A 55,805-nucleotide genomic window follows, 5' to 3' on the forward strand; every position below is an offset into this window, starting at 1 on the left:
GCCAGCGCATCCCTGGTTCGGGCATCGACGAGGTCATCGGCGCCCTGCTCGTCGAAGCGGTCAATCCCGTCGCGCTCGAGGTGACGCTGGCAGTGCAACGTGAACTGCAGTCTCGCTTCGAAGAAGCCGACCGGCTGCGTCATGCCCAGGTCGAACGTGCGCAATACGAGTGCGAGTTGGCGCAGCGCCGCTATTTGCGTGTGGACCCCGACAACCGGCTGGTCGCCGATTCGCTGGAAGCGCATTGGAACGACAAGCTGCGCGCCTTGGCCGAAGCGCACGAGGAGTACGCGCGCCGCTGCAAGCAGGACGCACATGTATTGACGCAAGAGCATTGCAGCGCAATCCTCGCGCTGGCCTCGGACTTCCCGCGTCTGTGGAGCGATCCCGCCACGCCCGATCGCGAGCGCAAGCGCATGGTCCGACTGCTGTTGGAGGATGTGACCTTGAATCGCGATGAGCAGATCAGCGTGCAGATCCGCTTCAAGGGTGGGGCTCGCAGGAGCCTGCATCTGCCACTGCCCTTGTGCTCCTGGAAGCTGCATGTCACGCCGTCGACGGTCGTGGAAGAGATCGACCGGTTGTTGAACGATCACACGCCCTTGCAGATCGCGGCCATCCTCAATGAGCGCGGCGTGACTTCAGGCGCCGGTGCGGCGTTCCATCCCCAACTCGTTGCTCGTCTGGCGCGCAATTACCAACTCAAGCCGCGCTATGAGCGCCTGCGCGAGCGTGGGCTCTTGACCCTCGAGGAAATGGCCGACAAGCTGCAGGTGACGCCCACGACGGTGAAGATATGGCTGCGCCACGGGCTGCTCCGTGGTCACGCGTACAGTGACAAGAATGAGTGTCTGTATGAGGAGCCGGGCGACGACGCTCCGCGCAAGACACTCGGCGCCAAGCTCTCGCAGCGACGCCTCGATGCGACGGTTCTCTCTGATCGTACGAAGGGGGTGCAGTATGAAGCGTAGTCCTTGTCGTAGCTGTCACCTTTGCTGCCCACCGAGGGCTCGATACCGGCCTGGGCCAGTCGCTCGGTGTAGCGGATGCTGACGTATTGCGACCCCCTGTCGGAGTGGCAAACCAGGCTGCCATCGCGCTCAGGCTGGCGCGCATACAGCGCCTGTTCCAGGGCATCGAGCACGAAGTCCGTGCGCATCGAACTGCTTACCCGCCAGCCCACGATGCGCCGGGCGTACACATCGATCACGAAGGCCACGTACAGCCAGCCCTGCCAGGTCGACACGTAGGTGAAGTCCGAGACCCAGAGCTGGTTGGGCCGGTCTGCTCTGAACACCCGGTTGACCCGGTCCAGCGGGCACGGCGCCCGACCATCGCTGATGGTGGTACGCACCACCTTGCCACGGCGCACGCCCTGCAAGCGCAGGCGCCGCATCAGCCGCTCGACCGTGCAGCGCGCCACCACAATGCCCTCGCGGTTCATTTGCTTCCAGACCTTGTCGGCGCCATAGACCCGCATGTTGGCCTGCCAGACGCGTTCAATGTGCGCCACCAGGGTGTCGTCACGTTGAGCGCGCGGACAGCGCAGTTGGGGGTTGCGTTGTTGAGCGGCGTGGCGCCAATAGCCTGACGGGGCGACCTGCAACACCTTGCAGATCGACTCGACCCCGTAGGCCTGTCGATACTGGTCGATGAAGCCCTTCAGGGCTTCAGACGGCGGTCGAGCTCCGCCTGGGCGAAAAACGCGCTGGCCAGCTTCAAGATCTCGTTGGCCTTGCGCAGCTCCTTGTTCTCGCGTTCGAGCTCCTTCAGACGCTGCAGCTCGGAAGTGCTGACGCCCTCACGCACGCCGCTGTCGACCTCGACACGCTTGACCCAGGTATGCAGGGTCTGCGGCACACAACCGATCTTGGGCGCGATCGAATCGATGGCGGCCCACAGAGATGGGTACTCGCCTCGGTGCTCCAGCACCATGCGAACAGCACGCTCGCGCACTTCGGGTGAAAACTGGTTCGACTTCTTGCTCATGGCTCTATCCTCTCAGGGAAAAGAGCCTCCTCAAAACCCGGGGCGGTTCAGATCAGCACCCCGCACGACCCTTGCGTTGACGTCGCTTATCGCGGCGTCTCCATGGCTGGGGCCCGGGCGGTGTCCGTGCGCTGCAGCAGCGCCGCCACGGCGGGGCTCAGCCAGCGCTGGAAGGCCAGACCGGCCACCACGCCCATACTCACCCAGAACGACAGCGACAACCAGGTGGTGGCCCAGATGAACTGGCTGCCCAGCTCGCGCAGCGCCGCCAGGGCCTCACCCGTGAAACCGGCCAGCGGGTCGGCCACGATGTGCGGCGCGCCCACCACGAAGGGCAGCGCCAGACAAGCCATTGCAGCGGCCCAGCGCAGGGGGCTGCGCATCAGCGCAACCGACGCACAGGCCAGCGCCGCACCGCCCGCCGCGAGCACCCACCAGCCCTGGCGCGAACCCAGCCGGCCGGCGTCCATGCCGGGGATCTCGGCGTGCAGGCCCAGCGAAGGCCAGAAGTGAAACGTAAGCCAACCGGCGGCGGCCACCCAGGCGGCCAAGGGCACAGCGCGCAAGGCGCTACCGCGCCACTGACACACCGCCATCACGGCCAGCACTAGCAGCGCCATGCTGAACGCGTGCAGCACATTGGCCACCCAGGTCCAGGAGTAGCGCTCCACCCCGTCGGCGGGCGCCCATGCTTCGGCGGCGTCGCCATGGTCGTGCGCCGCACCGTCCGCATGGACGCGCGCAGCAGCAGCGGTCGGCGTTGACACCGGCTCGGGCGCGGCCACCTTCTGGCTTTCAAACCTCTCGGCCGCCAGGATGATGGGAGCGGTCTGCAACTGCTGCAGGCCCGACTGCACACTGCCGACCAGCAGGGCCACAGCCAGCGCCGCCCAGATCAATCGTCGAAAAATCATGACTCTCTCCATACAAAGATGAGCGACGGTGTGGCCCCGTCAATAAGCGGACCCGGGGAAGCAAGACCTGCAACGCCAGCAGCGCCCAAAATCAGGAACAAGGTGAAACCCGCTCCGTCGGGCTACGCGCTTCGCCCCTTGGAGGGGGGCGCGCGCAGCGCGGTGGGTTATTCATTCCCTCAATGACAGGGCTTGACAGTCACGTGGCGCACATCGTGTGCAGCGTTGTGCGCCAGCGGGCTTTCGGCAAAAGCCACGCCGTACAGGACGACCAGGCCCAGCGCGGCGCCAGCGGACAGTTGCAACAGTAAGCTGCGCGTGGCGCTCAGGCGCTGGGCGGCGGGGACAGCAGTGGTAGAAAATGAACTCATGGTTTACTCCATTCAAGGTAGGGAAACAGGACAGTGGATCTCAAGCCATTGCGGCAACGACCTTGATCGGTGAGCGTTGTGGCTCGTGCTTGTGCTTGGGGTCGATCGCTGGCGGGCAAAGCGCATGGGCCAGCAGGATCGGGTGCCCATGTGGGGTGTTGAGGTGGGCCTGTTTCCACTCCTGTGCGCGCGAGTTGACGTCTCCACCCGTCACAAGCCCCAGCGACGCCACCAACTTTTCCAGCGCCGACACCCATTGCCGGTAGTAGGTGTCGTTGACGCTTTCGCCGGGCAGAGCCGGGGAAGCGTCGATTTCGGCGGTGAAGGTCTCGGCCCAGTCTTTCCACTGAAAGAGACCGGCCTTGTGCATGCTGACCACCAAGGCAAACGCCTGGGACTGCCAAGGCTCGTCAAACACAGGGCCATCGAGGTCCTTCAGCGAACCCTCTGGCAATGGAAACCGTTCGTCTTTCATGATCACGCTGGCTCCAGGTAGTCATCCCACAAGTCGACGCGAATCGTGTCCTTCGGCGAGGAAGCGTCTTGCCCCCACAGTTCGACCGACGTGAAACTCACGGTGTAAACGTGCTGGGGGTGCTCGCCCTTTCCGTGTGCCGCGGTGTCCGGCGTCACGAACACACCATGGTCGATGACCACTGTCCCCACTTTGCCCCGCGTGTAGCGCGGCATGCGGGTATGGCCCACCGGGTGCTTGTTGAGGACGCGAACCTTGTCGCCCACAGCGAACCGCGCCTGCACCCCCTCCTTGCGGGCGGCAGAAGCTCCGTTACTGAGCAGTCCGTCCACCATGACCGGCGTCAGCACCGGTGTCGCTGTCTTGCCAGATGCCTTGCCGGTCGCGAGTTCCGTTGCCGTGAGCACACCCTTTTCGACCAGCAAGGTTTCGATGGAATGGATCCAGTGTTCGTAGTAGGTTCCCTTCAGGTAGTCGATGGGGTTCATGCGCTCGATGCCGTGTCGAAACTCATCGATGTTGAAGTTGCCGTTTGCGAAAAGCGCCGGAAACAATGCCAGGACCCGACCCTCCCACTCGCCATGAAGGATGGGCTCATTCGGCTCCCTGTAAACCGGGCCATAACCATGTGCTCCGCCAGTGTCGTGAATGCCGTTCATGATGATCTCCTTAGTGGGAAGGTTTGGGTTGGGTGGGCAGGCCAGTGCCGATCATCGAATCGCGGGTGACGAGTTCGGCCAGTTGTTCTTCGCTGTAGCCTTCGGTTCCTGCGGGCCTTTCCGGCAGCACCATGTAGCGCAATTCGGCTGTGGTGTCCCAGACGCGGATTTCCTTGTTGGTGGGGATCACCAAACCGAACTCCGCCAGGACCCCACGCGGGTCGCTCACCATGCGCGACCGGTAGGGTGCGGCCTTGTACCAGGCCGGCGGCAAGCCCAGTGACGGCCATGGGTAGCAAGAGCACAGGGTGCAGACGAAGACGTTGTGCACGGCGGGGGTGTTTTCCAGAATGACTGTGTCTTCTCCCTGCACTCCAGAGAAGCCCAGTTCGGCAATGCCAGCGCTGCCATTCGCCAGCAAGCGCGCCTTGTATGCCGGGTCCACCCAGGCCTTGGCAACAACCTTGGCGCCGTTCCGAGGGCCCACCTTGTGTTCATAGGTTTGGACCACAGCGTCCATGGCCGCCGGGTCGACCAAACCTTTCTCGACGAGCAGAGACTCCAAGGCCTTCACCCGCAGCGCAATGTCTTCAGGCGGTGCCTGGTACCCGTCGTGATGGTGGTCGTGTGTGTGTGATTGCCCCATGGTGCGGTTCTCCTGTGTGGTTGAAAAAAGGGGTACAGCGACTTCAACTCGGCATCGACACTGAAGGCCAATGCCACCTTGCAGATTGCGCTCCCGGCGCAACCCCATGCAAAGAACTTCGAGCATCCAGAGGGCTCCGAGAAGACGGCAGATTGTAGGAGGCTATGTCACCTCCTTCTTCTGCTTGGTCTCGGCCACTTCAGGCAGACGCAGCGGTAGCACAATGGGTCGTGCGCCGCCGCGCCTGCTTTCTTGCAGCTCAGCCCGCTCCGATCAGTTCCGGATGACGCTGGTGCCAGGTCGTGGCTTTCTCGTAGGCCAGCCCAGCACGCAGCAGGGTCTTCTCGTCCAGCGGCCGGCCGCTGATCTGCATGCCGATCGGCAACCCATCCTTGGAGAAACCACAGGGCAGGTTCAGCGTGGGTAATCCTGTCACGTTGCCGAACGAGGTGAAGCGCGTATAGGCCATGACCAACGCCTCTACCGTGCCGTCCGGCCATGTGTGGACCTCCTCCCCGCTGCGAGCAGCCGGGATGGGCAGTGTGGGTGCGATCAGCACATCGATGCGCTGGTACATCTCGGCCACCGCGCGCTGCATCAGCGTACGGACGCGCTGCGCCTGCAGGTAGTCGGTGGCGGTGACTAGATCTCCGAGTTCCAGCAGTATGCGGACATCGGCGGTGTAGAGCTCGGGTGACTCGCGCAGCATCGTGCGGTGGTAGGCGCTGGCTTCGGGTAGCATGATCCCGAACTCCACCGGGATGATCTGCTCGGCCATGGGCACTTCGACTTCCACCAGTTCGGCGCCCAGCTCTTTCAGTTGATCGATGGCGGCACGAACCGCACTTTCAACTTCCGGGTCCACGCGGTCGAAGAAGTAGTTCTTCGGCACGCCCACGCGCAGGCCTTTCACGCCTTGGCCGAGCCCTTCGGCATAGCTGGGCACCGGCTCATCCAACGAGCCGCGGTCGGCTGGATCGAAGCCAGCCATCACCTGAAGGCTGAGCGCCGTGTCTTCCACGGTGCGCGTGATCGGGCCTGGATGGTCCAGGCTCCAGGAAAGTGAACTCACACCGGCACGGCTCACGCGCCCGTAGGTTGGCTTCAGGCCTACGGTGTTGCACATCGACGAAGGGATGCGAACGGATCCAGCGGTGTCGGTGCCGGTCGCCAAGTAGACGCCGCAGGCTGCGACCGTGGCCGCCGAGCCGCCGCTGGAGCCACCCGGTGTTCTTCCCGGGTCCCAGGGGTTGCGCGACTTCGGAGTGATGGCGCCATAGGCGAATTCGTGCGTATGGGTCTTGCCAAGGATAACGGCACCTGCGTCTTGTAAGCGCCGGACTACGGCGCAGTCTTGCTGCGGCGTCCAATTCGTGCGCTGGCGCGACGATGCCGTGGTGGGTACGCCAGCGATGTCGTATAAGTCCTTGACCGCTACAGGCACGCCATGCAGCGGGCCTTTCCAGCGCCCGGCGCTGATGTCGGCGTCAGCTTGCTGGGCTGCTGCACGGGCCTGATCCTCCAGCACGCACACGTACGCACTGATCTGTTTTTCGGTGGAGCGCACCTGCGTCAGACAGGCGTCCAGAACTTCAACGGCGGAGACTTCCCGTGCCTTAAGTTTCTGCGCAACTTGCGCGAGGGTGAGGCGGGTTAGCGAACTCATGACTGCACCTCCTTCCAGCGCGGGTCGAAGGCAGGTGCCGGCTGGATTTCACCGGTATTGACCGCATCGAGTTGCTGGAGGGTCGGCAGCACCATCAGGTTGAACGCCTCGGCAAGGGACGCCATGCGTTCGGACGGCAGGCCGAGGGCGACGGAATCGCTGACCGAACGCACGCCAGCGTCGGTGAGTAGGGATCGTGGCATGGCTGGCTCCGGGGTAGTTGGTTTGAATGGGCCTTGTAGCATGTTGGTCAAAGCCTTGCAATCGTGCCGGGTTCTCACCGGTACGATAACCCCGCACACTAGGGCGTGTTAACACTAATGGCGACGGCGACGATTGCGCCAGAAAATCTCCGACATGGAGATCACGCCCGAACAATTCGCTACCATTGAACACTGCCTGCCCAGGCAGCGTGGCAACGTCAGCCTGAGCAATCTGCAGGTGGTCAATGCGATCCTCTATGTGGCCGAACATGGTTGCAAGTGGCGCGGACTGCCCAAACGCTTCGGCAACTGGCACACGATTTACACGCGCATGAATCGCTGGACCAAAGCTGGCGTCCTGGATCGCATGTTCGAGGAGTTGCAGCGTGCGCAAGTCGTGCGTATCAGGATCGAAGCCGTCTCGCTGGACTCCACAAGCATCAAGGTCCATCCCGACGGCACAGGGGCACTAAAAAAAAGGTCCGCAGTCCATCGGAAAGTCCCGAGGCGGATGGAACACCAAGATTCATATGGTTGCCGCGGATGCTCGAACGGCCGTGACGTTTTGCCTCTCGCCTGGGCAGGCGCACGACGCACCCGAAGGCCGGCGCCTGCTCAGCAGTCTTGGGCCGACCAGCAGACCGGTGCATTTGTTGATGGACCGTGCCTACGAAGGCAACGAGACACGGCAGCTGGCACTGGATCTGGGTTTCATTCCGGTGGTGCCACCAATGAAGACGCGGATCGAACCGTGGGACTACGACCGCGAGATGTACAAGCGCCGCAATGAGGTGGAGCGGTTGTTCCGTCGACTCAAAGGCTATCGCCGTATCTTCTCGCGGTTCGAGAAACTCGACCTCATGTTCCTGGGCTTCATCAGCTTCGTGCTCGTCGCTGATGGACTGAGGATGTGTTAACAGGCCCTAGTTTATGGCCCGCCAGGATACCGCGTCGCAGTTGTTACGAGCTCATCGCCGTACGCTCGATACTGTCGCGGCGAATAACGAAACTGCCGCATTGGACATCATGCGTGCGATTGATGATATCCGCGATAGTGGATTGCGAGATCGTCTATTAAAGGCCGCATACCGGCTCAATGTCGACGCTGAGGCGTTGCGTGAAGCCCGGCGTAAATTGGGAGGCGACCCTGGAATATGCGGATGAACAGCCCTTTGGGATTGCGCCCTTGTGGGAGCAATCCGTCGCGGTCAGCGGCAGCTTGTGCAGCGACAGCGGCGACGTGCTGCATGCGTGGTGCCTAGCCGGGCTGGGCATCTAGCTGCGAGAGATCTGGGACACCCACGAGGAACTGCGCTACGGCCGGCTGGTGCGCGTGCTGCCGGAGTGGGAGGCCACGCCGTCAAAGATCAGCATCATGCGGGCGAGGTGCGAGCCCGTGCCGCGCCGGTTGACGGCATTCAGTGAATTCCTGTCCGACCGTTGGCGCCAAGCGCCATGGGATCAGTGACGATATTCATTCAACGGGTTTCGCCCGAGTCGCCGTCTGAGCAGTTTGACTAGCCCCTGCGGTCGGCAGACCGATGGCGCACCCTAGCGATTGGTGTTGGCATTGAAATGGCTGGCCAGCGCGCCGAGGTTATCTATCTGCCAGCCTAGCCGGTCCGCTTCATGCTTGGCTGCGCCGCTGGCCTTGACCGCCTCCATCGCGCTGTCTCGCAACACGGTCATTTGCTTCCCAGCCTGCTCGCTGATGCTGGACTGTTCGATCATCGAGGTATCGACATGACCAGCCAGTTCATTGATGCGATTCACGGATTCCAGGATGACGCCGAAGGCACGATCCGTCTCCCCGGCAAGATCAACGGTCCGCTGCGACACTTCAACCCCGTTCTCGATCGCCGCTACGCACGCTTGTGTGTCTTCTTCGAGGCCCAGGATAATTTCACGAATATCCCGCGTTGATTGTTGGGTACGCTGCGCCAGATTTCGTACCTCGTCGGCCACCACGGCGAAACCGCGTCCCGCTTCACCAGCGCGTGCGGCTTCTATGGCTGCATTCAGGGCCAGAAGGTTGATCTGGTCCGCGACGGCGGTGATGACATCGACGACCTTGCCGATGTCGGTATTGCGCTCAGCCAGTGCCAATACCGTGGCCCGGGTGTCCTCCAGGGAGAGTGCGAGTTGATTGATCGACCCGACCATATGCTCCAACTGTTCCCGACCTTGCACCGTTGCGTCGCGCGAAGCGTTTGAGGCATCCGCCGTGCGCGCCGATGCCTCCGCGACATGGGTCTGGCTATCGAGCATCCTGGTCATGGCACTCGATATCTCCTCGACATGCTTGCCTTGCCCCTCGATCGCCTGATTCGACTGATCGATGAAATCGTCGCTGCGCCTCTTGGATCGCTCAAGGTAGTGGCAGGTGTTTTCAAGTCGGGCAATAACCGCACTCATTTCCGACATCCGCGTGAGTTGCGCGTGCTGTATGTCACCAAACTCGTCTCTGCGGCCGCTGTACAGATAGGCCATTGCCGGACTGCCGATAGCCTGCCGCGCGTCCTTCAGCAAACGTCTGAATGGCTGCATCAACACCAACTGCGCCCCGATCGCCAGCGCGGCGATCAAACCGGCGACAAAAGCCATCGACAAATCCTGTCGACTGATCTCCAGGCCGGTCAGCAGCAGCGCCGGTAGCCCGGCAATCAACATTTGCTTCGAGCCCCAGGACAACCTAATCCAGTCTCTCAGGGGCGACCGCTGACCCGATCGCCAGCGACGATACTCGTGCTCGGCGCGAGCCTTGGACGCAGCATCGGGCAAGGTCCGTACCGACTGATACTCAATGACTTTACCATCCCTCATGATGGGTGTGACATAAGCGTCCACCCAGTAGTAGTCTCCATTCTTGCAGCGGTTCTTGACCAATCCCTTCCATGACCGGCCGGACTTAATGGTCTGCCACATATCGGCAAAGGCGGCCGCCGGCATGTCTGGGTGACGGATGATGTTGTGATGCTGTCCGACCAGTTCATTTCTGGTGAAGCCCGAGACGTTCACGAAGTCGTCGTTGACGAAAGTGATATCTCCCTGCAGGTCGGTAGTCGTGATCAATCGCACGGCACTTGAATAGGTGACCTCACGGTCGGTTACTGGCTGGTTGTTCCGCATGCATAGGCACCATGAAAACCCGAGGCCTGCCCTCAAAGGCGCCGTGCGGGATGTCCAGAAAAAGAGTTCAAGAACGGACGAACCGGACAACGGAAACGCCCAATTTCATCGCCAGAATGCGCCAAGTGACCGCTGCGTGGAGTGACAATGGCAGGCAGTTGCCGCTGCAGAGCGGCCGGTTACGGGATGGTTGGCAACGATGTGTGGGCCACTACGCGCGGCCTCTTGTCATTGTTCATAGCGACCCTGCTGTTGGCATACGGATCGCAAATTGAGTTGCGGCGAAATTTACCTGCTTTTGGGTACGTTAATCAAGCTCGGGATGCTGTGTGCCCTTCCTCGTCCCGGAGGCGAAACCAACCAAACGCCCATCCATAGATCGCCTTCTTCGAGCATCACCGAGCAGGGGATCTCGTCCGCGTGCTGGGTCGCCTCCGGTGGCCCTTCCGGAACACTCCCATATCCGAGAGATGAAGGTGACTGCCTACTTCGAGGCGTGGCTCATACCTATATAGCCAGCTTCACGATCACATGCCAGTAAGGCGGCAAAAAACGAACCTCGGGAAGTTTATGGCTGCACCTCAATAAGTCGTTGTGAATATTTTTCTGAAATATACTCTCTGAGTACACTTTAATAACAATTTTCATCAACGAAAAAACAGAAGACAACGCCAGCCGAGAAAACGCTGCCGTTTGCGGCCGCAGGGCAATAGCGGCGCGACCGTCGTATACGAGTTGCGCGCACGGCCATCGATGGCGATGGTAGATAGTCGCAATACACCGACGACGCCCTCCCATCCGCTGCCCGCTGCCTCGGTGAGAACGCATACAACCTCCGTCTCCGCCGAGTGGATCGGGCTCGGCTTCAACTGCGGTGGCGCGGTGCTGGCGCGGTGCTGGCGTGGATAGGCGTGGTGGGCACGGGCGCGCTCGCGCCGGTCACGGGCGGAGCTTCGGCGATCGGCACGGTGGTGATGTGGGGCGGCGCGATCGCCTCGACAGGGCAGTGCGCGGCTTCTGTTTACCGCACCGCCAACGATTATCGCGATCGGCAGGACATCAACAACTCCCTGAACAAGAGCCAAGTTTACCAATGGACGATGCGCAGCGCTGACATCATTGGGCTGGTCGGTGTCGGTGGCTCACTAAAGGAGCTCAAAACGACGCATGCGGTCCTGATGGAAGCGAATGTCGACTGGAAGGTCGAATCGGCCGGCAGGTTCAGCCGGCCGATGCGCCGTCAACTGACGACTTTGCTGGAATTGCAGGGCGGCAAGCGTGTCGCCGGCGCTGTGATCGGCCAACTGCTCAAGAAACGATTGCTGGACGGCGCAGCGGGTGCTCTCGGCATGGTGAGCAGTGCGGCGTCCGGCATGGTCCACGAGATCGTCGTGTGGATTACCGACGAGACCAACGGCTCGCCGGCCACCCCGTGATACGTCGCGATCAGGCCTATTGGGCCCGCGTTCGCAAGGACGCCAGATCGGCGCTCGCCGTCGGCAGCGCACTGCTCGCCTCCCTTATGGCGCTGCTCTGCCTGCTTGTGCCGGGGCCGCAGGCTCAGGCGCGAGGAAACCCGCTTTATTGGCTCTGCATCCTGCCATTCGCCTGGTGGGCTAACGGGCTGGCCGCCTACGAGCCGCGGCCGGTGCGGCCGGCGCTGATCGTAGCGGTGGCAACCGCTCCCGCCAGCCTCGCCATCGCGACAGTGCTCGGCAAGGAGCCGTTGCTGTGGACGATAGGCGCCGGCATTGCCTTGATCAGTGCCGCGTTGGCGGAATATTTCTACCGCGGCAGCATGCTCTATCGGGAGGGGCCTGCGCGATAGGCAGTCGCTAAGTACCAACCTGTCGATTATCGCCTCAGTCGAAGCCGTTCATTGGGTGCAATCATCGATTTTCAGCGTTCTCCCCCGTAACGGCGTCAGCGTACCTTTGGATGACATGCAGGGCGTGAGCGAAACCCTGCTCGTCACTGCCCAGTTCCTTCACGGCCATCAGTCCGACATCGATTTCGCCCGGTGAAAGGCCGGAAAAGTCATCCGCCCGGATATGGCGATCGATGATGGCGAGCTGCTCCAGCGTGTGGACATAGACGGGATCGAAGGGTCGGCCTTTGCGGCCTTCCTCGGCGTGGCGGCGGGCGTCTTCGATCGCGGTGGTAAGTTCCAACGGCAGCGTCATGGTACGAACGATCCCTTGTCCATCGAGAAATATTGAGTGCCGCCACATTCCGTTTGAACCGGTCTGCCCCTCACAGACCACGTGTCCTGAACGGGCGCGGCCGTGGACCGAAAGACCTGAACATCGTTCGCGGTCGTGTATTGGGTCGGTGTCTTGTCGACGACCGCGCCCGTGGCACAATCGGTCCGCTTGCGGCGAAATACCCACCTTAGTCGCGGGCGCGCCAGGCGGGTGTGTTATAATTTACTTGGCGACCGCGTGGAACCTGCATCTGTTCGACCAAGGGTGCCTTGCTTCAATGTCACAACGTCAACCGTCCCGCCAAGAACGAATTCGCGCGTAATGTCGCTAGATTACGCACAACCGTGAAAGAACGCTGGGTGCTCATCTCAGCGTCTGGCAGACTTGATCCAATCAGCTAAGCTCAGGACCTATTAATTCTGATTGAATTGTGATTCAGGTTCTCCATTGGAGAATGTGATGGCTGATTTGTTTCTACTGAGCGAAGCACAGATGGGGCGGTTATCACCGCATTTCCCGCTGGCTCACGGCGTTCCTCGGGTCGATGATCGTCGGGTGGTGAGCGGGATTATCTACGTGATCCGCAATGGCCTGCAATGTAAGGATGCCCCAAGGGCTATGGTCCGCACAAGACGCTCTACAATCGCTTCATACGTTGGAGCCGGCTGGGTGTGTTCGACAGGATTTTCGTGGCTTTGAGTTCCGAAGGCCCCAGGCCCGAGCGGATTATGATTGACGCGACGCATCTGAAGGCCCACCGGACAGCGGCGAGCCTTCTAAAAAAGGGGATGTTCCCCGCCATATCGGGCGCACCAAAGGTGGGCTGAACTCCAAGCTTCATACCGTCTGTGACCAATCAGGCCGCCCTATCATCCTCCGGCTCAGCGCTGGGCAGGTCAGCGATCACAAGGGCGCAGCCATGGTCCTTGACCTGTTGCCGGCCGCTTCTCACCTGATCGCCGACCGTGGCTATGATAGCACATGGTTCCGAAAGGCTCTGAGGCAAAGAGACGCGCATTTTCGATGGCGAGGAATATCTGATGGAAACCCGACTGGTCGCCGACCTGGCTATCGTGCACGCATACAAGGGCGATGAAGAAGGCAACCTCGTCTATCGTAAGACCGCTCGTAACTTCAACCCGATGATGGCCACGGCAGCCAGTTTGACGGTGGCCGAAGACGAACAGCTCGTGCCGGCCGGTGAAATCGATCCCGATACGATCCACACACCCGGTATCTATGTGCGGCGCATCGTACACGTGCCGCGTCCCGAAAAGCGGATAGAGCAGCGCACCGTGCGCCCTGCCCGACAGAAGGAGTGCGCGCAAATAAATGGTGTGGACCCGAAAACAGACGGCTGCGCGCGCCGCCCGTGAGATCGAGGACGGATTCTATGTCAATCTGGGGATCGGCATCCCGACGCTGGTGGCGAACTTAATTCCTGCGACACCGAAGTGACGCTGCAAAGCGAAAATGGAATGCTGGACATGGGCGCCTTTCCCCCCGAGGGAGAGGAGGATGCTGATCTGATAAATGCAGACAAGCAGACGATCACAGAATTGCCGAAGACCAGCTATTTCTCCTCTGCGGAAAGTTTTGCCATGATCCGCGGTGGTCATATCGATCTGTCGATATTGGGTGCCATGCAGGTTTCTCGGTCCGGCGATCTTGCCAATTGGATGATACCCGGCAAAATGGTGAAGGGAATGGGCGGCGCCATGGACCTCGTGGCCGGCGTGAAGCGCGTGGTTGGCCGGCTTTGGTCAAGTTATTGAAAACCGATCCGTTCTTTTGCGTCTGCCGATTAACAAACGAACGACCGCTTTAATTTATGCTAAACGAAGCCGAAAAAACATCTGGACGTTCTACTTAATGTATCCGATGTCGGAACGTTCGAGACGAGTGAGTACTACCGAATAGCATATCGAGAGAAAGTTCTCCATTAAGGCCATGATCGGTGACCACTGAACCGAAGCAAAGTTTCGTGGATTCGCCGCCGAGAGAAATCAGGTTATCTATTTCCATAATGACGGGCCTGTACAGATAAACGAGAGGATTCCTATCCGCCAATGAATGCCACGGACAAACTTTTTTCGATCTTCAGCTTATTTACCTACGAAAGACCGGAGTGGACCGTCGATGAGGCCGCTGAACAGCTAGGCTATCCTGTCAGCACTGCATATCGCTTTTTCAAGAGTCTGAGCGATGAGGGACTAATCGTTGCTTATGCTGCAGGGCGATATGTATTGGGACCGGCCATCATTCAGCTGGATCGACAGATTCGCCTTCAGGATCCGCTCATCAAGGCTGGCAGCTCGATCATGAAACGGCTGGCTGCGGAAAGCCCCTTTGATGGCACCTTTCTGTTGTGCCGTCTCTATCGCAATCAGGTTATCTGCGTGCATCAGGAATCCAAGGGGTTTTCCGACCTGACAGTAAGTTATGAGCGTGGGCGCCTCATGCCGCTTCACCGTGGCGCAGCCTCGAAAATCATTCTTGCCCACCTGCCTGTACGACCCATCCGCGCTTACCAAACAGCGAACGCGAAAGACGTCGAAGCAGTAGGCCTCGGCGTTGATTGGGAGACGATGAAGCAGTCTCTGCGTCGCATCCGAAAGGCGGGAATTTGCATAACCCGCGCCGAACTTGACAACGGAGCCATCGGTATAGCTGCACCGCTTTTTCTTATTGATGGAAGCATCGTCGGCAGCCTCGGTCTTGTCCTGCTTGAAGAAGACACCAACAAACAACTGCTGCCCGCGATATCGGAGGAACTGATGGCCGCTGCGGCGGAGATCACCGCCCGTCTTCGGACGAACACGGGCGGTGGTCATCAGGTGGCATCATAGAGCCAGGCAACGCTCTCGAAGCTTTGCGCCGGCGTACGGCCCGACAGCATGGTATTGCGAAGTTCACGTTTGACGCCGTCGGCGTGATAGAATTCCCCATAAAGACGCGCCGTCAACTGGCATCTGCCCGTGCGCAGATATCGCGCATCCTGGTAGCACTGGAATGCGTCGGCAACATCATTGCCCGTTCCGATCATGTCGGCTAGCGTGACCGCGTCCTCTATGGCCATGCATGCTCCTTGGGCAAGATATTGCAGCATCGGATGGGCGGCATCACCAAGAAGCGTCACCCTGCCATAGCTCCACTCCCTGATCGGCTCGCGGTCGCACAAAACCCACATGCGCCAGGTCTGAATCTTTCGCAAGAGGGTTTGCACTGTGTCACAGGTGCCCTCGAAGCGCTTGTATAACTCTTGCGCATCGCCTTCCGAATTCCAACCCTCGTCGTAACGGTCGCTGTGAAATACGGCGACAAGGTTGAAAAGTTCGCCGCCACGCAGCGGATACTGGACAAGATGATTCTTCGGGCCGGCCCACAAGATCATTGCGTTCTTGCGGTACTCCTCCGGTACGTCTGCGATCGGCAGCACGGCTCGGTAGGCAATGTGTCCTGATATACGTGGCTTGCCATCGCCGGTGAGAGCGGTGCGCACCTTGGACCAGAGCCCGTCCGCGCCGATTAGCGCCCCGCCCTCGAACCGGCGGCCTTGCTGCGTCTCTATCGTCACGCTCTCGCCATTGTCGTTGAACCGTTCGAGACACTGGCCCGGATGGATGCGCACCTTTCCAGTTTCCTCAGCCGCCTTAAGCAGAACGGAATGAAGATCGGACCGGTGAATGAGAGCATAGGGATAATGGAAGCGCTTTCGGAAGTCCTCGCCAACGGGGATGCGTGTGACTTCCTTGCTCGTCACGCTGTCCATTAGAATCAGATCATCGGGAAAGACGGCCAGATGATCTGCCGCATCCAGCAGACCGAGACGTTCCATCATTCTGAAGCCGTTCGGACCGAACTGAATGCCCGCGCCGATTTCACGAATTTCCTCTGCTTGCTCGAGCACCTCGACATGGTAGCCCTTCCGGGCCAAGGCCAACGCGGCGGCAAGTCCGCCGATACCGGCGCCAGAGACGAGAAATGGTGTTTTCATTTTCGACATTGTATCCTCCCTCCCGTCAATTCGAGACCGACACGTTCATTTCGCCGATGCCTTCGATGCGGGCAGACATGACGTTGCCCGGTTGTATGGGTCCGACGCCCTCGGGCGTCCCCGTCAGGATCACGTCTCCCGGCATGAGCGTATAGAACGCCGAGGCGAAGACGATCAGGTCTCGAACGTTGAGGATGAGGTCGCGTGTATTGGCTTTCTGTCGTGTCTTACCATCGACGCGGAGTTCGAATTCGAGGCCGGACGGATCTGCAATCTCGTCCGCCGTTACAAGCCAGGGGCCGAGAACGGTATAACTGTCGATGGACTTGCGAAGGCTGCGCTCTTCGGGGCCGCGGACGGTGATATCCAGACCGATGCTGTATCCCGCGACATAATCCAACGCTTTTTCGGTATCGACGCGGTCGCAGCGCTTACCGATCACGACGGCTAGCTCGATTTCATGATCGGTCCGCCGCTCCGGAAACCGGATGCTTACGCCTTCTGATGGCCCGACCAATGAACTCGTCGCCTTGAGAAAGAGACCCGTCTCCTGAATCTGGCGCACATGAGCGCGGGAGAACGTTTCCGGCTCAGCGATCGCCTCATCCAGATGCCTTTTGTAGTTGACGGGTGCGGCAACGATTTTGCCGGGGTTGGCCACAGGGCTGAGCAGACGCACCTCCGAAAACGGCAGAAGGGGCGCGTCCGCAGCAGCCTTCTCGATCTCGGGCCTCAACGCTGGAAGCGCTGCGATGAGCAGGTCGTGCCGGGGCAGGGGATAGTGCTGTGCAGGAAGCGACGCCAGTACGGAACTGACATCGCGAATTCCGTCGGCTTCGGCGACGCCGAGCTGATTGTTGTTGAACAGGCAAAGACGCACGGGGATTTCCTCGGATGTATGTGTGAAAGTTATTTCCGCTGTTCGCGCCAGAAGCCGAGCTTCTCCTGCAAAGGCTTGTCAGAGAAGCTGAACAGGATCAGGTCGTCATGCGCGGCAAAGCTGTGCCATGTCCAGCTAGGTACGACGAAAACGTCCCTGGGTTTTACCTGCCACTCTTGGTCGCCAACCTTTACGGTGCCTTCTCCCTCGACGACGCTGTAAACAGCGCCATCGGTGGAGCGGATGTCCGTGCCGCTGAACCCGCCTGGAAGAAGTTGCATGAAAGCGCCCATCGTGCGAATCGGAGATTCACCCGTCGTCGGGTCGGTGAAGGCGAGACGCAGGCCTTCTGCGCCGTCCCATTCGTCGATCTTGCGCATCTTTTCGAGCGCCGCGCGTGTTCGGTCATAGGGATACCAGAAGATGGGGCTGGCGGCACCTTTCGGCGAGTAGTTGACCGGCACCAGACCGCTGGCGTAACGGGCGATGGAGTCGCCGTCGGAACGCGTCACGGCTTGGCGGTCCGTTTCACCCTCGTCTGAAAAGCCCGCGCTGAGCAACTTGACGATTGGTACGTCAAGGCCGTCGAGCCATGTGACGGGCTCGTCGCCGTCGCTACCGTGATCATGGAGGCTCCAGGTCGGCGTGATGATGAAATCGCCCGGATGCATCTCGACCCGCTCGCCATCAACGATAGTATAGGCGCCCTTGCCTTCCATGATCAGTCGTAGCGCGGACGCCGTATGGCGATGCGTAGGCGCTACCTCACCAGGCAGGATGAGTTGGACACCGGCATAAAGCGATGTCGTGATCTGAGACTGCCCACGCAACGCGGGGTTTTCGAGAACGATCACGCGACGTTCCGCTTTTTCGGCGGTGATGAGATGCCCGGCCTTCAGCGCCTTCTCGCGCAGAAGACCGGCCTTCCAGATCACCGGAACCGCTGGCGTACGCGGCTCGCGCGGCACGAGATTTTTCATCACTTCCCAAAGCGGGGCTAGGTTGTTCCGATCCAGTTCGTCGTGAAAGTCGGACAAGACGATATCGGCAGTCTCGGCTGGCTTAACGGTCATTTGAATCTCCACATGACACATTCTGCGTTTGAATGATCTAATGTATTCTACAAAATTCTTATAATGCAAGAAAAATGTTGATTTCGAGATGGAAATGTTGATGCTCCAACTCGCGGGGACGCTGTGAAGCCCACCCGGCAAAGTGACAACAGGAGGAGGGAAATGTCATGGGAGTGGATGTCCGTCTCGCAGACCACCGCAATATTCTGAACATAGCCTCGGTTATCGATAGTGCTCGGCTGAGTCCCTTTCAAATTCGAACGATTGTCTTCTGCGGCTGTGCAGCCGTGCTGGACGGGTTCGATACTCAGATGATTGGATTTCTGGCGCCATCTATTGCGGAAAACTTCGGCCTGGAGGTGGGCTCTTTTGCGCCCGTCTTCGCGGCTGGACTTTTCGGGCTGATGGTCGGTGCTTTGTTACTGGGGCCGATCGCGGATAAGATCGGGCGCCGGTGGCTGGTTATCGCCGCCACCTTCACTTTCGGCCTATTTACGTTTTTGACCGCGAGCGCGTCATCGATCAACGAATTCGTGATTCTCCGCTTTCTAACCGGGCTGGGGTTGGGCGGTGCCATGCCGAATCTAACGGCGCTTGCCACGGAATATTCGCCGCGCAGATATCAAGGCATGATCGTCGCCTGGCTGTTCGCTGGCATCCCGATCGGCGCTATTGTCGGAGGGCTGCTCAGCTCATGGCTCCTGCCTTTCGCGGGATGGCAGGCGGCGTTCCATGTCGGCGGAGTGCTGCCGATGCTGCTCGCTCTGGTGCTTGTATTCACGCTTCCGGAATCGCTGCGCTTCCTCATTCTCAAGCAGGATAATCCGAGACGCGTCCTGGCCATTGCCAACCGCATCGTGCCGTCCGGCTTCCCGCCAGAACAACAATTCAGCTCACCGCAAAAGCCGGTCACGGGTATTCCGGTGCGGCACCTGTTCACCAACGGGCGGTGGAGCGGAACGCTCCTGCTTTGGATTCCCTATTTTATGAACCTGCTCATCATTTATTTTATCATCAGCTGGCTTCCGGCGATGCTGCGCCAATCGGGAATGCCCATAACTGCCGGAATCGAAGCGGCGACGGCATTTAGTTTCGGCGGAGCGATCGGATGTCTTGGGACGGGCAAACTGCTTCAGATGTTCGGCGCACGGAAGGTTGCCTTGATTGAATTCGTCGCTACCATACTGTTCATCCTGCTGTTATCGACCTATTCTGACGCCTATTGGTCCGTCATGCTGATTGCCGGTTTTCTCGGCTTCACGGTCCAAGGGGCACAGGCGGCGCTCAATGCGCTTGTTGCCGGCTTCTACCCGACCGCCATCCGGTCTACGGGCATCGGCTGGGCGCTGGGCATTGGTCGTGTCGGCTCAATCATCGGTCCGCTGATTGGTGGTCTCATGCTCTCAATGCACTGGCAAACTTCAACAATTTTCCTTGCAACCATCGTCCCAGCCTTCCTGGCGGCGACAGCGATAGCCTGCATGATGGCCCGGCGCGGATCGTTTGAGGCCGATGAGGAACCGGCAGCGGCGAGCATCCATTAGGGGGGGCGGAACAAGGTCTGTTCAAAATCCTGCGCTAAGGTCGAACGGACCGTGAACTCTCGTCGCGAACCCGCATAATGGTCTGCCGGCTCGTCGCGAATTTTCTCGCAATCGCCGAAACGCTCATGCCCGTCGCGAGATCGTTGCGGACACGCTGCTTCTGTTCATCGCTGAGCGTGAAGGGCCGGCCGAGGGTCTTGCCCTCCGACTTGGCGCGCTTGAGACCGGATTGCGTCCGCTCGATCAGCAAATCCCGCTCGAATTGGGCGACGGCATTGAGCACGTTCATGGTCATGGTGCCGGCCGAACTGGTGAGGTCGGCGCCGCCGAGCGCGAGGCAATAGACCCTCACGCCCATTTCGGCCAGCGTTCTGACTGTGGTGCTGATGTCGATCGCATCACGGCCGTGGCGGTCGAGCTTTGTCACGATCAGAATGTCGCCGGACTCCAGCTTGTCCATGAGAAATCGTCGCTGATGATCGTGTAGCTGGTCGAGTATCTGGCGTCGACGTAGGCCCGCCTGGTGAGTTCAAATCGTCGCCGGTCGAGTTTGGTCTCTCGCGACCAACTGTTTTCTAAAACTTTCGATGCGGACAAATTAAACAACTATCGATGATAAGAAAAAAATATCTGATGAAATTCAGAAGATGCCAGACCTTGGATACCTTGGAACAGGTCTACAGCCATATGAAGGACCGTATTCCGTCCTCTGAACTGGGGAATTTGAAGGGGCATGCGACCATCGCCGCGCGGAAATCACCCACGGTCAACTATGGGACAAAGTACCTGCATCAGCCTGGAAGAACGTTGAATAGATGAGACGACGCCTTCTATCGGGAGAAGCTTGCGAGATGGCGAACATCAAACCCGATTGTCATGGTCCTCATCCACCAAGGCACCTGCACGAACGAGCTTCAGACACTTCTCCGTCTCTTCCATCAGGAAAGCCGCGCTGCATTCCAACGCACCTGCAACATTCAGGATTACCGCGAGCGTGGGCATGTGCTCACCCCGCTCGATCCGGCCCATGTGCGCCCGCTCAACTCCGGCCAAATTAGCCAGTGCTTCCTGTGCCGTCCCGCGCTCCGTCCTCAACACCTTTACCGCCATGCCAAAAGCCTTGGCCGGCTCCTCCTCAAAACGTTTACTGCCTGTAGGCCGGCCTCGCCTTATTTCACGCTTTTGCATCTGCAAAATCGTGAAATAAGAGCATAAATTAAACCACGTTTAATTAAACGCGAACTGCTATTATCTGGCATTGTTTACCGCATCCTTCTTGACAGGAGAGCCAGCCATGCACAGCCAGCACGCCCCTGATTCAGTACGGATCGCCGTCTCCTTTGGAGCCTTCACCGCTACGCTGACGGCGCTGTTGGCAAAGCAGCGCGCAGAGGAGCCCGGCACCGCGATATGTCTCACAGAGGCTTCGTTTTCCGAGCAGGTTCGGGGAGTGAAGGAAGGCCGCTACGATCTTGGGTTTGCCGTTGCACCGCCCTCTGAAGCCGAACTGCAAAGCGAGGTGCTGTGGCATGATGAGATTGCCGTAGCGGTTCCCGCGCTCTCACCGCTACTGGAGTTTGCGGAAATTACGCTGGAGAAGGCCGTGCAGTATCCCGTGGTGCTTTGGTCAGCAGAGCACTGTGAACCCCTTAGCGGTCAGGTCATGCAATTGTTGAACTCGGAGTCTCCGAAGCTCAATGTGGTTGACCACGCGAAGTCGTTCGAACTGATGGCCGTTCTGGTCGCTGCGGGCTACGGAATCGGCTTCGCGGCTAAGTCACGCATCGATACGGCGCGGAAGCTAGGCATCGTTATGCGGCCCCTGGCGGGATCGCCGAACGATCTGAGCACATATTTGTTGCGCGCGCCCAGCGCGCCTTCTTCGTTCACCGAACGACTGATCGAGCGAGCACGCAAACTCGACCAGTCTGTGTCATCCCATTGACAGCTGCAAGATCTCACGCAGCGCCCCCTTGAACAGCATCTTCCGTGTCCGATATCGCTGACCATGCTACCCGCCCGGAGGAACCACCCAAGTTCTGAATCCTGGACGCTGCGCAATACTCACTGGACGCTTGCTTTTCGCTGCTCCAGCCGACCATCATCCAGTGGCTCGCGGATGCGAAGTCCAGAAAGCGGGCTGACCTATGCACACGACCGATTCAAACCATTTCTTGACTGATCGGTAAACTATAGGTCTAATCCTGCCTATGCATTGCGTTGAAGGACACCAACCATGAGCGGAAGGCCCAAGGAATACGACGACACCGCCGTCATTGATGCCGCGATGGATGTGTTCTGGACGAACGGTTTTGAGGCCAGTTCGACCCAGGAACTTTGTGAGCGCACAGGCTTGGGGCGCGGCAGTCTCTACCATGCCTTTGGCAGCAAGCAGAACCTCTATGAGCAGGCGTTACGTCGCTACCAGGAGTTGGGACTCAAGGCGCAGACCGAAATTCTCAACGGCCCTGGCACTGCCAAGGAACGCTTGCAGGCGCTGCTGCAATGGGGAGTGGATGGCGATCTAGATCCTGAAAAGCGCCGCAGTTGCATGGCGTTGTTTTCGGTCATGGAGCGCGGCAGCAAAGATCCGGTGATCGACCAGATCAACCGTGCCTATGTCAACAGACTGGAGGCGGTTATCTGCCACGTCATCGCCGTCGGCCAACGCAATGGAGAGTTGGCCGATGATCGACCTGCATTGGAGGTCGCGCGCGCATTCTTGGCCAGCTACTACGGGCTGCGCATCCTCGGGCAATCCATGCCGGATCGCGCTTTCCTGTCCGATGTGCTGCAAGGGACGATAGCCAAGCTCTGAATGTCGAAGACGGATTGCCGGCCCGCAGGTCGGTTATTTTTGGCCTATTTTGTACCGAACGATAAACTTTAGAAGGAGTTTCCCATGCCATTGGTGGTTTACATCCTGGGGTTGACGATCTTCTCGTTGACCACCTCGGAATTCATGGTCGCGGGCATGATGCCGTCGCTGACGCAAGCGTTTGGCGTGTCGGTGACGCAGATCGGCTACCTGATCTCGCTGTATGCGATCGGCATGGTTGTCGGTGGGCCGCTGCTCACCGTCGGCCTGCTCAAGCTGCGCGTCCCCAACAAACAGGCGCTGCTATGGCTGCTGGGCTTCTACGCAGTCGCTCAATCGGTGGCCGCGTCCGCAACCAGCTACGACATCATGGCCGCCGCCCGGGTTGCCACGGGTGTGGCCGGTTCGGCGTGCTTTGGCGTGTCGCTGGCGATCTGCGCCGAGATCGTAGGTGCCGAATCACGGGGACGCGCGGCGTCCATCGTGGTCGGCGGACTGATGCTGGCAACGGTGCTGGGCGTGCCCATTGCCACCATCATCGACCAGCACTGGGGCTGGCGCGCGAGTTTCTGGCTGGTGGTCGCTTTGGCCGTGCTTTGCGCCACGGTCATCACGTTTCTGGTGCCGCGTTCCAAGGCTGCCGGAACAGTCAGTCTGGGTGCAGAACTGGCGGAGTTCAAGAACCGACACCTATGGGCGGCCTATGCCACCAGCGGTTTGATTATCGGCGCGACGTTCGCGGCCTTCAGCTATTTCGCCCCGATCCTGACCGAAGTGACCGGCTTCGCTGCCGCCTCGATCCCCTGGCTGCTGGGCGTCTATGGCGCAGCGAATGTTGTGGGGAACATGGTCGTCGGGCGCTACGCGGACAAGCACACCATGCCGATCATGGTGTGGGGCCTGATCGTGCTGGGTGCTGCCTTGGCGGTGTTCTCCATCTTTGCTCAGAACCAGGTTCTCAGCCTTGGCGCGCTGATCGTGATTGGTCTGGTCGGTGTTCCGATGAATCCCGCCATGATCGCCCGCGTCATGAAGACCGCTCACCCCGGTGCGTTGGTCAATACCGTCCATACGTCTGTCATCAACATCGGTCTTGGCGTCGGTGCGTGGGTCGGTGGCTTGGGCATTGCGGCCGGCTACGGGAATCGCTCGCCGTTGTGGGTCGGTGTCGCATTGGCGGTTCTCGGCCTGCTCAGCCTGTTGCCCTATCTCGGACGGAAAGCCGCGAGCCGCGCGCTGACTGTCGGCCAATAGCATCCCTTACGGTCGACTGTGAGCGGCCGAGCAGAGCCGCGTGTACCATCAGACTTTGCCCGCCCACGCCGCATTCGCCCGTGGCCAGGATGGCGGGATGCAAGGCGTTTCGCCAGGGTGACACTGCTTTCGCTGACACCGTGACCCAACGGATGACTGGCCGACAGCACAGCGCTCCGGGCATCGCATCCCAGTATCGCCGCGCGCAGTCGGTTTCTACGCCAGCCGAAGCATCGGCTGACTGTCCTTCAACGAAAAACACACCGCCATAACGACTTCATGCAGGTTCTCCGCGGTCACAGCGTCGACCGGCGCAAGGCCCTTGAAGTCATCGTGCGGCTGGGAAAGCGCACGGTAGATTTCCCATGAGTCCGCCTCGCGTGCGAACTTGAGTACCGCCTGGATCAGCTTGTGTTTCAGCGGCGTGAAATGCCAGTCCGGAACGCGCTGCCCCAGGTTGCCGAGGCTGAGTGCCAACATCTTGCGTCCGCTGATTTCGTAGCTTATCCATCGCCGCGACTTGCCAGCCATCTTCGCAAAATCGGCTGCGGAAAGAAGGTGTGGCGAATTGAAGATGTCCAACCGCTCCAGTTGCTCGCGCTGGCTTTCTGACAAGACCGGTGGTGTGCGCGGTCCCGTGATAGCGGACAGTCGATGCACGGAGTCCGGCAGCGTCGGCATACCCGCTCCAGGCTTCGAGACCAACACGATAGGGGCAGGCGGAATTGCGGCTTCAGCACCCTCTGGCACTTCATCAGGCACCTCCGGGACACCTTCCAGATGAACGGTCAGGTGCATGCTCGCTGCCTCGACCTGATGCTGCTCGAACAGATCAAGCCGATCAGCCCAATCCTGCATCATGCGTCGGCGTTGCTCCACGTATTCGGCGTGGTTGTAGGCGGCGCTCACCTTGTCGGGATCTGAATGCGAAAGCTGCGCATCGACCCAGACTTTCGGATACCCGATTTCATTCAGTGCGGTCGAAATCGTCGCGCGGATACCGTGTCCCGTCAATTGATCGGTGTAGCCCATACGCTTGAGCGCCTGATTCAAGGTGTTCTCGCTGATGCGCTTCTTCAGGTCCCAGCCATGGGAGAACAGGTAGCGCTGTGCCGGCTTGAACTGCTCCAGCATGTGCTGGACGATCTCCATGGCCTGTGCCGACAGAGGCACAATGTAGGGAGGAATATCACCAGGCCGCTTACCCTCCTTGCGCATCTCAAGCTGCAACTGTTTCACGACCTCCGGGGGGATGATCCATAGGCCTTGGTCAAGATGGAACTGATCCGGTGTCGCCAGGCGCAACTCCCCGGTACGCACCCCTGTCAGGAACAACAGCCGCAGCCCGAGTTGGGTCTGAAGACGTCCGTGATACTTGCGCAGCCTTGACAGCATCGCCGGCAACTCATCCATCCGCAGGAACGGATTGTGACGAACAGGGGGCATTGGCAGCGCCACCACATCCAGATCGAACGCGGGGTTCTGCGGCAAGCCGGGCACGATGATCAGCGCGTAGCGGAACATCTGCCTGAACCAAGTGCGTACCTTCTCTGCCACGCTGAGGGCCTTCCGCCGTTCGATCTTGGCAACGACCTCCAGAAGGTCGGGCCGCTGAATTTCGTAGACAGGGCGTTTTCCAAGCGTCGGCAGAATGTCTTTCTTGAAGATGCGAAGGATCTGCGTCAGCGTGCTCTGCCGTCCCTCCTTGAGGACAAGCCTGCGGTGCTCGACCCATTTGTCGAACACGGCCTGGAAGGTGTGTTCATCGGCCAGTCGGACGGCCTGCCGCTTCTGTTTACGATCCGCTCGGGGATTGATGCCCTTGGCCAGCAGAGCACGAGCCGCATCGCGAAGGCCGCGCGCTTCCCGAAGGCCAACTTCCGGGTAGGTGCCCAACGACATGCGCTTCTGCTTGCCAGCCCAGTAGTAACGGTAGTGCCAAGTCTTGCCTCCGGTCGGAGAGACCGCGAGGGAGAGGCCATCGATGTCGCTGATAGTGTAAGCCTTGCCGGTCGCCTTGGCGTTCCGGGCGGCCATATCTGAGAGTGCCATGCTCCAGCTCCTGAACTATGAGTCAGGACTAGATGCTTGTCTCGTTGACCTCGCTCCTCCAGCAACAATCCGGAAAGCGCCTCACCCGTATTCATGGACTTAAAAATGGACTTAAAAGTCCCGGATGTTGGCGGTTTCCAGTGGACGTCACTGGAATGAAAAAAGGGCCTTTCGGCCCTGTTTTCAATGGCTTGCAGAATTCAGTGGAACTCTACAGAACCTAAATTGGAGCGGGAAACGAGACGTTTACTAGGGCAGTAAGTCGTTGATTCCCAAGCTCTTTCTTCGCCGAGGTGGCCAGCGAAGACCTAGATTGTAGCCTATTTTTTCGTCCCCGCCAACAAAGATCGTCCAAAGAGTTCCACTGGCATCCATAGACCCACACCCAGCACACCAGACCCGCAGTCGTCACAACGTCATCGGCGACGGTCTCGAACTGGCCGCCCGTGCCCCTGCTCTCAGTTCCCGCATCCGCTTCCGCGATGACGCCCAGGCCGATCCTCTCGGTGCCGGCCCAGTTCGGATGCCATCTACGAGCCGCATGCAACGCGCATTGCATTGCCCGTCTGCGCAAGCAAGTCACGCAGGAAGAACGCGCACCCTAGCCGTGGCGCGTCAGCACGCGATTCTTTATCGGTATATCAGGATGCCAGGGCGGGTATGACAGGCGTGGATTCGCCCAGTTTTCCTAGACCTTGGACAACGACCACCATCTCGTCGCGCCTTGTGAAACCGCTGGCATATAAGGCCATACCGAGACAGATTTGCAGAATCCGCAACTTATTACGACGCTGATAGCGTGAGCGTCACTGTCGAGCCTACGTCCCGATGCTCGACCTTCTAGCGGCCGATGAATTTTTGCACATTGGGCACATGACAGCCACCGGTAAAAGCGCACTGGTGAGAAGTGCTCAAGCACCCATAACGGACCGGGCCTCGGGGCTCGTTTCCTACACAGACAACTGCCCGACCACGGGGTCGGCGTCAAAGGAGTCGGCCATGTAGTTCTTCTCCTGGAAGGAGACGGAGCATGCACGAGAACAAGAATGATGCACCAACATCAAAGGTGTTCTACCGCCCGATCGAAGCGTCCATCCGCTGGGCTGGGCTGCTGCGATACGAGCAGGTGATCCTGGCCTCGGTTTTATCGCCAAGGAATCTGCCACAGTCGTTGGATTGCCCGCGCTGGGGCGAACTGCGGCTATACACCGACCGAATCTACGACGGCATCCTCAATGGGGAACTGCCCTTCGGGCAGAACGGCATCACAACACGCGATACCGCACTGATCGAGTCCCTTGATCTGACGGTTCGCCACGTCGATCTGAAGCGATGGATGCGCCAGCACTACCCCGAGCAGCGGCCCGGCTTTCTCTTCTCTCGCAGCGAACGCATCGCCCATCCCGTCATCTCCCTGGAGACCGGCCAAGCCATGCTGGTCGAGCGATTGGCCCTCAAATCCGCTCTGGAGCAGTGCAAGCGCCAAATGCGCGAGCTGCAAGAACAGCACGACGCGCTACTCAAGCAGTCCACGGTCATTCCCGCCTGCGCGCAATGCCCCATCAGCGACCGGGCCGAGGCCACCTACCTCCACATCATCGGCACCATGCTGGAACTGATGCTCGGCCAATCTCCGTCGGGCACACCGTATTCCAGTTTCAATAGCCAGGAGGCTATCGCTACCGCGATGATCGCGCATCACGGCGAACTCATGGGCATTACCGATCGCACGCTGCAAGCCAAGTTTGCACAAGCCCGCCGCAAGCTGCGGGCCGCCGTTTCCTGATATTTGCAAGCCCGAATCTGCGGTCACGGAAACCGCATTTACGGTGGCCTGAGACAGAAGTCGACATTTGAATAGGTGTCACGCCAACAAACGCCACTGAGCGTTCAGGAGTGACCGCCATGTCGCAGATACCTGTACTACCGCCCAACGAGCGCCGCATCTTGCGTCTCGATGAAGTCGAGGCCAAGTCCGGCTTCAAGCGTGCCCACATCTACAACCTGATGCGTGCCGGCAAGTTCCCCCAGGCGCTGCGTCTGGGCGTGCGTGCAGTGGGCTGGGATTCGGTCGAGATCGACCAGTGGATCGCCGAACGTCTCAACAATCGCACCTGAGCGGCTCTCCCTCGGAATTCCCTATCCCTAGACGGAGAGCGCCATGCAGGTTGTATCCATCATCTCGACCAAGGGCGGCGTCGGCAAAACGACCACCGCAGCCAACCTCGGCGGTCTTGCCGCCGACGCGGGCTTGCGCGTACTGCTGCTCGACCTCGACGTGCAGCCCACGTTGTCGTCCTATTACGAACTGGCCCACCGCGCGCCCGGTGGCATCTACGAGCTGCTGGCCTTCAACGAGCGCGATCTCGACCGGCTCGTGTCCCGCACGAGCATCGCGGGCCTGGACCTAGTGCTCTCCAACGACCACCGAGGCGAACTGAACACCTTGCTGCTGCATGCGCCGGACGGGCGCCTGCGGTTACGCCATCTGTTGCCGGTGCTGGCGCCTCTCTATGACCTGCTGTTGATCGACACCCAGGGCGCGCGCAGCGTCTTGCTGGAGATGGCCGTGCTCGCGTCCGATCTTGCGCTGTCGCCCGTGACCCCGGAAATCCTCGCGGCCCGCGAGTTGCGGCGCGGCACCATGCAGTTGCTGGAGGACATCGCGCCGTACCGACACCTCGGCATCGAACCGCCGCCGCTGCACCTGCTCATCAACCGCGTCCACCCCGTGTCCGCCAACGCGCGGCTGATCCAGCAGGCCCTGCGCGACCTGTTCCAGGAGCATGCTGGCATCCGTGTGCTGGCTACTGACGTGCCGGCTATCGAAGCCTATCCGCGCGCTGCGACCCGCGGCCTGCCGGTGCATCGCGTCGAGTACCGACAGCCACCGGGCAGAGTCGCGCCAGCCGCTCTCGACACCATGCGCGCCCTTGCCAGCGAGTTGTTCCCGCAATGGCAGGATCAATTGGCCTTCGTGTCCGGCCGCCAGCAGCGTCCTTCTGAGACTGGGAGGCAGCATGGCAAGCGCACATGAACTGGCCCGCGGCCACAAGCGGCTACGCGTCCTGATCGAATTTGCGATCAGCGAAGGCTGGCACGTCAAACGCACACCGGGTGGACACCTCAAGTTCACCAAGGTCGGCTGCGCCGCGATCTACACCAGCTCGACCGCGAGCGACCACCGGGCGACCCTCAACGCCCGCGCGCAGATCCGCCGTGCCGAGCGCCAGGCCCAAGCCCAGGCCGCGAGCGTAAAGGAATGCGGCCATGGCTGATATGAGGTCCCAGGACATGGCTGGCAAGCTGCTTGCCGCCGGGTTCGAACGTAGCGGTCCATCCGCCACCGCCTTGAGCGACCCGATTGTCGACACGCCGATGGTCGTGACGTTGGACCAGTTGCGTCCCTACGATCACGATCCACGCAAGAAGCGCAATTCCGCCTACGAGGAAATCAAGGCTTCCATCCGTGAACGCGGCCTGGATGCGGCGCCGGCCATCACGCGCCGTCCAGGCGAAGATCACTACATCATCCGCAACGGCGGCAACACGCGGCTGGCGATCCTGCGTGAACTCTGGTCGGAGACCAAGGACGAGCGATTCTTCCGCATATCGTGCTTGTTCCGCCCCTGGCCCGCACGTGGCGAGATCGTCGCATTGACCGGGCACCTTGCGGAGAACGAGCTACGCGGCGGCCTGACGTTCATCGAGCGAGCCCTCGGCGTCGAGAAAGCGCGTGAGTTCTACGAAGAGGAAAGCGGCACCACGCTGAGCCAGTCCGAACTGGCTCGCCGCCTGGCCGCCGATGGCTACCCGGTACAGCAGTCGCACATCAGCCGCATGGTCGATGCGGTCCGCTATCTGCTGCCCGCGATCCCGACCGTGCTCTATGGCGGATTGGGCCGCCACCAGGTCGAGCGGCTATCGGTCATGCGCAAGGCCTGTGAGCGCACCTGGGAGCAGTACGCCAAAGGCCGCTCTCTTCCTCTGGATTTCGACGGCTTCTTTCAGGAAGTGCTGTCGCAATTCGACACGCAGGCTGACGAGTTTTCGCCGCAGCGAGTGCAAGACGAGCTGATCGGCCAGATGTCCGAATTGCTGGGCATCGACTACGACGTCCTGGCGCTGGACCTGACCGAATCGGAGAGCCGTCACCGTGCGTTGGTCAGCGACCCGACGCCGCCATCGGCGCCGCCCGCATTGCCTGAGCCTGGGGCCATCGCGCGATCGCCGGTTGAATCAGCACCATCCACTATCACGCCTGCACCACGTCCAGGCCATGCAGCGGCCGCGCCTACGCGGCGCGAGGACGACACGGCCCCGAGGGAGGCCTCCGCGGCCAGCCCTACGGCAGGGGTCGGCGATTTGCTTCAGGAGCACATCATCTCCCCGGCACCAACGACGGAGCGGCTCCAGTCCATCCAGCGCATGGTCGCCGATCAGTTAGGCGACGCGCTACCGCCCGATTTCTCAGCCAACGTATTGCAGTCGATTCCAGTGCAGGCCGGTGGCCTCTATCCCATCTCGGACATCTGGTATATCGACCCTGGACTGGATACGCCCGATCGGCTACGCATCCACATCGCGCAGTTCGCGCGCGAGATCGCAGGCGAGGCCGAGCTGGACGAGTACGTCGCGGATCGTCCCGATGGCATCGGGTTCGCGTGCCGCGCCCAGGCACGGCCTTCGTCGCCCCTGGGACGCGCCGTGCTCGCGCTGCTGGTTTCTCTGGCCGGTCAGACGCCGGCCGACGTCGGCTTGGACAGCGGGCAAATCGTCACCGACCTGCCGGCACTGCTGCACGGCCAGGACGATGCGGCCTTGCGATTGAGCGACACCGCGCTGGTCAAGCTGTTCCGACTGCTGCGGTTGGCCCGACGCCTCCTGGACCTGGAAGCCGGCGCTGTCGGTTCTGGGACCTGAACGAGGGTTGCCAGCATGTCCGCACCGAACCCACTCAATCAGGCCGTCCTCGCCCAGGCGCTCTACGACCTGCGCAACGGCCAATTGCGTCGATGCAAGGCGATGGGGTTCGGGGAGGAAGAGTTGGATGCGCTCAAGCATCCAGCGCTCATCAGCGTATTGGCCAATGCCAACGTCTCCTGGTGCTCTGTCTCCGTGAACCGCGAAGTGCTCCGACGCTTGCTCAAGCAGGCGCAGGACGTGGAGAAGGAGATCGCCACCGTCGATCGCATGCTGCGCCTGGGCGCCAGTACGGAAATGGTGAGTCGCTTCTACGGGCTTACGCATCAGGAAGTCGCGCTACGACGCGAAGTTCTCGGTCTGCCCAAACGCAAGGGGCGCCATCCGGTTCTGGACGAGGAGCAGGACACGGAACTGTGGCGGCGCTGGAAGGCCGTGACCAGCAGCAGGAATGTCGATCTGGAGGACGAAACCTCGGTCCTTGATGCGGCAATGGACCTCGCCGAAGGCATGGAACTGCCGCTGTCGGTGGTCTGGGCTGCGATCAAAGGCTGGATCGATCAAGGATTGGGTTGAGTTATGGCCGTGGATGACTCAGCACCACGAGCATCACGCCATGGCCCCGTCGCCCTCGCTGATCTGTTCAACAGCGCGCTGAAAGACCTTGCGCCCAAACCCCGGGCGCCCGCATCCGCACCTGCATCTGCACCGTCGCCTGGGTCAACATCTGGTGACGGTTTCCTTTTCAGCGGCAATCGTCACGAGAGCGTGCCGCGGCGGCTCTTTCTCGACCGACGCCTGACACCGCTGGAGCGCAATGCGTGGCAAGTGTTTCGGATGATGCTCAACGAGGATGGCGTCACTGCGTTTCCGACATATGAGCAACTTCGGCCATGGCTCGCGTCAACACCCTGCGCTGGACAAGCCTCCCACGAGACCGTCGCACGCGCGCTGACGCTGTTGCGCCTGACACGCTGGTTGAGTCTCGTGCGGCGCAGACGCGACCCCAAGACCGGCCGTATTCTCGGCAACCTCTATGTTCTGCACGACGAGCCCTTGACTCCATTCGAGGCGATGCAGCTCGACGCAGACTACTTGCAGCTCGTCAGCCAGGCTCTGGGCCACTCGGCCAAGGCCGTTCAGGTCGTGGGTCTGCACACCCTCAAGGAGATCGCCGAAGACCCGTTGCTGTCCGGCCGCACGCTGCCCTCGCGGCTGCAGGTCCTTGCCGAACGCCTCGCCAGCCAGGGCATCGGGACGCAAGAGAGTTATCCACAGGAGGACATGGTTCACGATTCCGAAGAAGGGGCTCCAAGCCTTCTTCGGAATCCCGAGCACCCGTCTTCGGAATCCGAAGCAGGGCCGAAACCCGCGTCAGACGGCTCTCTTCGGAATCCGAAGCAGGACCGTACTGTACGTAGTAGTCGTATTAATGAAGTACGTACTACCGCGCGCGAGCGTGGGCAGGTGCGCGCGATGCAAGGTGTCCGCTTGCCTGATCGCTTCCTTGGTTTGAAAGAAGAGCAGCAGGCCGGGGCGATGGTGGCATTGCAGCAGGTCGATGTCCCGCTGCGTCAGGCCGTGCTGGACGAATGGGCCGATCGTTGTCGCGGCAACACCATCCGCAACCCGGCCGGCTACCTGTTCGGCATCATCCAGCGCGCCATCCGTGGCGAGTTCAACGCGTGGGCCAAGCAGGCTGGCGCGACAGCACCCCCCACCGCCGCGCGAGATGCGCCGTCTGAGGCACCACGCAATGTGGTTCCACCCGAGGTGGCCAAACAGCACATCGAACGGCTGCGTGACCTTCTGCGCAAGAGCTGATCGTTACGAGCGGCATGGTCATGAAGCAGACATCCGTGGCCGTCAGTAGAGCTATCCCCAGGGGATAGATGTAATGCAAGGCGTAACGCCGACAGGTACGGCCCGGTACTTTCGTCCACCGCACTGCGATGGCGCCGGTTTCAGGAGCGACGCTGACATTCGCGCGAACAGTGCTCCATGGCGTTTGATGGAGCTATCCCCTGGGGATAGCTCGTGCCTCGGGCTGGCACTGCCATGACAACCGGGGACTGATTCATTTCGGTTTGTTGACTGACTGCCTTCCGTTGCGTGTCGATCCTGACGGCTCCTTTTCCACAGCGGGCGGTCACCATGGCAACCAACGAACCTTTACAACTCAATCTCGGCTCCTTGCGCAGCGCGATGTCGCTGACGCTTCACACCCACCACGCCTCGCGCATCTGGCATGGGCGTGCCGCCGCTGAGGGGCGGCCGGGCATTGTCGGGCTCAACGGCTACATCGCCGTGATGAACAAGATGAAGCGCGGATCGGAGCAAGACGACCCGTACAGCGACTGGTGGATGTTGCGCATCGAGGAAAAGCTCGACCAGACCAAATCCACGCTGCAATCGCTGCGCGAGCAAGTTGACCAGGCGCTGGCCGGCGTACCCGCAGCATTGAGCCTGGGCGAAAACCTCAACGTGCAGCCGGTGAAGCTCCCCTTATTTGTGAACGCGCAGCTCGGCTTCGCGGCGGTCTATCTCCTGGCCGACTACGACGACATCGCCCGCAAGTTGATCCTCGCCCATCACACCGCGCTGATCGATCGCTCGACATTGGAGCGATGGCTCAACGAAGGCGCCCACGCGCTGCGCAGCCTGTTCAGTCTGGCGCAGCAGTACCGCTACTCGGGCTGCACCCGGGACGACTTCGCGGCCAAAAATGCCGCAGCACGGGCGGCGCTGGAGAAGTTCGGCGAACTGCCCCAGGAGGTGCTCGAAGGCACACGCCGTTCGAAGTTTGCGCCGCCCATCGCGCGCCGTGGCCTGCAACAGCGCAGCGATGGTTCTGCCGCAGCGCCTCCGTCCGGCGATGAAGCCATCACCGCCGAGCCATCCGAAACCGCAGCCGGTGAGGACGAACCGGCATGAGCGATCTGAACCAACCGATCCGCTACTTCCGGGGCCTGCAACAGGAAGCCTTCATGCGGCTGGAACACGCGGCCTCTCTAAAAGGCCTTTTAAAGCCTTTTAAAGGTAAAGGGGACTTCGAGGCCTGGGCCAGCCAGTGCTTCGCCATGCGCGACGAACTGATTGGCTTGGCGCAGCGACAGGTGCTGCAACAGGCAGTCGGGCATCCCTTCCACCTGCTACCCATCGAGCTGGCCCAGCAGACAACTGGCGCGGGAACGACGTTCCTTCGCTGGCGCAAGCACGACCGCTCGGCCATGGGCGTAGCCCTGTGGCAGGAGCTGATGGCGAGCACCAGCACGCCGGCCAACCTGCTGGCCGACCTGCACGCGATCGAGCTGCAGCGCATCACGTTGAACATGCAGATCAGCCTGCTGCACACCTTGGGCAGGCAGGCGCAGGAATGCGCCAGCAAAGCGGCCGAGGCAGACAACGCCTACCTGCGCCGGCTCACGTCCACCCCACCCGCAATGCGCGATCGGTGATTGCGCCAGCCATCCCAGCACGCGCCCGGCGCCGACGAGGCACGGGTATTTCAACCACCACGGAGATCACACCATGAGCACGCATTTTTCTGGCGAAGGCAACATCGGCTCGCCACCGGAGTACCGCGAATTCCCCAATGGCAACGACGAGCCCACCCGCCTGCTGCGCCTGAACGTCTATTTCGACAACCCCGTTCCCAAGAAGGATGGCACCTTTGAGGACCGTGGCGGCTTCTGGGCGCCGGTGGAAATCTGGCACCGCGACGCCGAGCACTGGCAGCGCCTCTACCAGAAGGGTATGCGGGTGCTGGTGATCGGCCGCATGGAGCGCGAGCCTTGGACGGACAACGAAGATCAGCCACGCGAGACCTGGCAAGTCAACGCGCGCAGCGTCGGCATTCTGCCGTACCGCATCGAGTCTGTGGTCCTCAGCCCGAAGCCACAGGAGGCAGAACCGAAGCCGCAGGCCGACCAGGAATCGACCGCGCCGAAAGAGACGAAGCGCAGGAAGTGACCCGGCACGGAGGGCGGCTGCCGCGGTGCTTAGCCGCCCTCCATGTGCCGCGAGCTATCCCCAGGGGATAGCTCCATCAACGTCCACTGACTTCCACGCGTACCCGCGAATCGCCGCTCCCGACCCGCATACCTCCGGCCACTCGCCATCCCCGCACAAGCCCTTCCATCCGTGAAAGCGGTCGCCGCCGCGTGCCGCTTGTTTGCTGCTGCTCCTGGTGGTGCTCGGCATGCTCGATCCCAGCAACTCCATGAACCACGGGAATCGGATGGACGGATATGCGGCTGTTCTTGTGCGAGAAGCCCTCCCAGGGCAAAGACATTGGCCGGATTCTCGGCGCCACGCAGCGCGGTGAAGGCTGTCTCAACGGTTCCGGCGTCACTGTCACCTGGTGCATCGGCCATCTCGTAGAAGCCGCTGCGCCCGAAGCCTACGACGAGCAGTTGAAGCGCTGGTCCATTGAGCAGTTGCCCATCATTCCCCAGAATTGGCGGGTCGAGGTCAAACCGAAGACCGCCACGCAATTCAAGGTCGTCAAGGCGCTTCTGGCGAAGGCGACCCAGCTTGTCATCGCCACCGATGCCGACCGCGAAGGCGAGTTGATCGCTCGCGAGATCATCGAACTGTGCGGCTACCGCGGCCCCATCGAGCGGCTATGGTTGTCGGCACTCAACGATGCGTCCATCCGCGCCGCACTGGGCAAGCTCAGGCCATCGGCCGAGACGCTGCCGATGTACTACTCGGCGCTGGCACGATCGCGGGCCGACTGGCTCGTGGGAATGAACCTCAGCCGCCTGTTCACCGTGCTCGGTCGACAAGCGGGCTACGACGGCGTGCTGTCGGTCGGCCGCGTGCAGACACCGACGCTCAAGCTCGTGGTGGACCGCGACCGCGAAATTGCGGCCTTCGTGTCCGTACCGTACTGGGCCATCGACGTGTCCCTGTCCGCAAGCGGCCAGTCTTTCACCGCGCAATGGGTTCCGCCCGATGCCTACACCGACGACACGGGCCGCTGCCTGCAGCAGCCGGTCGCACAGCGGGCCGCGCAGCAGATTCGCGGCGCGGGCAGCGCGCAGGTGGTGTCGGTCGAGACCGAGCGCGTGCGCGAAGGCCCGCCGCTGCTGTTCGACCTGGGCACCTTGCAGGAGGTTTGTTCCAAGCAACTTGGGCTGGACGTGCAGGAAACCCTGGAGATCGCCCAGGCCCTGTACGAGACGCACAAAGCCACGACGTACCCGCGCTCGGATTCCGGCTATCTGCCCGAAAGCATGTTCGCCGAGGTGTCCACGGTTCTCGACAGTCTGCTCAGGACCGATCCCTCGCTGCGCCCGATCATGGACCAGCTCGACCGCTCCCAGCGCTCGCGTGCATGGAATGACGGCAAGGTCACGGCGCACCACGGCATCATTCCGACGCTCGAACCAGCGAACCTCTCGGCCATGAGCGAGAAGGAGTTGGCGGTGTACCGGCTGATCCGGGCGCATTACCTCGCGCAGTTCCTCCCTCACCACGAGTTCGATCGCACCGTGGCGAACCTAGCCTGCGGCCAGCAGAAACTGGCGGCCACGGGCAAGCAGGTCGTGGTGAAGGGCTGGCCCCTGGTACTGACCGAGCCTCAGCCCGACGAGGACGGCGACGCTGCGGCGCGCAGCCAGGTGCTTCCCGCGCTGCGCGAGGGCTTGGCATGTCTGGTGGCCGACGTCGATCTGAAGGCGCTCAAGACGCTGCCACCCAGGCCGTACACGCAGGGCGAACTTGTCAAATCCATGAAGGGAGTCGCCAAGCTGGTGACGGACCCGCGCCTGAAGCAGAAGTTCAGGGACACGGTCGGCATCGGCACCGAAGCGACGCGAGCCAACATCATCAGCGGCCTGATCGCACGCGGCTATATCGTGAAGAAGGGGCGCGCCATCCGCGCATCCGATGCTGCTTTCACACTGATCGACGCCGTGCCCGCGGCGATCGCCGACCCTGGCACTACCGCTGTCTGGGAACAGGCGCTCGACATGATCGAAGCTGGACAGCTTACGCTGGACGTATTCATCGGAAAGCAGGCTGCATGGATTTCGCAGTTGATCGCGCAGTACAGCATCGCGTCCCTGTCCATCAAGGTTCCCCAAGGGCCGGCATGCCCGCAGTGCGGCGCACCCACGCGTCAGCGCAGCGGCAAGAGCGGCCCGTTTTGGTCGTGCAGTCGTTACCCCGACTGCAAAGGCACGCTGCCGGTCGAATCCGGCACGTCCAAGCGCGGTGCCTCGCGCCCGCACCGCAGCGGCCGCCAAGGTTCCTGACCCGACCCCGTTCCCCGTGAGCCGTGCCCGCCATCGGCGGCGTGGCCCTTGTCCCGCACGCCCTGCGGGACGCCCAGCGCGCAACGCCTTCTTGATCCGTGCGCGCGTCCCGCCTGGCCGCTCCGGCCACGGGACCTGAAGGTAGCTTCTCCGCGAACCGCATCCCGCGCGTTCTGCTGATCTGCATTTCTTCCGCCCACTGCGAAGGGTCTCCCGATGGCTTGTCGAACTGCACGAGCCACCCGGAGACCGTTCGTGGTCAGCGGTATTCGGTGCCGGTGCCCGCCGGCGCAAAAACGGGCTCCCTTTGTGCGCGGATGTGCGCCAGACGATGCCGGCCCCAGCCACGACATGGGCCGGGTGTGATTGCTGACAGCAGACGGTTTTAGCGACGACCGGGCCTGCCAATCAGCCCACGGGTGGTTCCTCTTTCCTCCCGAGCCGAAGGCCGCAGGGCCTTCGGCGCCTTTCTCCTGCCCATCAATGTCCCGGCCCCCCGCCCAACGGCCCTGGGCCACACGAACAGGAGACCCGACATGAACCCCCATCCTTGCCCCCCAACACACGGCAGGCCGCGCAACGCGCCGCTGCTCTACGGCAGCGTGTGCAGCGGCATCGAGGCCGTGAGCCTCGCCTGGCAACCCCTCGGCCTCGAAGCTGCGTGGTTCGCTGAGATCGAGCCGTTCCCGAGCGCCGTGCTCGCCCATCGTTACCCCCACGTGCCCAACCTGGGCGACATGACTGCGATCGCCCGCCAGGTGCGCGCCGGCACCGTGCCGGCGCCCGACATCCTGGTCGGCGGCACACCGTGCCAGTCGTTCAGCGTAGCCGGCGCGCGCCAGGGACTGAATGACCCGCGCGGCGCCTTGACCCTTGCCTATGTGGAGCTTGCAAATGCCATCGACCAAACCCGCCACCAAGACCGCCGCCCGTCGGCAACCCTCGTCTGGGAAAACGTCCCCGGCGTCCTCAACGACCGCAGCAATGCCTTCGGGCATTTCCTGGGCGCACTGGCCGGAGAAGGCTGTGCGCTCCAACCGCCAGGGGAAAAATGGGCGCACGCAGGTTGTGTGTCTGGACCCCGGCGCCGCATCGCCTGGCGCGTGCTCGACGCTCAATTATGTGAAGCTCCACATAATTGAGCTTATGGATAGCACTGCGTTATGCGCAGTAACTGCACTCAGGCCCCAAAACTCAAACATCTCCCGAGCTATTGCTCAACATAATCTCCGATGATGATTTTCGTGGCATGTCGCCACGCAAATCGGAGATATGAGCATGAAGAACGGAAATGTCGTACAGGACACGGCTCGGCTGGTAGAAGAACTGACCGGGAAGCTGGAAGTGATGGGCTACAGCGGCGCCACTATCACCCGCCTTAATTCGATCTGGAGAAATCTGGTTCCCTATGCCAACGAGAACGCTTGCGGTGCGTTTTCGATGGAAGTGGCTCGCGAGTTCATCCAGAGCCACTATGGACACCGCCTTGATGACCCCGACGCTTCCCACAACATCCATCGGGCAATCCATCTTCTCAGCGACTTCCAACGGTATGGGACCGTTTTCAAGCAATCACACGCCACGTTGAAGGGTTTCACCAAATCCTATCGTCAAGTGTTCGAAGGCTTTCTGCAGCACCTGTCCGCCCAAGGGGTTGCCCCTGGGTCGCTCCGCACGTGGCGAAGTCGGCTGTTTCGACTTGAGTATTTCCTGCTCCATCACGGCATTGAAGAATTCCGACTTATCCGGATTCAACACATCAACTCGTACATTGAGTCGTTGGCCGGATTCTCATCGAATACCGTCGGCTCGACGCTGCGGATTCTGAAGCAGCTCTTTCAGTACGCTTGCTCCAACGGATTTCATGTCGAGAGCTTCGACAACGCGATACCCATTGTCCGACGCCAAAGACGTCAGCGACTGCCAACAGTGTTCTCAGTTGGTGAGACCGAGAAGATCCTGTCTGCGATTGACAGGAGCAATGCGCTGGGCAAGCGCAACTATGCGATCTTTCTTCTGCTGGCAAGAATGGGGCTGCGGATCAGTGATGTTCGTGGACTGATGTTCCATCACTTTGACTGGTCAAGAAATGTCATCTCCATCGTCCAGCAAAAGACAAAAAAGCCAGTTGATCTTCCGATCATGGATGAAGTTGGATGGGCAATTATTGACTACCTGCGGAACGGGCGGCCGCATTCGGAATGCCCACTCGTATTCATAAAACATATCGCCCCGTTCGATGGTCTGACGTCTGCTTTACATCAGCAAATGCTTCAATACCTTCGCAGGGCGGATATCCATGTTCCGGCGAACAAGCCCCGAGGCGTTCATTCACTGCGACATAGTCTGGCGACGACTTTGCTGCAGAAGCAGGTTCCAATTCAAACCATCTCTCATACCCTGGGCCATCTCGATATTGGCAGCACCAGCGGGTACGTTCAGGTCAACCTGCCGCAGCTGCGCCTGTGCGCTCTGGAGGTGGCCTGATGTCTACATCAATAGCTTACTTCACTGGCCCTTTCGCACCGATGTGCGATGCGTTCGTGACCCAGATGCGCTCCCTGGGGCGGGCGTATAAGCAGCAGGCAATGCTCCTGCGCATGTTTGATAACTTCAGCAAGGGCTACAGCATTCAGGGTTTCACCATCACTGAAGAACTGGCTTCGGCCTGGAGCAAGAAACGTCCAAACGAAGCCGAATCCACTCGGCATTCTCGTGTGGGTGAGATGCATCGTTTCGCCAGGTTTCTTGAAGGACAAGGCCATTCGACCTTCCTTGTTCCAGGCAAGATTCCGCGAAAGAGTTTGCACCACCCGTACATCTTCAGCAGCGGGGAGATCAGTCGCATATTCGACTACACGAGTGCCTTGAAGCCAAGTCCTGTGTCACGACTGATGCATCGCTCCACCCCCACGATGATCAAGATCCTATATGGGTGCGGACTGAGAATTTCGGAGGTCGTTGCGCTACAAGTCCGCGATGTCGATCTGGAGCAAGGTGTTTTGCATGTCAGGCATGGAAAGAACGACCATGAGCGGCTTGTCCCCATGTCGAGCACACTCACCGACGTATGTCGGGAATATGCAGCACAAGCGTTGACAGGTGCGAATGACCTTGCCCCTTTTTTCTTCAATCGCAAGCGCGAACCTTGCAGTCCGGGCGACTTTGGAAGACGCTTTAGACAAATGCTGTGGGAGGTGGGGATACCGTATTACGGCAAAGACCGTGGTCCACGGCTCCACGATTTACGGCACACGTTCGTCTGCCATCGGCTTAACAGATGGGCTAAAGAGAACGCAGATCTGAACACCTTGTTGCCTGTTCTCTCGGCCTACCTGGGACACGCCAATCTCACTTCGACCTACTACTACCTGAGGCTGACAGCCGAGGTGTATCCGGACATAACCTCGAAGCTTGAGGCGAGACTCGGACACATCTTCCCTGAGATCAATCATTTGACCGAGGGGGCCCTGGATGACTAAGCATCGGCAGCCAACTGACTTCGCATACGCCCTGTCAAAATTCCTGGGAGAGCATCTGGCCGCGCACCGCGGAATGAGCGCGAACTGACGTTGCCCGCGAATTTCGGATCCCTTAACTGAGCGAGATTATGCCACCCGTTGGTTCTGGGCGGCGTACCAGTCCCGCTCGAATTGCATCGGGCTGACGTAGCCCAACGTCGAGTGCAAGCGCGAATGATTGTAGAAGCTCAACCAGTCGATTACCTCGTCCATCGCTTCGCGACGCGTTGCAAAGCGCTGGCCGAGGATGCGTGCACGCTTGAGCGATCCCCACAGGCTCTCGGTCGGTGCGTTGTCCCAGCAATTGCCTCGACGGCTCATCGAACTGCGCATGCCGTAGCCCTTGAGCAGGTCCTGGAAGTCATGACTGCAATACTGGCTGCCACGGTCACTGTGGAGGATCAGGCCCGCTTGCGGACGGCGGCGAAACCACGCCATACGCAGCGCATCAGACACCAGCTCCGTGCGCATGTGCGGCTGCATCGACCAGCCCACCACCTGACGGCTGAACAGGTCGAGAATGACGGTCAGAAACAGCCAACCCTCGTCCGTCCAGATGTACGTGATGTCCGTAGTCCAGACCTGGTCGGGACGCGCGGGAGAGAAGTCTCGTTGCAGCAGGTCCGGTGCGACCGGCAGGCTGTGTTTGCTGTCGGTCGTGACCTTGAACCGGCGTTTGGTCTTCGCCTTGATGCCGTGCAGCTTCATGAGCCGCTGGACACGATCCTTGCTGACGCGAATGCCCTGGACCAGCAGTTGCTTCCACACGCGCGGCCAGCCGTACTCGCCTTTGGATTCAGCGTGCACGGCCTTGATGTGCACCAGCAGAGCGTCGTTGCTGATGCGTCGGCGCGGTCGGTCAGTATCGACATCCCGCACCTTGCGCGCGTGGTAACCGCTGGGGCTGACACCCAGCACCTGGCAGCTCAGGGACACCGGCCATTGTCGGCTGTGAAGCTCGATCCAGGCGTACTTCATGCCGACACCTTCGCAAAGTACGCCGTGGCTTTTCCCAATATGTCGCGCTCCATCTTCACGCGTGCCAACTCCGCGCGCAGCCGGGCAATCTCCATCTGTTCTGGAGAAACCTGTTTGCCTGCGCCGTTCAGCTTCCCAGCGGCATCGGCCTTCACCCAGTTGTGCAGCGTCTTCGGGCTGATGCCCAGTATCTTCGCCACCGCCGCCATGCTCTGGCCGCCGCGGACCATGCGCACGGCTTCCAGCATGAATTCCTGCGTATATCGAGCTCTCGGATTACCCATCTTTCCTCCCTCCTTGCGTGAGTTTTACACACTCAGCAAGGGATCCATTTTTTGCGGGCAAGCTCAAACACTGTGGCGTCCTACAGAGATACGTTCTCCATCCTCTTGCGATTCATGGAGCATCAGGCCGGCGTGAAGATCGAGCGGATTTGCATTGCGGACCTGCATCATAAGCAAATACAAGCGTTTCTTCTGTGGCTTGAGCAGGACAGGGGCAATTCCGTTAACACCAGGAATCAACGCCTCAGCGCGATCACGAGCTTCTTTCGGTTCGTGATGTCGATCTATCCAGAGCACATCCTCCTGTGCCAACAAATCCTCAATATCCAGTTCAAGAAGCGGCAATCTTCAACGGTGGACTACCTGTCCATTGAAGCTGTAGAGCTGCTGCTCCAGCAGCCCAACGCACGGAAACCTATGGGTCGAAGAGATCTGGTTCTGCTCAGCGTACTGTATGACACGGGGGCCAGAGTTCAGGAGCTTGCGAACATGAACGTGAGCGACTTGAAACTGACAGCACCGGCAACCGCAAGGCTGTTGGGCAAAGGAGCCAAAGTCCGTTTGGTCCCTCTGCTGGCGCCGACGACGGCTCTTTTAGTTTCATATCTGCAGGAGCATCACGGGCAGTACCTGGAGCAGAAAGACAGGCCATTGTTCTGCAACAACGTCAGGAAGCGACTAACAAGAGCAGGCATCTCCTACATTCTGCAGAAGTATGCCAGGGAGGTCTCGCAAGGAAATCCGGGTCTACTGGGGACAAAAATCAGTCCGCATACATTGAGACACAGCAAAGCCATGCACCTGCTGCAGGCTGGCGTGAATCTTATCTATATCCGCGACCTACTCGGCCATTCCGATATTAAAACGACAGAGATCTATGCGCGGGCAGATCTGGACAGCAAGAAGGCTGCTTTGGAAATGGCCTATCCAGGCACGTCAAGAACCCCATATCCGGCATGGGGCCAGGACGGCGAACTGCTCAGTTGGCTGCAATCACTGGGAAAGGATCACCGGCCCGCTGGTTGATTATGTGAAGCAAGTTCGGCGCAAGTGCCTGCGATCCCTGGTTGCGTTGCGCCGACTTTTCATAACGCTGCGCTATCCATAAGCTCAATATTTCGGTGTCGCCCAACGCCGCAAGCGTGTGTTTCTTGTGGCAAGTGGTGGAGATGGCCTCGATCCCGTCGAAGTACTTTTTGAGCGCACAGGCCTGCTCGGGGATTCTTCTGCGGGCAGCGCGCCGTGGCAAGAAGCTGCCCGTGCTGCTGGATCGGGTGCTGAAGCAGCAGGCGGATACGCAGGACTGAAGCAGCCCTACGGCACGGTCACGATGACCTTCGGATTCAGTGGCGGCACCGGCCCCGTCGATGTGGCGGCATGTCTCATGGCCGCAGGCCCCAAGCACGACATCCGCACGGAGACGTTCATGGTGCAGTCGATCGCCGGCAGCATCGCCCACACCCTCGACACTGCCAACGGCGGCAAGGGCGGCAGCGAAGACGGTACGGGCAAGGGTGTGCCGATCATCGCTTTCACCGCGCAGGGCAGCGGCGCGGATGCCACGATGGATCGGGCTCCGACGCTGCGTGCAGGTGGGCACCGCAACAGCCATGCGAACGCCGGTGTCGTGCCCGCCATCGCCTTCGCGCAGAACAACCGCGGCGAAGTGCGTTTCGAGTCGGGCCATGGGCAGGTAGCTTGCACCGTCCTTTCCAACGGCAAGCCGGGCTATGGCGTGCCGATGGTGGCCTGCGTTGCCCTGCGGGGACGGCAGCAGGGTCTTACCGCGGAACTGGGCGGCGGCGTATCGGACGCACTGCGCACCAGCGGCGGCGGCGCTGACAAGCCCCATGTGCTGGCACCCGACTTCGAGGCGCATTTCCGTTACGACTGGAGCGAGCCCGGCCCCGGCGACTGGTCGCACTGGCGGGTGCGGCGGCTAATGCCCGTGGAATGCGAGCGGCTGCAAGGCATGCCCGACGACTACACGCTGATCCCGTACCGCGGCAAGCCCGCCGCGGATGCTCCGCGCTACAAGGCAATCGGCAATTCCATGGCGGTGCCGTGCGTTGCGTGGCTTGGCCAGCGGCTGGTGCAGTGCCTGCACAAGACGGGATCGACAGCTCCGGATTGATGCACGACGTCGCCAGCGGGCCACGCCATTCTTCCTCCTGCATTGCCGACGTGTCGGCAGCAGCCAGCAGCCGGGGTGTCCAGGCTGCCGTGGGTTCTACCCGCGCCACCCACCAGTTCGCCTCGGCATCTCACCGGCGAACGCTGCCCACCGGGGCATCGATGCCTCTTTTTTTCCAACCCACGGGATGGCCGCCACGTCCCGTCGGGGGCATGTCGCCACCCGGTCGATTTCAGGACTTCCCATGGATAACATCACCAAGCAAGACCGCATCACGCTGAAGAACCTCAAGGTGGCCGACTTCGCCAGCGAGGAAACGATGTGCTTCAGCGCCACCGTCGTGTTCGACGGCACTCCCATCGCCGAGGCCCGCAACGACGGCCACGGCGGCTCGACGTTCGTCCACGCGCTCAATGGCAAGGCGGCGCTGCTGGCGCAGGCCGAAGCCTTCGCCAAGGGCCTGCCGCCTGCACCGCTCGACCTCGGCCACGAGGGTGAAGACCCTCATTACATCGACATGACGCTCGACTTCCTGATCGATGAACTGGCCGATGCCATGCACGCCGAGCGCAAGGTGCGAGCCGCGTTCAACCGCGACATCGGCAACAAGGTGCTGTTCATCAAGGACGGCAAACTGCTGTTCATCAAGGGCATCAAGCTCAAGGCCATCGCCGACCGCAAAGCGTATTTCGCTTCGCTGCGCGCCCGACAGGCCCAACCCATCGTCATCCTCGCCGAGCTTCCGCCCGAGCAAGCATTTGACCTGTGGAAGCAGCATGTCCTGGGCGACAAGCCCGCCTGACCCAGCGCCGACGCCCCCTCCTGACAGCCCCGCACTCGATGCGGGGCTTCTTTTTTTCGGTGCCCATCAATCGGGGCTGGGCCGGATGCCGTTTTCCAACTGACGCAGCGCGGCCCGCGCACGAAGCTGCCCGCATGTTCGCTGATTCGTCAGCACATGCCAGCAGCCAGGGTTTCAGGCTGCCGCGGGTCTCTCCCGCGTTGCCCACCAGTCCGCATCGCATCAAGTCTGCGGACGCGCGTCCCCGTGACGTCGATGCTTTTTATCAACCGCGTGCGGGAGCTGCCATCCCGTGAGGGACGAGGCCCCGCTTTTCCAAGGAGCCCGTCCATGTCCCAGCAAGCCTCTTTCGGCCAACTGGCCCTGACCTACTGCGGCAAGTTTCTGCCGCTCGAAGTCCTGCAAAGCGCCGCCGGTCACTACATCGGCACGCGCGATACCGAAGGCCCCGTTTCGCGGGAATCCCGCGAGTACTTCCGCAGCTATGCCGCGGCTCAACGTGCCCTCGAAAGAGGCGGCTGGTCCCAGCTCGCCATTCCCTGATCCAACTGGAGGAATCACGTCATGAACCAGCTACTGCCGCGGGAAATCGTCGATCAGATCATGCGGGAAGAACAGCATTTCGCTGCCGCGCCCCAAGCCTTCTTCGAGGCCTGGAAGCGCGGTGTCGAGATCGCTGGCCCCGAATGGTTCGGTGACGGCACCCGTGAAGGTCTGAACCAGGCCAAGAGCAAGTGGGATCTGCGTCCCAACATGCTGCAGCTCAACGATGCCCTCGGCGTCCTGAGCAGCGGCGAACGCATGTTCCTGTCCGCCATGGTCAGCTTCTACAACGCGCGCGAGGGCGGTGCCATGCTCAAGCGCTGCCACTTCAACGGACTGTCGGACTTCGACGGTCTCGATCTGCAACGCCGCAAGGTCATCGCCGACCTGCTGGTGAACTACAACGGCTGGTGAGCCGGTCCCCGGCGCACCACTGCTTTTCGTTCCCCCCGAGAGGGACATGCGCCCACAAAGCCATGTTCCTCAATTTCTTCGCCATCGCCCAGCGCCAACGGCCTCGGGCTATTACTTGCGGATGCCACCGTCCGCATGGGCTGGCTCCGCTCACTTCTCGAAAGGAGCCACCATGGCAAACAACTACTACGAGGGCACGGGCGTTCTCATGCTTGATCGTGTTACCCCCGTCATCAAGGCGCTGTTCGGCGTCTTCGCATTGGATGAAAGCTATCCCGGCAACGGGCATGCCTACATCGCCAGGATCGCCGAGACCAATTATCCGCAATGGTCGAATGTGCTGGGCGGCCTGGAAGACCTCGCAGCGCAACTCGGCATACCCATGCCCGACGACGAAGGCTTGTCGATTCCTCCACTGCTCGAACTGCTGGCCGTGCACTTCGGAGCCGACCAGGATCAGGAACTGCAGAACCTGATCGAACAACACCAGTTCGAGGACAGCGCCGATCTGGAGGCCTTACTTCTGATCGCAACCTGCTTCGACGACGGCCATGACCTGACCGCCATCCAGTTCGAGGGCTGCTGGTATTGCAGCAAGCCAAGGCTGTTCGAGTTCGGCGGCAGCGGCTGCTACCTGAGCCGCGAGGTCCAGGTCTTCAGAACGTCCTCGCAGGCACTCCAACTCGGCGACCAACTGCGCAAAGCCATTAAGGCCAGCGACATCGAAGAGGCCTCGGCGTTGATCGCACTGGAGGCCGCCAATCTGCTCGCGGGCATCAACGACGAGCATTTCCGCCTGAATGTGCGCCATCGCATCGCCGAACGGCTGGCCCAGACGCCAACGATCAGTGCCGACTGACGCATTTTCTCTTTTCAACCCACCGGGTCCAATTCCCGGTGGCGGGGATTGGCTCCATTATTCAATCTGGAGAAATCCCATGTCCCAAAATCCCAATCCCTTTGTCCGCGGCTACTGGAATCTGAAAATCGTCCGCACGCTGTCCATCAGCTACGAGGACGGAAGCCCGCATGTGTGGCGAGCCATCCACGTGAGCCAACAGCACCTCTCCGATGAGGAACTGGTTTCTTCCCCCTGCATCGTCACCAGCGAGTTCGCGGTGGTCAGGAATGGCACTGAACCTGTCAGCGCCGAACTGATGGCCGAATGCAATGCTGTTGAAGGCGTCAGCGGCGAAGGCGTAGTTGGTGCCGTGGTCTATGCCATTCATGGCGACGACTTCGACGGCCGCCCGATCCACGTCGGTGACACTTATTCGGCCGAAGCCGCGCGAGACGTGGTGCAGCGGTTGAGTTTCGAGACCGGCTATTACAGCCGATGCTGGGAAATCAGCAGCGCGCACATCAGCCGGAAAACCGGCCAGTACCTCGCCAACCTGGCAGACCTCGCCACGCCGGAGGCCTTTCTGTTCATCGCCTTCCGGGTTCCGTACAGCCCGGCGATCGGCGTCAAGCTGATTTCCACGCCCTGGACGGACCAGAACCTGGAGCATGCCGAGGGCATCGGCGCGGAGCAGCTTCGACAAGAGCACCGGAACAAGGGCATGCCGGACGACCTGGCGAACATCCTTGAACTGGCTGGCCAGGCCGATGTGCGCATTCTCATCCTCGACGCTGATGCGCCCGCGCTACTGGGCTTGCCGCTGGCCGAGTCCTAGCAGTCGCGCCACGCACCATTCTTCCTCTTTGTTCTCCCCCATGTCAGCCCGTCTCCCACCCGGAGCTGGGCTGATCCATTTTCATAGGAGCAACCTCATGTTCCCCGACCTCATCTCGCATGCACCCGACTTCGAGCACCAGCTCGGAGCCTGCGTCAACGCCATGAGCCAGGACGACGCCATCGGCCAGATCCTGGTATTCGAGCGCACGAGAGGCATGCTACACATGCGCCATATCGCCAGCGCCGACCTGGTGGACAGCGACATTGACGACTACGAAATGGTCGTCTTCGACGGTGGCAACACCAGCGGCGACACGTGGAAGCACGTGTTCTTTCCACGTCAGCGCGAACACTATTTCGTGTACGAAGCCTGATCCATCCAGCCCCTTTCGAGGGGCTTTTTCTTGCCCGCAGCGCAGGAAACCGGGTGCGGCGCGGTGCCGTTTCATGCGGGTGAGCCGCCCATTCCGAGGCCATCCTTGCCCCATGTTCGTCGGCGTTGCCGACACATGCCCAGACAGCCGAGACCTTCAAGGCTGCAAGTGCGGGAAACCGTGCTGGTCTTTTTTCTTATCGGACGTTCCGCGTCCATCCACGCCACCCACAAGGGATCTCTCCCTTGCGGGCGGGAATCCCTTGTCCTTCCTCAAGGAGATTCCCATGGACCGTTCCCTCATCAAATCCATGATGCCTTCGCTTGTCGCAGGCCATGTGCCCCGCAACGTGCGGTCGTTCAAGTACCGCGTGTTCGATGATCAGCCGCAGTCCTCGACGCTGGGCTTCGCCATCGATCCCCAGCCCTTCGACGGCAAGGTGGTCGCGGCGACTGACGATGCCATCGTCGTCAAGCTCAAGCCATCCGAGTTCGCCGTGCTCGATCCCAACCTTGTCACCTCTGTTCCCAGCGAAGGCGCCAAGGTGCGTGTCCAACCCTACGCACGGCGCCGTTTCGACGGCCTGCGCGCGGACACCCCGGAAGAGCGCACGGAGATGACGTCCGACGGCATTCCCTACACCGTCAAGACGCACATCCTTGGCTCCGCGCCCGCCAAGCTGCCCATCCCCAAGCCGCAGTGCATGGAACTGGGCCAGCTCATCGAACAACTGGAGGAAATGCCGGCGCCCGATGGCTTCCGGCGGATCACCCACATGCTGGTCGATGCAGGTGCACGGGATTTCACCTGGGTCGATCCCAAGCCATCCAAGATCATCGAGACGCCTCCGGCGATCAGCTTCACGACCTCGACCGCGAAGTTCAAGGGTCGCGTCACGGTGCTGTACGACCGCGGCGGCGACGCCTACGTGGTGGAACTTCACCGCGATGGCGAATTGGTCGATCGGTACGACGAGGTGTATTTTGACGTTGCCCGCGAATTTCGGATCCCTTAACTGAGCGAGATTATGCCACCCGTTGGTTCTGGGCGGCGTACCAGTCCCGCTCGAATTGCATCGGGCTGACGTAGCCCAACGTCGAGTGCAAGCGCGAATGATTGTAGAAGCTCAACCAGTCGATTACCTCGTCCATCGCTTCGCGACGCGTTGCAAAGCGCTGGCCGAGGATGCGTGCACGCTTGAGCGATCCCCACAGGCTCTCGGTCGGTGCGTTGTCCCAGCAATTGCCTCGACGGCTCATCGAACTGCGCATGCCGTAGCCCTTGAGCAGGTCCTGGAAGTCATGACTGCAATACTGGCTGCCACGGTCACTGTGGAGGATCAGGCCCGCTTGCGGACGGCGGCGAAACCACGCCATACGCAGCGCATCAGACACCAGCTCCGTGCGCATGTGCGGCTGCATCGACCAGCCCACCACCTGACGGCTGAACAGGTCGAGAATGACGGTCAGAAACAGCCAACCCTCGTCCGTCCAGATGTACGTGATGTCCGTAGTCCAGACCTGGTCGGGACGCGCGGGAGAGAAGTCTCGTTGCAGCAGGTCCGGTGCGACCGGCAGGCTGTGTTTGCTGTCGGTCGTGACCTTGAACCGGCGTTTGGTCTTCGCCTTGATGCCGTGCAGCTTCATGAGCCGCTGGACACGATCCTTGCTGACGCGAATGCCCTGGACCAGCAGTTGCTTCCACACGCGCGGCCAGCCGTACTCGCCTTTGGATTCAGCGTGCACGGCCTTGATGTGCACCAGCAGAGCGTCGTTGCTGATGCGTCGGCGCGGTCGGTCAGTATCGACATCCCGCACCTTGCGCGCGTGGTAACCGCTGGGGCTGACACCCAGCACCTGGCAGCTCAGGGACACCGGCCATTGTCGGCTGTGAAGCTCGATCCAGGCGTACTTCATGCCGACACCTTCGCAAAGTACGCCGTGGCTTTTCCCAATATGTCGCGCTCCATCTTCACGCGTGCCAACTCCGCGCGCAGCCGGGCAATCTCCATCTGTTCTGGAGAAACCTGTTTGCCTGCGCCGTTCAGCTTCCCAGCGGCATCGGCCTTCACCCAGTTGTGCAGCGTCTTCGGGCTGATGCCCAGTATCTTCGCCACCGCCGCCATGCTCTGGCCGCCGCGGACCATGCGCACGGCTTCCAGCATGAATTCCTGCGTATATCGAGCTCTCGGATTACCCATCTTTCCTCCCTCCTTGCGTGAGTTTTACACACTCAGCAAGGGATCCATTTTTTGCGGGCAAGCTCATTTCGACATGCTTGGCGCAGTGTTGGAGCGGCTCATCGACGATGGTCGCTGGCGCCTGATCGACGTGAGCGTGATCGACACCAAGGCTCCCCGGCAGCGCCAAGCGGTGCCGGCATGACGCCTCGAAACGAAGCCAGGCAACTCCACGACTGACCCGAGGTTCCCGCCACGGCGGTTCAGTCCATCCGGCCAAGTGCCGCACAGGCTCTCCATCCATTCGGTGGAGAGCCTTTTCTCTAATCCGTACAGGAGATTTCAACCATGTCACTGCGATTCAAGGGCGCCGACCTGCGCCCTGTGTTGACCGAAGCGATCGCCAACCAGTGCCGAGCCGTCCTCGTCAAGGACCAAGGCGTGTACATCCTCGCCGAGCGCGGGGAACGCCGCCCGGACGGACGCCAGAAGTTGCTGGCCTATGCAGTCGGCTGCGACCCGGATACCGATCCGTTCGATGACTGGTGGTTCCTCGCCCAACGCGAGCTGGGCGGCGACGACTTCGCCGAGTACTTCGACCCGAAGGACGGCGTATTCACCCGCATCTTGCACACAGCGGACGATCTGATGCTGTCGGCCACCGCCACCCACTTGTCGTTGGAGGTCGTGCCTCCCGTTTAAAGCAGCAGCACGTCCTGCTCAGCCCCCGGTTCCCCGGGGGCTTTTTTCCTCCGCACAGCGGCTATGTCCCCGCGTGCGCGCTCGTCTCCGGCCGCCAAGGCCTGCCTCGCCGGCCAGCCCGCCGGCATGCCACTGGAGACGACGCATGCACGACCCGTTCAAGATCACCCAGCCCACCTGCATCAGCTTCAGCGGCGGGCGCACGAGCGCCTACATGCTCTGGCGCGTGCTGCAGACCAATGGCGGCCTGCCTGCCGATACCGAGGTCTGCTTCGCCAACACGGGCAAGGAAGTCGAAGCGACCTTGCGCTTTGTGCGCGATTGCGCCGAGCACTGGCAGGTGCCGATCCGCTGGCTCGAATACGTGCCCATGGAACCGGGCTTCGCTCTGATCGACTTCGATCGGGCCAGCCGCCAGGGTGAGCCGTTCGAGGCGCTGATCCGCAAACGCCAGTACCTGCCCAATCCCGTTGCGCGGGGCTGCACGACCAGCCTGAAGATTCGCCCGATGCACCGCTTCCTGCGGCATCAGGGATGGACGGACTGGGACCAGATGATCGGCATCCGCGCCGACGAGCAGCGACGCGTCTCCAAGATTCGTGCGCGCGGCCACTCCACCGAATCGACCCACGAGACCATGTGCATGCCGCTGGCGGATGCCGGCGTCACCGTGCGCGACGTGAGCGCGTTCTGGCAGGCGCAGCCGTTCGACCTCGACCTGCTGACGGTGAACGGACGCACGCTCGAAGGCAACTGCGACCTGTGTTTCCTCAAGCCGCGTGGGCAGCGCCTGGCCCTTATCAAGGCCCGGCCCGAGGCCGCCGTGTGGTGGATTCGCATGGAATCCCTGAACCTCGCGAGCAAGCCCAGCGGCGCCCGGTTCCGCGCCGATGGCCCCAGCTATGCCGATCTGGCGCGCTTCGCTGCCGACCAGGGCGATCTGTTCGATGGCGCCGAGGAAGCCATTGCCTGCTTCTGCGGCGACTGATGCGCATGGACAGGCCATTGATCGCGCCACGGCTGCAACTCCTGCCCGTGTCGCTACGGGTCGCTAATGGCTTTGTACAGGACCACCACCGCCACCACCGCCCGGTCCAAGGGGCGAAGTTCGCCCTGGCCGTTGCCCCGCGCGGCAGCGATTGCATCTGCGGTGTGGCCATCGTCGGTCGCCCGGTCGCGCGGCACTTGGACGACGGCTGGACCCTCGAAGTAACGAGGCTATGTACCGACGGTGCGCCGAACGCCTGCAGCAAGCTCTATGGCGCCGCTTGGAAGGCGGCCAAGGCCCTCGGCTACACGCGGCTGATCACCTATACCTTGCCCGAGGAAGGTGGTGCCAGCCTGCGCGCCGCCGGCTGGCGGCTGGTCGGCACGCGCGGCGGCGGCGCTTGGAGCCGTCCCAGCCGTCCCCGCGCCGACACCCCCGACCACCTGCGCGGCCCCAAGTGCCTGTGGCAGGCATCGGGCGGCGTGGACAAAGGGAAACGTCTGGGTGCCGATTGATTGCTGTCGCGCGCGCGGAGCCCGGCCATGCTGCCCCCATGCCTGCTGACGTTGTCAGCGACATGCCAGGCAACCATCGGTCATCGAGGTTGCGGCGCAGTTCCCACTGCGTGACCGAGCCAGCTCGCACCGCATCCGTCCGCGAGCGGCCACCAGTCTCTGGTGGCGGATGCTTTCGCCTTATCAACCCACCGCGGGGTTACGCACCTTCCCCGCATGCGTGGGCCTGGTGTGTCTCCGCTTCTTCCAATGGAGATTCACCATGAACACCACTTCCAACGAGAAATCATACTTCGACCTTCACACCTCGGGCATCGGCTACATCCAACGTGCCCGCGAAGTGCCTGTCCGGGGCGGCCGCCGTGCGCAGCCCTTCCTGGCATGCACCATCGCCGCACTGGTCGGTTCCGCCAAGGATCCCAGTTACCGCTACTTCGACGTCAAGGTCTCGGGTGCCGAGGCCAAGAAACTGGTCCAGCGCTACATCGGCGTTGACGATCCCAAGCAGCGCCCGCTGGTGCGCTTCCGCCTCGGCGACCTGTGGGGCGATGCGTACATCCGCGACAAGGGTGAGCACAAGGGCCAGGCCGCCGCGTCCCTCAAGGCGCGACTGCTCAAGGCCGAGCCGCTCGACCGGGCCGAACTGGCTTCGATCAAGCAGCACGAGCTGATCACCCGCGGCATCGGCTACCTCAGCCGTCCGAAGGACGTCACCCGCAAGGATGGCGATCCGTTCCTGTCGTGCAGCGTCGCGGCGCTGGCCGGGCCTGTCGGTGAACCGGAATATCGGTACTTCGACACCATCGTCGCTACCCCTGAAGCCGAGCACCTGGTTCGCCGGTGCGTGCAGGCCATCGAAGGGGACCGCAAGGTGCTGATCGCCTTCCGTCTGAACGACATGAAGATCGATCCGTACATCCGCACCAAAGGCGAGCGCGCCGGGGAACCGGGAGCGAGCCTTGAATCGACGCTGGTCCACATCGGTCTCATCAAGATCGACGGCACCCAGGTCTATCCGACGAGCCAGGCGCAAGCCGAGGCGCCGCAGGCCGAGGACGCACCCGCGCCCGAAGCCGAGGTTGCCGCCGAAATCGCTGCCGACCAATCTGCCGAACCCGCCGAGCGCGAGCCGGAAGGTGAAGCCGAGGAGCAGGAGCCGGAACTGGCTGCTTCGTTCTGATCCGGCATGGCCCCTCACGGGGCCTTGCCTTTTTCCTATTTCCCAAGGAGAACCATCATGGCAGCCACATCGGCACCTACGAGATCAGTCCTGCCCATCGTCGTCCCGGACCAGCTCACGTTGCGGACCATCCGCGGCAAGAACGGCCCGTTCACGGTCGGTCGTCTGACCACCCCCATCGGCGAGTTCGCCGTCAAGGACGCGGAGCTGGAGCAGTACCCCGAAGGCAAGTACGACGGGGAATTCGTCATTCGCTATATCTTCGCCAAGTCCTATCCGGTCGCGGGCGGCGCGCGGTTTGAAGTTCGCGCCAACCTCGACGGTATGACGCTCAACGGCATCGACAAACTGAGCCGTGACGAGGCCCGGAGCTTCGCCACCCAGGAGGTCGATCCCCTTGACGAAGAGCAAGGGACGCAGCCTGCGGCAACGCCGGCCAAACCTGCCAAAACATCCAGGCCCGCCAAGCCCGCACCCGTGCTGGCGTCTGCGGACCCGCTGGTCGATACCACGCCCTTCGGTGTGGATGCGCCGACACCCGCTGCGGCTGCTGCCCCCGGCAGCACCGAAGATGGCGACGCTGCACTGTTCGGCCTGCTGTGGCCGCTGGGAGAATCCGTAAAGCTGGATTCGACCATCGACCGCCGCACCCTGCGCGCGCAGATCGTTCGCCTGGGCGAACTTGGCTACGCGCTGGACTTCAAGACCCAGGAGTGGAGCCGCCAGGCCGAACTGCAACCTGCGTGATCGCAGACGCCGCATCCGCGGTGTTCTTCATCCACCCGCCGGGGTTCTTTCCCCATGCGGGGGAGACCCTGGCCTTTTCTTTGGAGGTCTCCATCATGTCCAACATCGCTTCAGATACCCACCGTTCCGCACTGGATGAAACCGCGTGGCGGGCTGTCTGCGAGACGGCTGCCAAGCAAGCCATCCATGGCTGCGGACAGTCTCACGACTGGTACGTGGAACGGTTCAGTTCAGAAGTTGACGCGCAAGTACATCGGTTACCCGAGCATCAGCAGGCATATGCCCTGCAGATAGCAGAGGAATACGGGGACTACGCAACACCCGCCGAAAGGCAGGAGACTCAGGACTGGAATGCCGAAAACGGCATTTGCATGCACGGCATCGATCGGGATTGCTGCCCGGCCGGTTGCGGTGATCTTGAGTACTGACACGCGACTTCATCGCTGCTAACGCGGCATTCCATCACCCGCTGGGGGTTCTCCCCCGCGGGGAGGCCTCCGGCTCCACTTTTCAGGAGGCCTTTCATGGGCTGGTATTTCTCCCCCCAATCGCGATCTGAACTGATCGCGGAACTGATCGCACCGCAAGAGACCGAGCGCGCCAGCGTCAAGGTCATCGCCCACGCGCTGCGTGGCAACGTCCTCTGGTCCGTCGCGGAAGTGACGGCCAAGGTCGAAGGCGTGCATCGTGATCTCGCACCGGGTCAATCCCTGCGCTACATCCGCTGCGATCTGCTTGAACGCGGCGGAAGCCAGTGGGGTTACAAGCCACTGGAAGAGTCCATGCACCCGTACTACTACTCGTGCCCGCTGTCTTATCTGGATCTCGCACCGGAGCAGTCCGCCGAATGGCGTGCAGGCGTTCGCGCCCACCACGCGCGGCGGCGCACACCGACGGCTTCCACGGCACCCGCCGCAGCGCTGTTGGTCTGAGCCAGGAGGAACCGACATGGACCCGATCCTGGCTGCGCTCCCGCCCGCGTTGTTGAAGCTCGTCGAAGGGAGTCTGTCCAACGACGAAGTTTCTTCCGACGAGGAAATGCTGGCGTACTTCATCAGCGACGGCCTCACCGAGGATCAGGCGCGGCGGGCACTGACCTACCGCGACCAGTACCTCAACAACATCTACCTGGACGGCTTCACGCCGATTACCGCGGTGGACAAGGCACTTCACTTCAACCCGCACACCCGGCAGTTCGAGCCGGACTGAGCGGTTTTCTTCCACCCCTTGGGGCAGTACTTGCCCCAGCGGGCGGTGCTGTTCCCGTTCATCCGAGGACACCACCATGCCCGCAGACACTTCTTCCACCACGCTTTACCGCATCGACGAATGCCCCGACGTGATGGCCGACGCTTGCGTCGGCGATGACCAAGGCAACCTCGTCTTCCTCTCGATCTGGGCGCGGGACACCGCCGTCCAGCAGTTCCTCGCTCGCCTGACCCTCGGGCGCGACGAGCAGGGACTGGACCAGTTCCACGTCATCACCGACCAGGGCGGCAGCGTCCCGGTGTTCATCGGCAACGTCGATCGTCTGGAAAAGCGCATGACTCGCGCCTACCGACGAACGCTGTTCGGATCGCTCTCCAACGTGTGGCTGTTCGATCGCCGCTGCGTGAAGCCCGACAAGGCCAACGCCAGCGCGCTCGCACTGCTGCCACGCGGCAACGCCCACCGGCTTGACCGCATGTGGACGCTGGTGCGGGACA

General features: G+C 61.3%; 58 protein-coding genes, 8 pseudogenes and 1 other annotated feature (2 of these 67 cut by a window edge). Of the genes and pseudogenes, 47 read left to right on the top strand and 19 right to left on the bottom strand.

The genetic code is table 11. The features are described from left to right. Positions 1-971, top strand: partial view of a recombinase family protein gene (locus BPET_RS07130; RefSeq protein WP_012248393.1) — the end only. Its footprint begins 1,120 nt before the window's first position; 971 of the gene's 2,091 nt are visible here — the last part of the coding sequence; the start codon falls outside the window, past its left edge; its stop codon occupies positions 969-971. Here the strand turns inward: BPET_RS07130 and BPET_RS25850 are convergent. The 8 genes and pseudogenes from BPET_RS25850 to BPET_RS07170 all read right to left on the bottom strand — a co-directional run. After that, positions 935-1,989: pseudogene (locus tag BPET_RS25850) on the bottom strand (IS3 family transposase); the annotation flags it as partial. The gene BPET_RS07130 and the pseudogene BPET_RS25850 overlap by 37 nt on opposite strands. Then, positions 1,592-1,708, bottom strand: a sequence feature (AL1L pseudoknot). Its footprint overlaps the pseudogene before it by 117 nt. Before the next feature lie 86 nt (positions 1,990-2,075). Beyond that, positions 2,076-2,903, bottom strand: coding sequence for a CbtA family protein (locus tag BPET_RS07140; protein WP_012248396.1), 828 nt, complete (start codon positions 2,901-2,903; stop codon positions 2,076-2,078). A gap of 179 nt (positions 2,904-3,082) precedes the next feature. Then, complete coding sequence (locus BPET_RS07145; RefSeq protein WP_012248397.1) at positions 3,083-3,274, bottom strand: CbtB domain-containing protein; 192 nt, start codon at positions 3,272-3,274, stop codon at positions 3,083-3,085. A 40-nt stretch (positions 3,275-3,314) separates the two neighbouring features. Continuing rightward, positions 3,315-3,749, bottom strand: coding sequence for a nitrile hydratase accessory protein (locus BPET_RS07150; RefSeq protein ID WP_012248398.1), 435 nt, complete (start codon positions 3,747-3,749; stop codon positions 3,315-3,317). Between the two features lie 2 nt (positions 3,750-3,751). Then, the gene (gene nthB / locus BPET_RS07155; protein ID WP_012248399.1) at positions 3,752-4,408 is read right to left on the bottom strand and encodes a nitrile hydratase subunit beta; all 657 of its coding nucleotides are present in this window, start codon (positions 4,406-4,408) and stop codon (positions 3,752-3,754) included. 10 nt (positions 4,409-4,418) lie between these two features. Then, the gene (nthA, locus tag BPET_RS07160) at positions 4,419-5,054 is read right to left on the bottom strand and encodes a nitrile hydratase subunit alpha (RefSeq protein WP_034112801.1); all 636 of its coding nucleotides are present in this window, start codon (positions 5,052-5,054) and stop codon (positions 4,419-4,421) included. Between the two features lie 259 nt (positions 5,055-5,313). Next, positions 5,314-6,720: an Asp-tRNA(Asn)/Glu-tRNA(Gln) amidotransferase GatCAB subunit A gene (locus BPET_RS07165; protein WP_012248401.1), complete on the bottom strand. Its 1,407-nt coding sequence runs from the start codon at positions 6,718-6,720 to the stop codon at positions 5,314-5,316. Continuing rightward, positions 6,717-6,923 carry a hypothetical protein gene (locus tag BPET_RS07170; RefSeq protein WP_012248402.1) on the bottom strand — a complete coding sequence of 69 codons (207 nt, stop codon included), beginning with the start codon at positions 6,921-6,923 and terminating at the stop codon, positions 6,717-6,719. The genes BPET_RS07165 and BPET_RS07170 overlap by 4 nt, the downstream gene beginning before the upstream one ends. A 154-nt stretch (positions 6,924-7,077) precedes the next feature. Here BPET_RS07170 and BPET_RS26560 point away from each other — a divergent pair. Both BPET_RS26560 and BPET_RS25860 read left to right on the top strand, forming a co-directional pair. Then, positions 7,078-7,840, top strand: a protein-coding gene (locus tag BPET_RS26560) for an IS5 family transposase (protein WP_150359743.1) whose coding sequence is annotated in 2 segments (ribosomal slippage) — positions 7,078-7,403 and positions 7,402-7,840 — 765 coding nt in all. Because the reading frame shifts where the segments join, the coding sequence is not laid out codon by codon here. Positions 7,841-7,853: 13 nt separating this feature from the next. Further along, positions 7,854-8,087, top strand: coding sequence for a hypothetical protein (locus BPET_RS25860; protein WP_081482986.1), 234 nt, complete (start codon positions 7,854-7,856; stop codon positions 8,085-8,087). A gap of 387 nt (positions 8,088-8,474) precedes the next feature. On the opposite strand, the gene BPET_RS07185 is transcribed toward BPET_RS25860, so the two are convergent. Continuing rightward, the gene (locus tag BPET_RS07185) at positions 8,475-10,052 is read right to left on the bottom strand and encodes a methyl-accepting chemotaxis protein (protein ID WP_012248404.1); all 1,578 of its coding nucleotides are present in this window, start codon (positions 10,050-10,052) and stop codon (positions 8,475-8,477) included. An 893-nt stretch (positions 10,053-10,945) separates the two neighbouring features. Between BPET_RS07185 and BPET_RS07190 the strand changes: the two genes are divergently transcribed. Both BPET_RS07190 and BPET_RS07195 read left to right on the top strand, forming a co-directional pair. Beyond that, positions 10,946-11,488, top strand: a complete 543-nt coding sequence (locus tag BPET_RS07190; protein ID WP_012248405.1) for a hypothetical protein — start codon at positions 10,946-10,948, stop codon at positions 11,486-11,488. Next, positions 11,485-11,880 (top strand): hypothetical protein, encoded by a 396-nt coding sequence (locus BPET_RS07195; protein ID WP_041862786.1) that lies wholly within the window; start codon positions 11,485-11,487, stop codon positions 11,878-11,880. The genes BPET_RS07190 and BPET_RS07195 overlap by 4 nt, the downstream gene beginning before the upstream one ends. Positions 11,881-11,941: 61 nt before the next feature. On the opposite strand, the gene BPET_RS07200 is transcribed toward BPET_RS07195, so the two are convergent. Further along, positions 11,942-12,235, bottom strand: a complete 294-nt coding sequence (locus BPET_RS07200) for a hypothetical protein (RefSeq protein WP_012248407.1) — start codon at positions 12,233-12,235, stop codon at positions 11,942-11,944. Further along, positions 12,232-12,462 (bottom strand): polymorphic toxin type 46 domain-containing protein, encoded by a 231-nt coding sequence (locus tag BPET_RS27550; protein ID WP_081483055.1) that lies wholly within the window; start codon positions 12,460-12,462, stop codon positions 12,232-12,234. The genes BPET_RS07200 and BPET_RS27550 overlap by 4 nt, the downstream gene beginning before the upstream one ends. 253 nt (positions 12,463-12,715) lie before the next feature. On the opposite strand from BPET_RS27550, the pseudogene BPET_RS27295 reads away from it, so the two are divergent. The 4 genes and pseudogenes from BPET_RS27295 to BPET_RS07220 all read left to right on the top strand — a co-directional run. Next, positions 12,716-13,265 (top strand): annotated as a pseudogene (locus tag BPET_RS27295) (IS5 family transposase); the annotation flags it as partial. Further along, a pseudogene (locus tag BPET_RS07210) lies at positions 13,258-13,632 on the top strand (CoA transferase subunit A); the annotation flags it as partial. The pseudogenes BPET_RS27295 and BPET_RS07210, both read left to right, overlap by 8 nt. After that, a pseudogene (locus BPET_RS07215) lies at positions 13,589-14,007 on the top strand (CoA-transferase); the annotation flags it as partial. The pseudogenes BPET_RS07210 and BPET_RS07215, both read left to right, overlap by 44 nt. Positions 14,008-14,325: 318 nt before the next feature. Next, entirely contained in the window at positions 14,326-15,105 is a 780-nt protein-coding gene (locus tag BPET_RS07220) for an IclR family transcriptional regulator (RefSeq protein WP_012248411.1), read from the top strand. On the opposite strand, the gene BPET_RS07225 is transcribed toward BPET_RS07220, so the two are convergent. From BPET_RS07225 to gtdA, 3 genes are read right to left on the bottom strand one after another with little or no spacing between them, the layout of a single operon-like run. Next, positions 15,090-16,262: a 3-hydroxybenzoate 6-monooxygenase gene (locus tag BPET_RS07225; RefSeq protein WP_012248412.1), complete on the bottom strand. Its 1,173-nt coding sequence runs from the start codon at positions 16,260-16,262 to the stop codon at positions 15,090-15,092. The genes BPET_RS07220 and BPET_RS07225 overlap by 16 nt on opposite strands. Positions 16,263-16,278: 16 nt before the next feature. Further along, a complete protein-coding gene (locus tag BPET_RS07230) occupies positions 16,279-17,133 on the bottom strand; it encodes a fumarylacetoacetate hydrolase family protein (protein WP_012248413.1) in 855 nt (284 codons plus the stop codon). 29 nt (positions 17,134-17,162) lie between these two features. Further along, positions 17,163-18,206 (bottom strand): gentisate 1,2-dioxygenase, encoded by a 1,044-nt coding sequence (gene gtdA / locus BPET_RS07235; protein WP_012248414.1) that lies wholly within the window; start codon positions 18,204-18,206, stop codon positions 17,163-17,165. 167 nt (positions 18,207-18,373) lie between these two features. On the opposite strand from gtdA, the gene BPET_RS07240 reads away from it, so the two are divergent. Beyond that, positions 18,374-19,750, top strand: coding sequence for an MFS transporter (locus BPET_RS07240; protein ID WP_012248415.1), 1,377 nt, complete (start codon positions 18,374-18,376; stop codon positions 19,748-19,750). A gap of 34 nt (positions 19,751-19,784) precedes the next feature. On the opposite strand, the pseudogene BPET_RS07245 reads toward BPET_RS07240, so the two are convergent. Continuing rightward, positions 19,785-20,213: pseudogene (locus tag BPET_RS07245) on the bottom strand (recombinase family protein); the annotation flags it as partial. A gap of 224 nt (positions 20,214-20,437) precedes the next feature. Here BPET_RS07245 and BPET_RS27300 point away from each other — a divergent pair. Continuing rightward, positions 20,438-20,565 (top strand): annotated as a pseudogene (locus BPET_RS27300) (Hha/YmoA family nucleoid-associated regulatory protein). A 46-nt stretch (positions 20,566-20,611) separates the two neighbouring features. Here the strand turns inward: BPET_RS27300 and BPET_RS07250 are convergent. Continuing rightward, entirely contained in the window at positions 20,612-20,938 is a 327-nt protein-coding gene (locus BPET_RS07250) for a helix-turn-helix domain-containing protein (protein WP_012248417.1), read from the bottom strand. A 106-nt stretch (positions 20,939-21,044) separates the two neighbouring features. On the opposite strand from BPET_RS07250, the gene BPET_RS07255 reads away from it, so the two are divergent. The 3 genes from BPET_RS07255 (at position 21,045) to BPET_RS07265 (ending at position 23,822) form a co-directional block, all read left to right on the top strand. Beyond that, positions 21,045-21,695, top strand: a complete 651-nt coding sequence (locus tag BPET_RS07255; RefSeq protein WP_012248418.1) for a LysR family substrate-binding domain-containing protein — start codon at positions 21,045-21,047, stop codon at positions 21,693-21,695. Between the two features lie 291 nt (positions 21,696-21,986). After that, positions 21,987-22,568, top strand: coding sequence for a TetR/AcrR family transcriptional regulator (locus tag BPET_RS07260; protein ID WP_012248419.1), 582 nt, complete (start codon positions 21,987-21,989; stop codon positions 22,566-22,568). A gap of 84 nt (positions 22,569-22,652) precedes the next feature. After that, positions 22,653-23,822 (top strand): MFS transporter, encoded by a 1,170-nt coding sequence (locus BPET_RS07265; protein ID WP_012248420.1) that lies wholly within the window; start codon positions 22,653-22,655, stop codon positions 23,820-23,822. A gap of 216 nt (positions 23,823-24,038) precedes the next feature. Here the strand turns inward: BPET_RS07265 and BPET_RS07270 are convergent, their stop codons facing one another. Continuing rightward, positions 24,039-25,874, bottom strand: a complete 1,836-nt coding sequence (locus tag BPET_RS07270; RefSeq protein ID WP_012248421.1) for a tyrosine-type recombinase/integrase — start codon at positions 25,872-25,874, stop codon at positions 24,039-24,041. 1,030 nt (positions 25,875-26,904) lie between these two features. Here BPET_RS07270 and BPET_RS07275 point away from each other — a divergent pair. The 14 genes from BPET_RS07275 to BPET_RS07340 all read left to right on the top strand — a co-directional run bounded on the left by BPET_RS07275 (position 26,905) and on the right by BPET_RS07340 (position 40,542). After that, the gene (locus BPET_RS07275) at positions 26,905-27,660 is read left to right on the top strand and encodes a hypothetical protein (RefSeq protein WP_003460276.1); all 756 of its coding nucleotides are present in this window, start codon (positions 26,905-26,907) and stop codon (positions 27,658-27,660) included. 119 nt (positions 27,661-27,779) lie between these two features. Further along, positions 27,780-27,992, top strand: coding sequence for an AlpA family transcriptional regulator (locus BPET_RS07280; RefSeq protein WP_003460278.1), 213 nt, complete (start codon positions 27,780-27,782; stop codon positions 27,990-27,992). A 43-nt stretch (positions 27,993-28,035) separates the two neighbouring features. After that, positions 28,036-28,911 (top strand): ParA family protein, encoded by an 876-nt coding sequence (locus BPET_RS07285; RefSeq protein ID WP_011489277.1) that lies wholly within the window; start codon positions 28,036-28,038, stop codon positions 28,909-28,911. Further along, positions 28,895-29,152 (top strand): hypothetical protein, encoded by a 258-nt coding sequence (locus BPET_RS07290; protein WP_003460282.1) that lies wholly within the window; start codon positions 28,895-28,897, stop codon positions 29,150-29,152. The genes BPET_RS07285 and BPET_RS07290 overlap by 17 nt, the downstream gene beginning before the upstream one ends. Next, a complete protein-coding gene (locus tag BPET_RS07295) occupies positions 29,145-30,797 on the top strand; it encodes a ParB family protein (protein WP_011489278.1) in 1,653 nt (550 codons plus the stop codon). The genes BPET_RS07290 and BPET_RS07295 overlap by 8 nt, the downstream gene beginning before the upstream one ends. Before the next feature lie 15 nt (positions 30,798-30,812). After that, positions 30,813-31,373: a DUF2857 domain-containing protein gene (locus BPET_RS07300; protein ID WP_011489279.1), complete on the top strand. Its 561-nt coding sequence runs from the start codon at positions 30,813-30,815 to the stop codon at positions 31,371-31,373. A 3-nt stretch (positions 31,374-31,376) separates the two neighbouring features. Further along, positions 31,377-32,621 carry an STY4528 family pathogenicity island replication protein gene (locus tag BPET_RS07305; RefSeq protein WP_011489280.1) on the top strand — a complete coding sequence of 415 codons (1,245 nt, stop codon included), beginning with the start codon at positions 31,377-31,379 and terminating at the stop codon, positions 32,619-32,621. A gap of 330 nt (positions 32,622-32,951) precedes the next feature. Next, positions 32,952-33,731 (top strand): PFL_4669 family integrating conjugative element protein, encoded by a 780-nt coding sequence (locus BPET_RS07310; RefSeq protein ID WP_011489281.1) that lies wholly within the window; start codon positions 32,952-32,954, stop codon positions 33,729-33,731. Then, entirely contained in the window at positions 33,728-34,255 is a 528-nt protein-coding gene (locus tag BPET_RS07315; RefSeq protein WP_003460292.1) for a DUF3158 family protein, read from the top strand. Before BPET_RS07310 ends, BPET_RS07315 begins: the two co-directional genes overlap by 4 nt. A 73-nt stretch (positions 34,256-34,328) precedes the next feature. Continuing rightward, on the top strand, positions 34,329-34,769 hold the full coding sequence (locus BPET_RS07320) for a single-stranded DNA-binding protein (RefSeq protein WP_011489282.1): 441 nt from the start codon (positions 34,329-34,331) through the stop codon (positions 34,767-34,769). Between the two features lie 278 nt (positions 34,770-35,047). Next, entirely contained in the window at positions 35,048-37,060 is a 2,013-nt protein-coding gene (locus BPET_RS07325) for a DNA topoisomerase III (protein WP_011489283.1), read from the top strand. Between the two features lie 536 nt (positions 37,061-37,596). Further along, entirely contained in the window at positions 37,597-38,202 is a 606-nt protein-coding gene (locus BPET_RS07330) for a DNA cytosine methyltransferase (RefSeq protein WP_012248422.1), read from the top strand. A gap of 136 nt (positions 38,203-38,338) precedes the next feature. Beyond that, entirely contained in the window at positions 38,339-39,547 is a 1,209-nt protein-coding gene (locus tag BPET_RS07335) for a site-specific integrase (protein WP_012248050.1), read from the top strand. Beyond that, positions 39,547-40,542 (top strand): tyrosine-type recombinase/integrase, encoded by a 996-nt coding sequence (locus BPET_RS07340; RefSeq protein ID WP_012248049.1) that lies wholly within the window; start codon positions 39,547-39,549, stop codon positions 40,540-40,542. The genes BPET_RS07335 and BPET_RS07340 overlap by 1 nt, the downstream gene beginning before the upstream one ends. A gap of 126 nt (positions 40,543-40,668) precedes the next feature. Here the strand turns inward: BPET_RS07340 and BPET_RS07345 are convergent. Continuing rightward, positions 40,669-41,843, bottom strand: a protein-coding gene (locus BPET_RS07345) for an IS3 family transposase (RefSeq protein ID WP_085970191.1) whose coding sequence is annotated in 2 segments (ribosomal slippage) — positions 40,669-41,594 and positions 41,594-41,843 — 1,176 coding nt in all. Because the reading frame shifts where the segments join, the coding sequence is not laid out codon by codon here. A gap of 72 nt (positions 41,844-41,915) precedes the next feature. Between BPET_RS07345 and BPET_RS07355 the strand changes: the two genes are divergently transcribed. From BPET_RS07355 to BPET_RS07395, 9 genes and pseudogenes are all read left to right on the top strand, one after another. Next, positions 41,916-42,869 (top strand): site-specific integrase, encoded by a 954-nt coding sequence (locus BPET_RS07355; protein ID WP_012248423.1) that lies wholly within the window; start codon positions 41,916-41,918, stop codon positions 42,867-42,869. 82 nt (positions 42,870-42,951) lie between these two features. Continuing rightward, positions 42,952-43,977: pseudogene (locus BPET_RS07360) on the top strand (DNA cytosine methyltransferase); the annotation flags it as partial. A gap of 244 nt (positions 43,978-44,221) precedes the next feature. Beyond that, positions 44,222-44,779, top strand: coding sequence for a hypothetical protein (locus tag BPET_RS07365; protein ID WP_011489285.1), 558 nt, complete (start codon positions 44,222-44,224; stop codon positions 44,777-44,779). A 330-nt stretch (positions 44,780-45,109) separates the two neighbouring features. Beyond that, entirely contained in the window at positions 45,110-45,322 is a 213-nt protein-coding gene (locus BPET_RS07370; protein ID WP_003290186.1) for a hypothetical protein, read from the top strand. Positions 45,323-45,343: 21 nt separating this feature from the next. Continuing rightward, positions 45,344-45,736, top strand: a complete 393-nt coding sequence (locus BPET_RS07375; RefSeq protein WP_011489287.1) for a hypothetical protein — start codon at positions 45,344-45,346, stop codon at positions 45,734-45,736. A gap of 172 nt (positions 45,737-45,908) precedes the next feature. Continuing rightward, the gene (locus tag BPET_RS07380; RefSeq protein WP_011489288.1) at positions 45,909-46,595 is read left to right on the top strand and encodes a hypothetical protein; all 687 of its coding nucleotides are present in this window, start codon (positions 45,909-45,911) and stop codon (positions 46,593-46,595) included. A gap of 79 nt (positions 46,596-46,674) precedes the next feature. Then, entirely contained in the window at positions 46,675-47,412 is a 738-nt protein-coding gene (locus BPET_RS07385) for a DUF5983 family protein (protein ID WP_011489289.1), read from the top strand. 97 nt (positions 47,413-47,509) lie between these two features. After that, a complete protein-coding gene (locus BPET_RS07390) occupies positions 47,510-47,788 on the top strand; it encodes a hypothetical protein (RefSeq protein WP_003290191.1) in 279 nt (92 codons plus the stop codon). A 286-nt stretch (positions 47,789-48,074) separates the two neighbouring features. After that, positions 48,075-48,788: pseudogene (locus tag BPET_RS07395) on the top strand (GTPase); the annotation flags it as partial. Between the two features lie 25 nt (positions 48,789-48,813). On the opposite strand, the gene BPET_RS07400 reads toward BPET_RS07395, so the two are convergent. Next, positions 48,814-49,988 (bottom strand): IS3 family transposase gene (locus BPET_RS07400; RefSeq protein WP_085970191.1). Its coding sequence is split into 2 segments (ribosomal slippage): positions 48,814-49,739 and positions 49,739-49,988, totalling 1,176 coding nucleotides; the frame shifts between segments, so codons are not numbered across the junction. A gap of 13 nt (positions 49,989-50,001) precedes the next feature. Between BPET_RS07400 and BPET_RS27305 the strand changes: the two genes are divergently transcribed. The 10 genes from BPET_RS27305 to BPET_RS07450 all read left to right on the top strand — a co-directional run. Continuing rightward, the gene (locus tag BPET_RS27305; protein WP_231852668.1) at positions 50,002-50,172 is read left to right on the top strand and encodes a hypothetical protein; all 171 of its coding nucleotides are present in this window, start codon (positions 50,002-50,004) and stop codon (positions 50,170-50,172) included. A gap of 143 nt (positions 50,173-50,315) precedes the next feature. Then, complete coding sequence (locus BPET_RS07410; RefSeq protein ID WP_003290193.1) at positions 50,316-50,669, top strand: DUF3085 domain-containing protein; 354 nt, start codon at positions 50,316-50,318, stop codon at positions 50,667-50,669. A 145-nt stretch (positions 50,670-50,814) separates the two neighbouring features. Further along, positions 50,815-51,657 carry a phosphoadenosine phosphosulfate reductase domain-containing protein gene (locus tag BPET_RS07415; protein WP_011489292.1) on the top strand — a complete coding sequence of 281 codons (843 nt, stop codon included), beginning with the start codon at positions 50,815-50,817 and terminating at the stop codon, positions 51,655-51,657. Beyond that, positions 51,657-52,172, top strand: coding sequence for an XF1762 family protein (locus BPET_RS07420; protein ID WP_020207009.1), 516 nt, complete (start codon positions 51,657-51,659; stop codon positions 52,170-52,172). Before BPET_RS07415 ends, BPET_RS07420 begins: the two co-directional genes overlap by 1 nt. 262 nt (positions 52,173-52,434) lie before the next feature. Then, positions 52,435-53,352 (top strand): DUF3577 domain-containing protein, encoded by a 918-nt coding sequence (locus BPET_RS07425; protein ID WP_003290197.1) that lies wholly within the window; start codon positions 52,435-52,437, stop codon positions 53,350-53,352. Between the two features lie 57 nt (positions 53,353-53,409). Next, positions 53,410-54,099, top strand: coding sequence for a DUF3275 family protein (locus BPET_RS07430; RefSeq protein ID WP_012248427.1), 690 nt, complete (start codon positions 53,410-53,412; stop codon positions 54,097-54,099). Further along, positions 54,096-54,527: a hypothetical protein gene (locus BPET_RS07435; protein ID WP_020207155.1), complete on the top strand. Its 432-nt coding sequence runs from the start codon at positions 54,096-54,098 to the stop codon at positions 54,525-54,527. Before BPET_RS07430 ends, BPET_RS07435 begins: the two co-directional genes overlap by 4 nt. A 96-nt stretch (positions 54,528-54,623) precedes the next feature. Continuing rightward, the gene (locus BPET_RS07440) at positions 54,624-55,031 is read left to right on the top strand and encodes a hypothetical protein (RefSeq protein WP_003460301.1); all 408 of its coding nucleotides are present in this window, start codon (positions 54,624-54,626) and stop codon (positions 55,029-55,031) included. A gap of 16 nt (positions 55,032-55,047) precedes the next feature. Then, positions 55,048-55,308, top strand: a complete 261-nt coding sequence (locus tag BPET_RS07445) for a hypothetical protein (RefSeq protein ID WP_011489294.1) — start codon at positions 55,048-55,050, stop codon at positions 55,306-55,308. A 76-nt stretch (positions 55,309-55,384) separates the two neighbouring features. Continuing rightward, positions 55,385-55,805, top strand: the 5' portion of a protein-coding gene (locus BPET_RS07450) for a hypothetical protein (RefSeq protein WP_011489295.1). It continues 230 nt past the right edge of the window; 421 of the gene's 651 nt are visible here — the first part of the coding sequence; the start codon lies at positions 55,385-55,387; the stop codon falls past the right edge of the window.

The organism is Bordetella petrii (assembly GCF_000067205.1).
Taxonomy (GTDB): domain Bacteria; phylum Pseudomonadota; class Gammaproteobacteria; order Burkholderiales; family Burkholderiaceae_B; genus Bordetella_A; species Bordetella_A petrii.

Bases quoted from the DNA above. Each gene is read 5' to 3' on its own strand.
- BPET_RS07140 (WP_012248396.1), bottom strand. From the start codon at position 2,903: ATGATTTTTCGACGATTGATCTGGGCGGCGCTGGCTGTGGCCCTGCTG.
- BPET_RS07145 (WP_012248397.1), bottom strand. From the start codon at position 3,274: ATGAGTTCATTTTCTACCACTGCTGTCCCCGCCGCCCAGCGCCTGAGC.
- BPET_RS07150 (WP_012248398.1), bottom strand. From the start codon at position 3,749: ATGAAAGACGAACGGTTTCCATTGCCAGAGGGTTCGCTGAAGGACCTC.
- nthB (WP_012248399.1), bottom strand. From the start codon at position 4,408: ATGAACGGCATTCACGACACTGGCGGAGCACATGGTTATGGCCCGGTT.
- nthA (WP_034112801.1), bottom strand. From the start codon at position 5,054: ATGGGGCAATCACACACACACGACCACCATCACGACGGGTACCAGGCA.
- BPET_RS07165 (WP_012248401.1), bottom strand. From the start codon at position 6,720: ATGAGTTCGCTAACCCGCCTCACCCTCGCGCAAGTTGCGCAGAAACTT.
- BPET_RS07170 (WP_012248402.1), bottom strand. From the start codon at position 6,923: ATGCCACGATCCCTACTCACCGACGCTGGCGTGCGTTCGGTCAGCGAT.
- BPET_RS25860 (WP_081482986.1), top strand. From the start codon at position 7,854: ATGGCCCGCCAGGATACCGCGTCGCAGTTGTTACGAGCTCATCGCCGT.
- BPET_RS07185 (WP_012248404.1), bottom strand. From the start codon at position 10,052: ATGCGGAACAACCAGCCAGTAACCGACCGTGAGGTCACCTATTCAAGT.
- BPET_RS07200 (WP_012248407.1), bottom strand. From the start codon at position 12,235: ATGACGCTGCCGTTGGAACTTACCACCGCGATCGAAGACGCCCGCCGC.
- BPET_RS07220 (WP_012248411.1), top strand. From the start codon at position 14,326: ATGAATGCCACGGACAAACTTTTTTCGATCTTCAGCTTATTTACCTAC.
- BPET_RS07225 (WP_012248412.1), bottom strand. From the start codon at position 16,262: ATGTCGAAAATGAAAACACCATTTCTCGTCTCTGGCGCCGGTATCGGC.
- gtdA (WP_012248414.1), bottom strand. From the start codon at position 18,206: ATGACCGTTAAGCCAGCCGAGACTGCCGATATCGTCTTGTCCGACTTT.
- BPET_RS07240 (WP_012248415.1), top strand. From the start codon at position 18,374: ATGGGAGTGGATGTCCGTCTCGCAGACCACCGCAATATTCTGAACATA.
- BPET_RS07250 (WP_012248417.1), bottom strand. From the start codon at position 20,938: ATGCAAAAGCGTGAAATAAGGCGAGGCCGGCCTACAGGCAGTAAACGT.
- BPET_RS07255 (WP_012248418.1), top strand. From the start codon at position 21,045: ATGCACAGCCAGCACGCCCCTGATTCAGTACGGATCGCCGTCTCCTTT.
- BPET_RS07260 (WP_012248419.1), top strand. From the start codon at position 21,987: ATGAGCGGAAGGCCCAAGGAATACGACGACACCGCCGTCATTGATGCC.
- BPET_RS07265 (WP_012248420.1), top strand. From the start codon at position 22,653: ATGCCATTGGTGGTTTACATCCTGGGGTTGACGATCTTCTCGTTGACC.
- BPET_RS07270 (WP_012248421.1), bottom strand. From the start codon at position 25,874: ATGGCACTCTCAGATATGGCCGCCCGGAACGCCAAGGCGACCGGCAAG.
- BPET_RS07275 (WP_003460276.1), top strand. From the start codon at position 26,905: ATGCACGAGAACAAGAATGATGCACCAACATCAAAGGTGTTCTACCGC.
- BPET_RS07280 (WP_003460278.1), top strand. From the start codon at position 27,780: ATGTCGCAGATACCTGTACTACCGCCCAACGAGCGCCGCATCTTGCGT.
- BPET_RS07285 (WP_011489277.1), top strand. From the start codon at position 28,036: ATGCAGGTTGTATCCATCATCTCGACCAAGGGCGGCGTCGGCAAAACG.
- BPET_RS07290 (WP_003460282.1), top strand. From the start codon at position 28,895: ATGGCAAGCGCACATGAACTGGCCCGCGGCCACAAGCGGCTACGCGTC.
- BPET_RS07295 (WP_011489278.1), top strand. From the start codon at position 29,145: ATGGCTGATATGAGGTCCCAGGACATGGCTGGCAAGCTGCTTGCCGCC.
- BPET_RS07300 (WP_011489279.1), top strand. From the start codon at position 30,813: ATGTCCGCACCGAACCCACTCAATCAGGCCGTCCTCGCCCAGGCGCTC.
- BPET_RS07305 (WP_011489280.1), top strand. From the start codon at position 31,377: ATGGCCGTGGATGACTCAGCACCACGAGCATCACGCCATGGCCCCGTC.
- BPET_RS07310 (WP_011489281.1), top strand. From the start codon at position 32,952: ATGGCAACCAACGAACCTTTACAACTCAATCTCGGCTCCTTGCGCAGC.
- BPET_RS07315 (WP_003460292.1), top strand. From the start codon at position 33,728: ATGAGCGATCTGAACCAACCGATCCGCTACTTCCGGGGCCTGCAACAG.
- BPET_RS07320 (WP_011489282.1), top strand. From the start codon at position 34,329: ATGAGCACGCATTTTTCTGGCGAAGGCAACATCGGCTCGCCACCGGAG.
- BPET_RS07325 (WP_011489283.1), top strand. From the start codon at position 35,048: ATGCGGCTGTTCTTGTGCGAGAAGCCCTCCCAGGGCAAAGACATTGGC.
- BPET_RS07330 (WP_012248422.1), top strand. From the start codon at position 37,597: ATGAACCCCCATCCTTGCCCCCCAACACACGGCAGGCCGCGCAACGCG.
- BPET_RS07335 (WP_012248050.1), top strand. From the start codon at position 38,339: ATGAAGAACGGAAATGTCGTACAGGACACGGCTCGGCTGGTAGAAGAA.
- BPET_RS07340 (WP_012248049.1), top strand. From the start codon at position 39,547: ATGTCTACATCAATAGCTTACTTCACTGGCCCTTTCGCACCGATGTGC.
- BPET_RS07365 (WP_011489285.1), top strand. From the start codon at position 44,222: ATGGATAACATCACCAAGCAAGACCGCATCACGCTGAAGAACCTCAAG.
- BPET_RS07370 (WP_003290186.1), top strand. From the start codon at position 45,110: ATGTCCCAGCAAGCCTCTTTCGGCCAACTGGCCCTGACCTACTGCGGC.
- BPET_RS07375 (WP_011489287.1), top strand. From the start codon at position 45,344: ATGAACCAGCTACTGCCGCGGGAAATCGTCGATCAGATCATGCGGGAA.
- BPET_RS07380 (WP_011489288.1), top strand. From the start codon at position 45,909: ATGGCAAACAACTACTACGAGGGCACGGGCGTTCTCATGCTTGATCGT.
- BPET_RS07385 (WP_011489289.1), top strand. From the start codon at position 46,675: ATGTCCCAAAATCCCAATCCCTTTGTCCGCGGCTACTGGAATCTGAAA.
- BPET_RS07390 (WP_003290191.1), top strand. From the start codon at position 47,510: ATGTTCCCCGACCTCATCTCGCATGCACCCGACTTCGAGCACCAGCTC.
- BPET_RS07410 (WP_003290193.1), top strand. From the start codon at position 50,316: ATGTCACTGCGATTCAAGGGCGCCGACCTGCGCCCTGTGTTGACCGAA.
- BPET_RS07415 (WP_011489292.1), top strand. From the start codon at position 50,815: ATGCACGACCCGTTCAAGATCACCCAGCCCACCTGCATCAGCTTCAGC.
- BPET_RS07420 (WP_020207009.1), top strand. From the start codon at position 51,657: ATGCGCATGGACAGGCCATTGATCGCGCCACGGCTGCAACTCCTGCCC.
- BPET_RS07425 (WP_003290197.1), top strand. From the start codon at position 52,435: ATGAACACCACTTCCAACGAGAAATCATACTTCGACCTTCACACCTCG.
- BPET_RS07430 (WP_012248427.1), top strand. From the start codon at position 53,410: ATGGCAGCCACATCGGCACCTACGAGATCAGTCCTGCCCATCGTCGTC.
- BPET_RS07440 (WP_003460301.1), top strand. From the start codon at position 54,624: ATGGGCTGGTATTTCTCCCCCCAATCGCGATCTGAACTGATCGCGGAA.
- BPET_RS07445 (WP_011489294.1), top strand. From the start codon at position 55,048: ATGGACCCGATCCTGGCTGCGCTCCCGCCCGCGTTGTTGAAGCTCGTC.